Source organism: Pseudomonas aegrilactucae, assembly GCF_019168305.1.
GTDB classification, from domain to species: Bacteria; Pseudomonadota; Gammaproteobacteria; order Pseudomonadales; family Pseudomonadaceae; genus Aquipseudomonas; species Aquipseudomonas aegrilactucae.
The window spans coordinates 57519-102620 of the sequence record NZ_JAHTBI010000039.1 but is presented as its reverse complement, the minus strand read 5'-3'; the positions used below and the strand labels follow the sequence as shown (position 1 = coordinate 102620).

38 protein-coding genes and 1 pseudogene (1 of these 39 cut by a window edge) are annotated in these 45102 nt (G+C 63.5%); 15 read left to right on the top strand and 24 right to left on the bottom strand.

Features of this window, described 5'->3' with window-relative positions; translation table 11 throughout:
- Positions 1–188: 188 nt before the first annotated feature.
- The 8 genes from KUO17_RS12040 to KUO17_RS12005 form a co-directional block, all read right to left on the bottom strand.
- Positions 189–1769: a rhodanese-related sulfurtransferase gene (locus tag KUO17_RS12040; protein ID WP_217975783.1), complete on the bottom strand. Its 1581-nt coding sequence runs from the start codon at positions 1767–1769 to the stop codon at positions 189–191.
- Entirely contained in the window at positions 1766–2374 is a 609-nt protein-coding gene (locus tag KUO17_RS12035; RefSeq protein ID WP_217975782.1) for a cysteine dioxygenase family protein, read from the bottom strand. Before KUO17_RS12035 ends, KUO17_RS12040 begins: the two co-directional genes overlap by 4 nt.
- A gap of 47 nt (positions 2375–2421) precedes the next feature.
- Entirely contained in the window at positions 2422–3525 is a 1104-nt protein-coding gene (locus KUO17_RS12030) for an LLM class flavin-dependent oxidoreductase (RefSeq protein WP_217975781.1), read from the bottom strand.
- Positions 3526–3563: 38 nt separating this feature from the next.
- The gene (locus tag KUO17_RS12025; protein ID WP_217975780.1) at positions 3564–4898 is read right to left on the bottom strand and encodes an LLM class flavin-dependent oxidoreductase; all 1335 of its coding nucleotides are present in this window, start codon (positions 4896–4898) and stop codon (positions 3564–3566) included.
- A gap of 211 nt (positions 4899–5109) precedes the next feature.
- A complete protein-coding gene (locus tag KUO17_RS12020) occupies positions 5110–7482 on the bottom strand; it encodes a TonB-dependent receptor plug domain-containing protein (RefSeq protein WP_425274851.1) in 2373 nt (790 codons plus the stop codon).
- A 126-nt stretch (positions 7483–7608) separates the two neighbouring features.
- Positions 7609–8115 (bottom strand): RidA family protein, encoded by a 507-nt coding sequence (locus tag KUO17_RS12015; RefSeq protein ID WP_217975778.1) that lies wholly within the window; start codon positions 8113–8115, stop codon positions 7609–7611.
- An 18-nt stretch (positions 8116–8133) separates the two neighbouring features.
- Positions 8134–9714 (bottom strand): flavin monoamine oxidase family protein, encoded by a 1581-nt coding sequence (locus tag KUO17_RS12010; protein WP_217975776.1) that lies wholly within the window; start codon positions 9712–9714, stop codon positions 8134–8136.
- A 308-nt stretch (positions 9715–10022) separates the two neighbouring features.
- A complete protein-coding gene (locus KUO17_RS12005; RefSeq protein WP_217975775.1) occupies positions 10023–10913 on the bottom strand; it encodes a LysR family transcriptional regulator in 891 nt (296 codons plus the stop codon).
- A 349-nt stretch (positions 10914–11262) separates the two neighbouring features.
- Here KUO17_RS12005 and KUO17_RS12000 point away from each other — a divergent pair, with 349 nt between their 5' ends.
- A complete protein-coding gene (locus tag KUO17_RS12000) occupies positions 11263–11778 on the top strand; it encodes a hypothetical protein (protein WP_217975774.1) in 516 nt (171 codons plus the stop codon).
- Positions 11779–11794: 16 nt separating this feature from the next.
- Here KUO17_RS12000 and KUO17_RS11995 read toward each other — a convergent pair whose 3' ends face one another.
- Positions 11795–12439, bottom strand: a complete 645-nt coding sequence (locus KUO17_RS11995) for a helix-turn-helix domain-containing protein (RefSeq protein ID WP_217975773.1) — start codon at positions 12437–12439, stop codon at positions 11795–11797.
- 4 nt (positions 12440–12443) lie between these two features.
- Complete coding sequence (locus KUO17_RS11990; RefSeq protein ID WP_217975772.1) at positions 12444–12608, bottom strand: hypothetical protein; 165 nt, start codon at positions 12606–12608, stop codon at positions 12444–12446.
- A gap of 333 nt (positions 12609–12941) precedes the next feature.
- On the opposite strand from KUO17_RS11990, the pseudogene KUO17_RS27175 reads away from it, so the two are divergent.
- Positions 12942–14042: pseudogene (locus KUO17_RS27175) on the top strand (nitrate- and nitrite sensing domain-containing protein); the annotation flags it as partial.
- Entirely contained in the window at positions 14037–14903 is an 867-nt protein-coding gene (locus tag KUO17_RS27170) for a methyl-accepting chemotaxis protein (protein WP_425274850.1), read from the top strand. The pseudogene KUO17_RS27175 and the gene KUO17_RS27170, both read left to right, overlap by 6 nt.
- 60 nt (positions 14904–14963) lie before the next feature.
- Here KUO17_RS27170 and KUO17_RS11980 read toward each other — a convergent pair whose 3' ends face one another.
- The 3 genes from KUO17_RS11980 to KUO17_RS11970 are packed head-to-tail and all read right to left on the bottom strand — an operon-like array spanning position 14964 to position 20108.
- On the bottom strand, positions 14964–17336 hold the full coding sequence (locus tag KUO17_RS11980) for a hybrid sensor histidine kinase/response regulator (RefSeq protein WP_217975770.1): 2373 nt from the start codon (positions 17334–17336) through the stop codon (positions 14964–14966).
- Positions 17337–17372: 36 nt separating this feature from the next.
- Positions 17373–17834, bottom strand: coding sequence for a response regulator (locus tag KUO17_RS11975; RefSeq protein WP_217975769.1), 462 nt, complete (start codon positions 17832–17834; stop codon positions 17373–17375).
- 18 nt (positions 17835–17852) lie between these two features.
- Positions 17853–20108, bottom strand: coding sequence for an ATP-binding protein (locus KUO17_RS11970; protein WP_217975768.1), 2256 nt, complete (start codon positions 20106–20108; stop codon positions 17853–17855).
- A 288-nt stretch (positions 20109–20396) separates the two neighbouring features.
- On the opposite strand from KUO17_RS11970, the gene KUO17_RS11965 reads away from it, so the two are divergent.
- Complete coding sequence (locus KUO17_RS11965) at positions 20397–21587, top strand: NnrS family protein (protein WP_217975767.1); 1191 nt, start codon at positions 20397–20399, stop codon at positions 21585–21587.
- Positions 21588–21593: 6 nt separating this feature from the next.
- Here KUO17_RS11965 and KUO17_RS11960 read toward each other — a convergent pair whose 3' ends face one another.
- From KUO17_RS11960 to KUO17_RS11940, 5 genes are all read right to left on the bottom strand, one after another.
- Positions 21594–22151: a lipocalin family protein gene (locus KUO17_RS11960; protein WP_217975766.1), complete on the bottom strand. Its 558-nt coding sequence runs from the start codon at positions 22149–22151 to the stop codon at positions 21594–21596.
- A gap of 121 nt (positions 22152–22272) precedes the next feature.
- Positions 22273–24777, bottom strand: coding sequence for a TonB-dependent siderophore receptor (locus KUO17_RS11955; RefSeq protein WP_217975765.1), 2505 nt, complete (start codon positions 24775–24777; stop codon positions 22273–22275).
- A gap of 127 nt (positions 24778–24904) precedes the next feature.
- Positions 24905–25885 (bottom strand): FecR family protein, encoded by a 981-nt coding sequence (locus KUO17_RS11950; protein WP_217975764.1) that lies wholly within the window; start codon positions 25883–25885, stop codon positions 24905–24907.
- 59 nt (positions 25886–25944) lie between these two features.
- Positions 25945–26442, bottom strand: coding sequence for an RNA polymerase sigma factor (locus KUO17_RS11945; protein WP_217975763.1), 498 nt, complete (start codon positions 26440–26442; stop codon positions 25945–25947).
- A 76-nt stretch (positions 26443–26518) separates the two neighbouring features.
- The gene (locus KUO17_RS11940) at positions 26519–27832 is read right to left on the bottom strand and encodes an MFS transporter (protein WP_217975762.1); all 1314 of its coding nucleotides are present in this window, start codon (positions 27830–27832) and stop codon (positions 26519–26521) included.
- Between the two features lie 320 nt (positions 27833–28152).
- Between KUO17_RS11940 and KUO17_RS11935 the strand changes: the two genes are divergently transcribed.
- From KUO17_RS11935 to KUO17_RS11920, 4 genes are all read left to right on the top strand, one after another.
- Positions 28153–28830, top strand: a complete 678-nt coding sequence (locus KUO17_RS11935) for a type 1 glutamine amidotransferase domain-containing protein (RefSeq protein ID WP_217975761.1) — start codon at positions 28153–28155, stop codon at positions 28828–28830.
- Positions 28831–28901: 71 nt separating this feature from the next.
- On the top strand, positions 28902–29519 hold the full coding sequence (locus tag KUO17_RS11930; RefSeq protein ID WP_217975760.1) for a glutathione S-transferase family protein: 618 nt from the start codon (positions 28902–28904) through the stop codon (positions 29517–29519).
- Between the two features lie 52 nt (positions 29520–29571).
- Positions 29572–30087: a hypothetical protein gene (locus KUO17_RS11925; RefSeq protein ID WP_217975759.1), complete on the top strand. Its 516-nt coding sequence runs from the start codon at positions 29572–29574 to the stop codon at positions 30085–30087.
- Positions 30088–30111: 24 nt separating this feature from the next.
- The gene (locus KUO17_RS11920; protein WP_217975790.1) at positions 30112–30297 is read left to right on the top strand and encodes a hypothetical protein; all 186 of its coding nucleotides are present in this window, start codon (positions 30112–30114) and stop codon (positions 30295–30297) included.
- A gap of 95 nt (positions 30298–30392) precedes the next feature.
- On the opposite strand, the gene KUO17_RS11915 is transcribed toward KUO17_RS11920, so the two are convergent.
- The gene (locus KUO17_RS11915) at positions 30393–31301 is read right to left on the bottom strand and encodes a proline dehydrogenase family protein (RefSeq protein ID WP_217975758.1); all 909 of its coding nucleotides are present in this window, start codon (positions 31299–31301) and stop codon (positions 30393–30395) included.
- A 405-nt stretch (positions 31302–31706) separates the two neighbouring features.
- Between KUO17_RS11915 and KUO17_RS11910 the strand changes: the two genes are divergently transcribed.
- A complete protein-coding gene (locus KUO17_RS11910; RefSeq protein ID WP_217975757.1) occupies positions 31707–33566 on the top strand; it encodes an ABC transporter ATP-binding protein in 1860 nt (619 codons plus the stop codon).
- An 84-nt stretch (positions 33567–33650) separates the two neighbouring features.
- On the opposite strand, the gene KUO17_RS11905 is transcribed toward KUO17_RS11910, so the two are convergent.
- From KUO17_RS11905 to KUO17_RS11895, 3 genes are all read right to left on the bottom strand, one after another.
- Positions 33651–34370 carry an isocitrate lyase/PEP mutase family protein gene (locus KUO17_RS11905; protein WP_217975789.1) on the bottom strand — a complete coding sequence of 240 codons (720 nt, stop codon included), beginning with the start codon at positions 34368–34370 and terminating at the stop codon, positions 33651–33653.
- 120 nt (positions 34371–34490) lie between these two features.
- Positions 34491–35798 (bottom strand): C4-dicarboxylate transporter DctA, encoded by a 1308-nt coding sequence (gene dctA / locus KUO17_RS11900; RefSeq protein ID WP_217975756.1) that lies wholly within the window; start codon positions 35796–35798, stop codon positions 34491–34493.
- Between the two features lie 101 nt (positions 35799–35899).
- Positions 35900–37069, bottom strand: coding sequence for a mandelate racemase/muconate lactonizing enzyme family protein (locus KUO17_RS11895; RefSeq protein WP_217975755.1), 1170 nt, complete (start codon positions 37067–37069; stop codon positions 35900–35902).
- Between the two features lie 100 nt (positions 37070–37169).
- Here KUO17_RS11895 and KUO17_RS11890 point away from each other — a divergent pair, with 100 nt between their 5' ends.
- Complete coding sequence (locus tag KUO17_RS11890; RefSeq protein ID WP_217975754.1) at positions 37170–38063, top strand: LysR family transcriptional regulator; 894 nt, start codon at positions 37170–37172, stop codon at positions 38061–38063.
- Between the two features lie 57 nt (positions 38064–38120).
- Here KUO17_RS11890 and KUO17_RS11885 read toward each other — a convergent pair whose 3' ends face one another.
- On the bottom strand, positions 38121–38405 hold the full coding sequence (locus KUO17_RS11885; RefSeq protein WP_217975753.1) for a hypothetical protein: 285 nt from the start codon (positions 38403–38405) through the stop codon (positions 38121–38123).
- A gap of 420 nt (positions 38406–38825) precedes the next feature.
- On the opposite strand from KUO17_RS11885, the gene KUO17_RS11880 reads away from it, so the two are divergent.
- Genes KUO17_RS11880 through KUO17_RS11865 form a run of 4 tightly spaced genes read left to right on the top strand, consistent with a single transcriptional unit; the run spans position 38826 to position 43931 of the window.
- On the top strand, positions 38826–39281 hold the full coding sequence (locus tag KUO17_RS11880) for a (2Fe-2S)-binding protein (protein ID WP_217975752.1): 456 nt from the start codon (positions 38826–38828) through the stop codon (positions 39279–39281).
- Positions 39281–41530, top strand: a complete 2250-nt coding sequence (locus tag KUO17_RS11875) for a xanthine dehydrogenase family protein molybdopterin-binding subunit (protein WP_217975751.1) — start codon at positions 39281–39283, stop codon at positions 41528–41530. The genes KUO17_RS11880 and KUO17_RS11875 overlap by 1 nt, the downstream gene beginning before the upstream one ends.
- Positions 41531–41547: 17 nt before the next feature.
- Entirely contained in the window at positions 41548–42900 is a 1353-nt protein-coding gene (locus tag KUO17_RS11870) for a c-type cytochrome (protein ID WP_217975750.1), read from the top strand.
- An 11-nt stretch (positions 42901–42911) separates the two neighbouring features.
- Complete coding sequence (locus KUO17_RS11865; protein WP_217975749.1) at positions 42912–43931, top strand: XdhC family protein; 1020 nt, start codon at positions 42912–42914, stop codon at positions 43929–43931.
- 44 nt (positions 43932–43975) lie between these two features.
- Here the strand turns inward: KUO17_RS11865 and KUO17_RS11860 are convergent, their stop codons facing one another.
- The gene (locus tag KUO17_RS11860; RefSeq protein ID WP_217975748.1) at positions 43976–44827 is read right to left on the bottom strand and encodes a LysR substrate-binding domain-containing protein; all 852 of its coding nucleotides are present in this window, start codon (positions 44825–44827) and stop codon (positions 43976–43978) included.
- A gap of 240 nt (positions 44828–45067) precedes the next feature.
- Between KUO17_RS11860 and KUO17_RS11855 the strand changes: the two genes are divergently transcribed.
- Positions 45068–45102: the start of a transporter substrate-binding domain-containing protein gene (locus tag KUO17_RS11855; RefSeq protein ID WP_217975747.1), read on the top strand. 808 nt of this gene lie beyond the right edge of the window; 35 of the gene's 843 nt are visible here — the first part of the coding sequence; the start codon lies at positions 45068–45070; its stop codon lies beyond the right edge, outside the window.

The window sequence follows — 45102 nt, the reverse complement described above, 5'->3', positions numbered from 1 at the left end:
ATCGAGCGCCGCCCGCGCGGCGCTTCGCTGGCAAGTCGAATCGTCGCACCGCAGCTCCCACATCTATTGCAACGCGCCACGGCCTGAGAGATTTGGGTTGTCAGCCTTGGTGGTCCGGGGACAGATTGCGGTGGGGCCACCTGGTGCCAGCCATGCCTCTCTGGCACCCATGACATCGAGCACTCCCCTCAGATCACATAAAACCCATGGGTCCCATCCCGCCCCAACTGCTCGACCAACCCGAACTCCCAATCCAGGTACCCCTGCATCGCTTCCCTCGGATTGTCGGTGCCCTCGTACGGCCGGCGATAGCGATCACTGCGCGGCACCGCCAGGTGCGTTTCCCCCGACTCCACTGGGCGACCCTCGGCAACCCAACGCCCCGTACCACCCTCAAGCACGAACACCGGTTTGCGCGTAAGTTGCTCAAGGTCCCGCGCCGCAAACCGCGCCAGCAAGCTGCTGCCACACGTCAGCACGTAACGCTCGGCCAACGGCAAACGCTCCAGCGCCAACCCCAACTGCGCCCGGATCGCCCAGTGCGCACCCGGAATATGACGCCGCACGTAGTTGGCACTGGCGGTGAAGTCCAGCACCACCGTTTCACCTTCCTCCAACCACTGCACCAATTGCCCAGGTTCGATAAACGACGGCTGCGGCAACACCGGCAGCGGCGTCTGCCAATCCCCGGTCTCGCTGAAATCAACCGCGCTCAAGCCATCGAGCACCGCCACCTGCCAGCCCATCTGCGCCAGCCACGATGCACTCATGTTGGCGCGCACGCCATCGTCGTCGATCAGCACCAGGCGCGCCCCGCGCACACTGGCCACATGGTCGGTTTCCTGCACCAGCTGGCCACCGGGGGTCGAACGGCTACCCGGCAGGTGGCCCCGGGCAAATTCCTCGGGGGTGCGCACGTCGAACAGGTAGGTGGTGCGCTGGTGCTCGGCCTGCCAGGCCTGCAATTGCTCACGGCTCAAGCGGGCGACGCCAGCCTGGTCGGCCACCGCACGCGCCCGGCTGGCCGCCGTCTGGCGGTTGGCCGGGCTGACCTCGCCAAAACGCTGCGACTGGCCGTGCGCCAGGCGTTGCCCGGCCAGGGTCCAGCCAATGGTGCCGTTGCGCAGCGCCGACACCGGGTTGGGGATGCCGGCGTTGACCAGCGACTGCGTGCCGATGATGCTGCGGGTGCGCCCCGCGCAGTTGACGATCACGCGGGTGGCCGGGTCGGGCGCCAGTTCCGCCACCCGCAGCACCAGTTCGGCACCGGGCACGCTGATGCCGCCGGGTATGCTCATGGTCTGGTACTCGTCGAAACGACGCGCATCCAGCACCACTACATCGGCCTGTTCATCGAGCAGCGCCTGGACCTCTTCGGCCGCCAGCGAAGGCGTGTGACGCCGGCTTTCCACCAGTTCGCCAAATGCCTTGCTCGGCACGTTGACGTCACGAAACAGCTCGCCACCGGCGTCGCGCCAGCCGGCCAGCCCACCGTCGAGCAGCGCTACATCGGTGTAACCCAGCGCCTGCAGACGCTCGGCGGCAATCACCGCCAGGCCTTCGCCATCGTCATACACGGTGACCTGGGTATCGCGCCGCGGTACGCGTGCGTAGATCTCGACTTCAAGTTTGGACAATGGGATGTTGGCCGCGAACAAGGGGTGGTCCAGGGCAAAGGGCGCCTCTTCGCGCACGTCGATCAGGGCAAGTTCATGTTTGTCCAGCAGCTGCTGGCGCAGTTCGGCGTAGGCGCGGGTAGGGGTGCTCATGGTGCAAGGTTCTCTTTGGACAGGTCCCAGATGTTGGGCAGGCGGGTGTTGGAGTAGCCGGAGATAAACGGTTTTTCGGTACCGTCGGCGAGGTACACGGCACGCTTGACCGCGCCGATGTTGGCGCCATACACATGGATGCTGATGGACACCCGGTCGTCGAAGGCGTTGCTGACCTGATGCACGTCGCCGATGCGCGGCGACACGGCTTCGACCTGGCCCTGCTCAAGGCGTACCGGCGCACCGGCCGGCAGCAGCGCGCCCTGCTCGGTACGCGCAAAGCCCTGCGCGTATTCAGCGCCGCGCAGCATGCCGATCAGGCCCCACACGCGGTGGTCGTGAATCGGCGTGCTTTGCCCTGGCCCCCATACGAAGCTGACGATGGAAAAGCGCTGGCGCGAGTCGCTGTGCAGCAGGAATTGCTGGTAGCGAGCGGGGTCTGGCTGGGCCAGCTCCGGCGGCAGCCAGTCGTCCTGCGCGACCAATTGCTGCAACAGCAGTTGGCCGCTGTCGAGCACGGCGGCTTCATCGGTTTCTCGGTCGAGCAGTTCGGCAAGGTTGCCGATGAACTGGCGAAGGCGGTCAAGGCGAAGCGGTTCGGTCATGGTCGTGGCTCAGGCTGGCGTCGATGTCATGGGGTGATGTCTGTCTGTCAGCCGGTGGCTTGCTTGCCCTGGGTCTGCAGGGCTACCCGCTGGCGGATGCGCGGCAGCAATTGCTGGCCGTACTCCACCGCATCGCGCAACTGGTCGAACCCACGGAACAGGAACGTGCTCACCCCCAGCTTGTAGTACTCCAGCGCCGCATCCGCGACCTGGTCGGGCGTACCCACCAGCGAGGTGGAGTTGCCCGCCGCGCCGGTCAGCGCGGCGATCGCGGTCCACAACCGCGTGTCATGCACGTTCTTCTGGCTGGCGATGTCGACCAGGCGCTGCGAGCCGCTGTTGTTCTTGCCCACATTCAGCTCGCGCCGCTTGCCCTGGCGTTGTTCATGCAACACGCGGGCGTCCTGCAGGATCTGCTCGGCACGCGCCCAGGCTGCCTCTTCGGTAGCCCCAAGGATCGGGCGCAACGACAAGCTGAAGCGGATGTGCTTCTCGCGCCCGTAACGCGCCGCCGCCTTGCGTACCTTGGCAATGCGCTCGCGGATGTTCTCCAGCGGCTCGCCCCACATCATGTACACGTCGGCATGCCTGGCCGCGACTTCCACCGCGGCATCCGAAGCGCCGGAGAAGTAGATCGGCACATGCGGTTTCTGCAGGGGCTTGATCTGCGTGAGGTTGTCTTCGACCCGGTAGTGCGGGCCCTGATGGCTGAACGGCTCGGTGGCGGTCCAGGTCTGCTTGAGCACCTGCAGGTACTCGTCGGTGCGCGCATAGCGGGCATCCTTGTCGATGAAGTCGCCGTCACGCTGCAGGTCGCCGCTGTCGCCGCCAGTGATCACGTTGATCGCGGCGCGCCCACGGCTGAGCTGGTCGAGGGTGGCGAACTGGCGGGCGGCGAAGGTCGGCGCCTGAAAGCCCGGCCGGTGCGCCACCAGCAGGCCGAGCCTTTCAGTGTGCGCCGCCACATGGCTGGCCAGGATCAGCGAGTCGGCGGCGCTGGTGTTGACCGCCAGCAGGGCCTGGTCGAAACCGCCATATTCCTGCGCCTGGGCAAATGCCTTGATGAACTCAAGGTCCACCGCGGGCCCGCGTGCAGCCTGGGACTCGCTACTTTCCTGGGGGCCGATCAGGCCGATGAATTCGAGGCTCATGGATAACGCTCCTTGTGGGATTGAGGGGGGGGGGCGGCTCAGGCCACCGCGTCCTGGGTGCGGCGTACGGTATTGCGGTTGGCCGGCACGGCCAGGCCGAAGTTGTCGCGCAGGGTCTGGCCCTCATACGCCGCGCGCAGCAAGCCACGCGCCTGCAGCAGCGGTACCACCCGTTCGGTGAACTGCTGCAGGCCATCGGGCAGCAGCGAGTTGATGATGAAACCGTCGGCAGCGCCCCGCTCGAACCAGTCCTGCACGGCATCGGCAACCTGCTCGGCGGTACCCACGAAGTCTCGCCGTGGTGCCGAGAAACGCAGTGCCACCTCGCGCAGGCTGAGGTCTTCATCACGCGCCAGTTGCTTGAGGTAGTCGCTGGTGCCCTTGTGGCTGTTGCTGCCCAGCTCGCCCAGGTCGGGGAAGGGCGCGTCCAGCTCATGCCGGCTGAAGTCGTAGTCGTTGAACGGACGCCCCAGTGCCACCAGCGCGTCGTCGATGCTGACCAGCGCCGCGGCCTGCTGGTAGCGCCGCTCGGCGTCCTCGGCATCGCGCCCCACGATCGGGCGGATGCCCGGCAGGATGAACAGTTCGTCGGGGTTGCGGCCAAAGCCCTCGGCACGTTGCTTGAGGTCCTGGTAGTAGGCGCGAGCGTCGCTCAAGCCATCGGGGCTGACGAAGATCGCGTCGGCAGTGTGCGCCGCGAAGTTGCGCCCATCCTCGGAGACGCCGGCCTGGAAGATCAGCGGCTGGCCCTGGCGTGAGCGGGCGATGTTCAGCGGGCCCTTGACCTTGAAGAACTCACCCTGGTGGTTCAGCGCATGCAGCTTGTCGGCGGCGAAGAACTCGCCGCTGTGCTTGTCGCGCACGAAGGCATCGTCTTCCCAGGAGTCCCACAGGCCCTGCACCACCTGCACATGCTCCCTGGCAATCCGGTAGCGCAGCGCATGCGGCGGGTGTTCGGCCTTGCCGAAGTTGTCGGCCGTGCCCGACAGCCAGGAGGTGACCACGTTCCAGCCGGCCCGGCCGCCGCTGATATGGTCCAGCGAGGCCAGTTGCCGGGCCACCTGGAAGGGCTCGGTGTAGCTGACGGTGATGGTCGCCACCAGGCCGATGTGCTCGGTGACCGCCGCCAGTGCCGAGAGGATGGTCAGCGGCTCGAAGCGGTTGAGGTAGTGCGGGCTGGATTTGGCATGGATGTGCAGGCTGTCGGCAATGAACGCGAAGTCGAATTTCGCGCCTTCGGCCAGCTGTGCCTGCTGCTTGTAGAAAGCGAAGTTGACGCTGGCATCGGCCAGCGCGTCGGGGTGGCGCCATTCGCCCCAGCCATGGCCCACGCCATGGATCATGGCTCCCAGTTTGATCTGTCGTTTACTCATGTTCCGTTCCTGTGGCGAGTGCAGTAGCCAGGCGCAGGTGCGCCTGGCCGATTCGATGAAATGGCCTCCACCAGGAAAGGGGTCGGTCGTGCTTAGACCATAAGCGTCAGCGTACGGCCTGTGAAAGCATATTTTCTTATATGCTAATTATGAAATTAGAGAATTAACGTAATGATTAAATATCAGTATTTAGCATGTTGCCGTGGGCGGCTCAAAAGTCGTAGGTAAGCCGGGTGTAGTAGTAGCCGCCCGTGAAGCCGAAGGGCGAGTACGCGCCGTAGCTCTTGGTCATGGTCTTGCTGGCCGGCCCCTGGCGTTCCGGGTACACGTCGAACAGGTTCTTCGCGCCGATGGCCAGGTTGAGCGGCTTGCTGAGCTGGTAGCCCAGGTCCAGGTCGGTGATCCAGCGCGCCTGGTAGGTGCGGTCGAGCGAGCGGTCGCTGGCGTCGTTGACCTCGGTGTACGAGCCGTAGCGGGTCAGCCCCAGGTTGACGCTGTAGCGGTCCAGGCGCCAGTTGCCGCCCAGCAGCAGCTTGGTCTTGGGTTGCACGCCGGTGATCAGGTTGCGCGCCTCGCGGTCCATCAGCGCGTAGTCGGTGCCCAGGATACTCACGCTTTGCTTGTAGTCGAGGATCTCGGTCTCGTTCCAGTTGAACGCCGCCGTCCATTTCAGGTTGCCCCAGCCGCCCAGGTCCTGGTCGTAGTTGCCGACCAGGTCCAGGCCCTTGGTGCGGGTATTGGCGCCGTTGGTGAAGTACTGCCCGCCCGAGGTGGAGGTGATGCCGTTGTCGGTCAGCGCCTGGGTGACCTCGGGGCCGAGCAGGGTGCCGGTGAGGGTGATGCGGTCGCGCACATTGATCAGGTAGGCGTCGGCCGTGAACGACAGGCGGTCGCTGGGCTGGAAGGTCAGGCCGAGGCTGTAGTTGCTGGATTTTTCTGGCTTGAGCGATTCGGCGCCGAGTGCCTGCGCCGCCGCCGAATCCACTGGCAGCACACCGTAGTTGATCGACTGGTACACCCCGTTGACCACCCCGTAGGTGGTCGAGCGTGCACTGAACAGGCTGTTGGCCAGCGACGGTGCCCGAAAGCCGTTGCTCACAGTGGCGCGCACCGCCAGTTGCGGGGTGAACGCGTACCGCGTGCTGAGCTTGCCGCTGCGTGTGGCGCCGATACCCTGGTCGTAATGCTCGTAGCGCAGCGCCGCGCCTACATACCACTGCGCCAGCGGATTGAAGCCGACGTCGATGTAGCTGGCCACGCTGTTGCGGTGGGTACTGCCGGCCTCGGCGGGGGAGATCCCGTTGGTGACCTGTGCGCCGGACGAGGCGCAGTTGCCCGGCGATACGCAATAGCCGCCATCGGCCCAGCTGGCCCAGTCGCCGTCTTCGACCTCATAGCCGTCGCGACGCTGCTCCAGGCCCCAGGACAGGTCCAGCGGCTTGCTCAGGCCCACCTCGAAGGTGCGGTGCAGGTCCAGGTTGCTGGTCAGTTGCGTGGCGATCCAGGTGCCGGACTCGAAGTGGTTGGGCGTGGCTTCGCCCAGCGACGGGTTCTGGTTGTTCCAGGTGCCCTGGGCGGCCTCGTTGCGCCCGTAGGTGCTGGACAGGTCCCAGTCCCACGGGCCGGCCAGGCCCTTGGCGCCGAAGGCGGCCTGGAAGTCGTGCTCCTCGATGTACCAGGTGGGCACGTAGCCGGCCGGGTAGCCATTGGGGCCGGTGGTGATGGTGTTGATGATGGTCGGCAGGCGGAAGTTCTGGCCTTGCTCGGCCTTGCGGTATGACCAGGTGGTAAAGGAGTACAGGCTCAGGTCGTCGTCCACCGGCAGTTCGGCGTTGTAGCCCAGGCTCAGCAGGTTGATCTTGGGCGTGCCATAGCCGCCATAGGTGGCCTTGCCCGCGCGCTCGCCGGCCTCGGCAACGCTGTAGCCGTTGGCGCTGGCCTTGTTGTCGTCGTTCTGGCTGCGCGCGTCCAGGGCCAGTTGCACCACGCCGTCGCGGCCGATTTCGAAGCCCTTGTTCAGGCTCTGCTGCACCGTCTGCTTCTTGCCGTCATAACCTTGCCCGGCGTTGGTGACGGCAGTGCCGCGGGTGTCCGCCTTGAGGATCACGTTGATCACCCCGGCGATGGCGTCGGAGCCGTACTGGGCGGCGGCGCCGTCGCGCAGCACCTCGACATGGTCGATGGCGCTGATCGGGATCAGGTCCAGGTCGGCGGGGGCAGCGCCGGCGTTGAGGCCGCTGATGTTAAGGGTCGCGCTGGTGTGCCGGCGCTTGCCGTTGACCAGCACCAGCACCTGCGCGGCGTTGAGCCCGCGCAGGTTGGGCGCGCGGGCCATGCCGCTGGCATCCCAGCCGGTTTTTTCGGGCAGGGTGAAAGACGCCACGCTGGCGCTCAGGGCTTCCATCAGGCCGGGCTTGCCGGTGGCCTGCAACTGTTGGGCGCTGATCACGTCGATCGGCGCCGGGCTGCTGGTGACGGTGCGTTTCTCGCTGCCGCGGCTGCCGGTGACAATCACCGTGTCGAGGCGGGCGCTTGCAGCCGAGGTGTCGGGCAGTTCTTCAGCCACAAGCGGTGCAGCACTCAGGCAGGCGGCGATCGCCGCCGGCAGCAGCGGCCTGCGCAGGTACGCCGCAGGTACACGTGGAAAGGGGGCAGTGTTCAAGGCAGGTATCCTGTTCTAGCTGTTCTGGGGGACGCTGGCGGGCTGGGCTTACGGGGCCTTGGCGGCGATCGCTTCGATTTCCACGAGTGCGCCGGGCAGTGGCAGGGCCACCACCTGCACGACGGTGCGGGTCGGTTTGTGCGGTTGCTCGGCGGTGGCGAAGAAGCGCGTGTAGGCGGCCTGCAGGCCGGCAAAGTCCAGCGTGCCGCCTTTGTCCGGGTCGCCCACCAGGAACACCCGCAACTGCACGATGTCACCCAGGCCCAGGCCCAGGCCCTGGCCTTGCAGGGCGCTGCGCAGCTTGTTGAGCACCGACAGGGTCTGGGTTTCGGTGTTGCCGTAGGCGGCGATGCTGCCTTTTGGCGCCTTGGGGTCGGCGATGTCCGGCAGCGTGCCGCTGACGAAGGTCAGGTGCGCCGAGGCCGGTACGGTGACCTGTTGCGAGATGGGAAAGTTGGAGCCCGGCGGGTCGATGCGCTGGATGCTGTCGGCGTGGGCGGTGTTCAGCGTCAGGCTCATGAGGGCACCGAAGGCAAGCGCGGTAGAGGTGTGCATGGGGAATATCCTTGTCGATCAGGCGGCAACGCCGCGGGTGGTTTGAGTGGCATGCCGGGTGATCAGGCCGACCACCCTGCGCGCCGATTCGGCGGCGCTGTTCTGCCAGATGCCGACACCCCCGTGGGCCAGCGCATCGCTGGCCAGCCAGGTGCGGCCCTGGGGCTGGTTGAGGGTGTCGTAGGCCGGCTGCGCGACTTCGTCATGCACGATCCAGGGGCTTTCGCTGAACGGCACGTGGCCCCAGTTGATCGCCAGCGGCCGGCCCAGCTTGTGCGCGTGGCCGGGGTGCAGCGACTCCACGGCCGCGCGTGACGAGGCGAACTGTGCCGTGTGCGACTTGGCGGCAAACCCCTGGGCCACTTCGCCGGTGTTGTAGGTGGCGACCAGTACGCCCTGGGCACTGTTGAGGCGGTCGCTGGGGTACCAGAGCGTGCGCGCTTCATGGTTGATGTAGGACAGCCCGCCGTAGATCTGGAAATCGGTTTCCCAGAAGCGCGGCGATTGCCAGGCCACCTTGTTGGCGGTGTCGCCCTTGGCCTTGCCCAGGGCCTGCTTGAAGTCGACGGTGAAGTTGGTGTCCAGGCGCTGCAGCAGCGGCAGGGGCAGGGCGACCACGGCGTAGTCGGCGCTCTCGGTGTGCTGGCGGCCGGTCTTGCGGTCACGCCAGACCACCTGGCTGGCGTTGTCCGAGGTGCGCAGGCTGAGCACCTCGGCGTTGAGCTGCACCGCGTCCTTGACCTGGCGGTAGAAGGCCTTGGGGATCTGGTCCATGCCGCCCTTGGGCTGGAACATGGTCGAGGAGAACTCGGGGATCTCGTCGAATACCAAGGGCAGCAGCAGGTTGCTGTCCAGCAGCCGCTTGAGTTCGACCGGCGAGCGGTTGATCGGGGTCTGGTCGCCTGCGCCGGCGAAGCGGGTATAGCCCGAACGCACCGAGCCGCGGTATTGCTGCTGCTCGTTGAGGTCGCCATACACCTTGAGAAAGTCCAGCAACGCCTTGCGCTCGTCGCCGCTGAGCTCCTGGTCGAGACTGTGGCGGTTGACGCTGCGCGCCAGCAGCTCGCTCAGGTGCCCGCGGGTGTCGTTGACCGCCTGGCGCAACAGCAGCGGCGGCTGGCTCAGGTCGGGCTGGGCGAGGGCGTTGCGGCTGCTGTTGACCAGCACCTCCAGCTCCACGCCCAGTTCGCGGCAGTAGCCGAGAATGGTCAGGTGGTGGCTGGGCAGGCGCGCGGCGCCGGCATTGAAGAACAGCCCGTCATCGAACGCGACGGTTTGTGCGCTGGCGTTGTCGTGCTCGATGCGGTCGCCGTTGCGCAGGGTCCATACACGCCCGCCAATGCGCTCGCGGGCCTCCAGCACCTTCACCTCGAAACCGGCCTTGCGCAGCTCGTAGGCCGACACCAGGCCGCTGATGCCGCCGCCCACGATCAGTACGCGCTTGCCGTTGCCCGAACGGCTGGCCAGGTTCAGCGGGGTGAAGGTGGCAGCCTGTGCGTTCTGGCCCGGCAAGGTCAGCGCGGGCAGGCCGCCCACGGCGGCCGAGTAGCCACCAATGGCGGCCAGGCGGGTAATCACGTCTCTACGGGTAAGCCCCATGTTGCGATCTCCACAAGGTTGCTGGAGACGCACGGCGGCCGGTGGGGGTGGCAGCGCAGCACGTCGGTCCAGGCAACCGCAAGGTTGGATGTCGGCGTTCTGCGCACTGCCAGGGGCTGCCGCTACGGCAGATGACAGGGGGGCAAGCAAACCCGGTGGCGGTGGCAGAATTCCATTTGCCTCCACCAGGTCGGGGTCGGTGAAAAGAACATAAGCGTCTGAATTACGCTTGTGAAAGGCTTTTTAGTTCTAAGTTAATTATCAGAAAAAAGCATAATGTTTATTTTTTAAAATGCGATATACAAATTTCATCCGTCCAGGCGATGCGCCGCCACGGCGCCGAACAGTTCCACCGGCTCCTGCAGGTTGCCCAGGTAGCGCGGGTGGAACAGCCACAGGTCGACTTGCGGTTTGAAGTCGCTGATGTTCACCACTTCCAGCTGGTCGCGATGGCGGCTCAGGGCAAACAGCGGTTCGGGTACCAGCCCCAGGCCCTGACCGTTGGCCACCAGGCCCAGTTGCAGCTCGGTGCCGAAGGTTTCCAGGTTGATCTGCAGCGACAGCCCCTGTTCGCTCAGGGCGCGCTGCAGGCCTGCACGAAAACCGCAGCCGTCGGGGTTGAGCACCCAGCCCTGGCTATAGCAGTCCTTGAGCTTGTAGCTGCGCTTGCTGGCATTGCCCTTGGCCGTCACCACGCGCAGCGGCATGCGGCCGATGGAGCGGCTGGCGATACCTTCGGGGAAGATCTTGCCGGAGGGGAACAGGGCGGCGGCGGCGTCCAGGTCGCCGTTTTCCATCTTGGCGATCAGTGCGCTGCCCCAGCCGCTGACCACCTGGGTGCGCAACTGCGGGTAGGCCTCGCGGATCTGCGCCAGGGCGTCCAGCAGCACCACGTCGCCCAGGGTCTGCGGTACGCCCAGGCGCAGGGTGCCGCTGGGTGAACCGTCGTTGGCGACCAGTTCGCGCAGGGTGTCGATCTCGCGCAGTATCGCCTTGCATTGCTCGTACACACGCAGGCCCATGGGCGTGGGCTTGAGCGGCTTGGTGTTGCGGTCCAGCAGGTTGGCGCCCAGGTCTTGCTCGAAGTTCTGCACGCGCCGTGTGATCGCCGGCTGCGTCAACTGCAGCGACTGCGCTGCGAGGTTGGTCGACTGGCAGCGGATGACCGCGACGAAAGCGTCCATGTCATCGATCTTCATATTCGGTTCTCACATAGTCTGGCGGTGGAAAATGTCTTTGCAGAATAATCCGCTTTGTCGGGGCCTGCTGTCGATACTTTCGCCGGTTAGATCAAATATGCATTTGGGTTATGAGCTTATGGCGTGATGGCATATCCATCGTGACGTTATGGGTGTGTGGATGGCCAGCCGCGACGTGATTGCATCGGTGTGGCTGCAATCACGGCAACAGGGGAGGTGATGTGCAGGTTTCGGCAGCCGCGACAGCGCCCGTTGCTGCTGCGCCGGCATCTTGCGGCGCCGGCGCCCGGGCCTAGAATCGGCCCCATCAACTCCACACCCTATTGTCGAACTTGAAGAGGATTTCACCATGATGAACGCGATGCAGATGCCGATGAGCGCCAGCCTGCCGATGATGCCAATGATGGGCATGCCGATGATGATGGCGACCATGACCTGCACCATGGTCGAAGACGGCATGCTGTGCACCATGAAGCCTGCTGCTGGCATGGACATGGCCCTGTTCCGCAACAATGCCGACATGATGCAGATGATGATGAACTGCGGCATGCCGGTGATGATGCAATGCGCCAACCTGTCGATGATGTGCATGTCTCAGGACATGATGGCAATGAGCATGGGCATGGGTATGCCGATGGCGGGCATGTCGATGCCAATGGGCGGCATGGGCATGCCGATGATGAAGTGCATGATGGAATGCAGCGTGATGGCCGATGGCATGACCTGCAAGCTGATGCCCATGGCCGGCATGAGCATGGACATGATGAAAAACTGCTGCAGGCTGATGACGAAGATGATGAACGATTGCAGCATGCCGATGATGATGAGCTGCAACGGCATGCCGATGATGTGCTGCACCTGCTGATGCGCAGCGGCGCGCGTCAGTCGCGCCGCTCAGGGTGGGTGACCACCAGATAGGCCACGGCCTCGCTGTCTACCGGGTTGCGGTAGCGGTGGGGCTGGTCGGCATAGAAGGTGATCGAGTCGCCGGTGGAGAGCAGGTAGCGTTCCTCGTTCACGCTGATCTCCAGAGCGCCTTGCGCCACCACCAGGTTCTCCTGCACGCCGGGCCCATGGCCGGCGGAATATTCCTCGCCCAGCGGGCTGATGCGCAACTCATAGAATTCCACCTGGTGCGCTGTGTCGTACGGGTAGAGCGCACGGCTGACGAACGCGCCGCTGGCACTCACCAGGCGTTTGCTGTCGCGTGCCGGCATCAGCGTCACGCCATCGCATTCGCGGTGTTCCAGAAAGGCTGCCACCGACACCCTGAGCCCCTTGGCAATCTTGCACAGCACCTTGATCGACGGCACGCTGCGGCCCGACTCGATCTGCGCCAGCATGGCGCGGCTGACACCACTGACCCTGGCCAGTGCATCAAGCGAGAGCTGGCGTTTGCTGCGCAGGCGTTGCAGGTTCTGCGCGACGCGGTCGCCGATGGTGTCGTCCTCGCCGGGTTCGGTGTGCGGTATCAGTTGCAGTGTGGGGTCTTGCGGGGAGGCCAGAAAACGGCTCGGGTTGCTCATGGCCTCACGCCTGGCGAGGGGCTTTGGGCGCGGCGTGGGCCTGGCTCCACTGCTGTGCGCCGAAGCCTGCCTGCTGTGCGTACATCGCCCACAGTTGGCGCCCGAGCAGTTGTGCCTGCTTGCGTTTGCGAAACAGGCTGAAGTCGATGACGGTGGCGGAGTGGCTCATGGAAAAATCCTTGTCTGCACAGTGGGGCATGGGCTGAGCGTACGAGTTTTTTGTTAGAACCATAAATACTTAATATTTATTTGTTAATTCTTTTTTGGAATTAGCGCGGCGGGCTGCTGTGCGCGGATTTTGTTGCGCTCACGCGTATTGATCCAGGTCATGACGGTGCACTGTGCGCTGTGTTATCGCGCCATTGTCGCCCAGTACTTTACCTATGAAAGTCACCCTAAGTTTATACATCTCACGTAAAATGCCGCCGCGCACGGGGGGGACAACAACAGCAAACTTCATCGCGTGCCGACGTACTTAACGCACATTGAGGTTTGAAGGAACATGCTCAAGAACTTGCCCCTGCGGATGAAACTGATGTTGATTCTGCTACTGCCCCTGCTCGGATTCCTGACGCTGGCGGGTGTATTTGTCGTCGACAACTACAAGACCTTGCGTGACATGGAAACCACCGTGACCGCCAGTTCCACCGCGCAAAAGATCAGCCAGTTGATCACCACCCTGCAGCGTGAGCGAGGCGCCAGTGGCGTATTCATTGGCAGTCGCGGTAGCACGATGGGCGATCGTCTGGCGCAGATGCGCAAGCAATCGGATGATTCGATCGCGGCAGTTCGTGCGTTGTCCGGCACGCCCAATGCCGAACTCGATACGGTGATTCGCGCACTGGACGGTCTGGCGCAAACCCGCGCCACTGTCGACAAGCTGGCGCTCAGCAGTGCCGAGTCGGGTGTCCGTTACACCGAGATCATCAAGACGCTCATTGGCTACACGCACTCGCTTGAGTCGCGGGTCAACAATGCGACCATTGTTCATGCACTCGGCGCGCTCAACCAGTTTATTGAAATGAAGGAACGCGCGGGTCGCGAGCGTGTGGTATTGGGCCTGGTGTTCAATCAGGACCGCTTCGACGAAACGCTGTTGTCGTCGTTCAGCCGCAACCTGGGCGAGTTTACCGCTTACGCCGACGCGTTCCGCCGCAAGGCGCCAGCCGCGTCGCTGCAGCATTTCGACAAGGAGATGCAGGCGTCGGCTGCGGTCGAGGTGGGCAAGTTGCAGCGCCTGGCGTTCGAAGTGCCGCTGGGCCAGCCGCTGGGCGTCAAGCCGCAGGCCTGGTTCGACCTCGCCACGCAGCGTATCGACCTGATGGGCGAAGTCGAAGTCGCACTGGGGCAGAGTGTCGGCAGCCTTGCCTCGCACACGCGTGATGCTGCCAGCCGGGCCCTGTGGCTGACCATCGGCGCGGCCATCATTGCCTTGCTGGCAGTATCGGTGCTGGCGTACCTGATCATTCGCAACATCAACGAGGCGGTCGGTGAGGTGAACCGGGTGCTGGGTGCGCTGGCGCAGCGTGATCTCACCGCGCGCGCCACCTACGAGAGCAAGGACGAATTCGGTCAGATCTCGCGCAACCTCAACAGCATGGCGCAGGAAATCAAGGGCATTGTCGAGGAAATCGGCAATGCCACCACGCAGGTGGCCACCGCGGCCGAGGAGTCCTCGCTGGTCACGCTGCAGACCAGCCAAAGCGTGGAGCGTCAGCGCCAGGGCACCGAACTGGTGGCCACGGCGATCAACGAAATGAGCGCGACCGTGCGTGAGGTGGCTCGCAGCACCAGTGATGCGGCGCAGATGTCGCAGCAGGTCAATACCAGCACCGCGCAAGGGCGCAGCGAGATCGAGAGCACCGTTGTGCTGATCCAGCAGCTGTCGGCGCAGGCCGAGCAGACGGCGTCGATCATCGGTGACCTCAAGCATGAGAGCGATGCGATCTCGTCGGTGCTCGACGTGATTCGCGGTATTGCCGAGCAGACCAACCTGCTGGCGTTGAACGCGGCCATCGAGGCGGCACGTGCCGGTGATCACGGGCGTGGCTTTGCGGTGGTGGCATCCGAAGTGCGTACCCTGGCGCAGAAGACCCAGGAGTCGACCGGCAACATCCAGCAGATGATCAGCAACCTGCAGGCTGGCTCGGACCGGGCCACCACCTCCATGCACGAGACGCTGGGCAAGGCGCAGGCCGGTGCAGTGAAGGTCGAGCGAGCCGGCGAGCTGCTGGTGGAAATTGCCGAAGGCGTCGCCAGCATCAGTGATCGCAACATTCAGATTGCGTCGGCTGCCGAAGAGCAGACGGCGGTGTCCGAGGACATCAATCGCAATGTGAACGAGATCAACGACCTGGTCATCCAGGTGAGCGCAGGTGCGCAGCAGACGGCCGTTACCAGCCAGGAGCTTGCGCGCCTGGCCGAGCATCAGCAGCAGTTGGTCGGTCGCTTCAAGATGGCGTGATGCCTGGGCATGAGGCGGGCGGGCGCGGTCGCTGACCGGGCCCATTCGCCGCGTGCGGCCTCAGCGCGCCAACGCTGTCCATAGCGTCGCCTGCAGATCCTGTTCAGTGAAGGGTTTCTGGATCACCGACGAGTTGTTCAGCCCCAGCACGTCCGTATCGGCGTAACCCGTGATGAACACCACCGGTACGGCAGGCTGCGCATGTTTTACCAGCGCCGCCAGTTCACCTCCGGTCATGCCCGGCATGGCGTAGTCGGTCAGTACCAAGTCGACCTGCGCCGTGAGCATCGCCAATGCATCCACGCCACTGCCTGCCTGGATCACCTTCAGGCCAAACGACTCGAGCATGCTGGCGGTCAGGTTGCGCACTGCGGTGTCGTCGTCCACCAGCAGTACCGTCGCCCCTCGCGCCTGCGCAGGCGCAATGATCGGTGCCTGCTCGGGCGCCACGGGCAGTGCATTACCCTCGATGCGCGGCAGGTAGACACTCACCGTGGTGCCCACCGCCAGCGCGGTTTCAATCTGCACACCGCCGCCGGACTGCTTGGCAAAGCCGAACACCTGTGCCAACCCCAGGCCAGAACCATGGCCGACCGGCTTGGTGGTGAAGAACGGTTCGAAGGCCCTGAGCAAGGTCTCCTCGTTCATGCCGATGCCCGAGTCGGAAATGGAGAACACCACGTAGTTTCCGGGCTCCGGGTCTTCAGGGCGCACCGGCGGCTGCTCGAGCGTGGCGTTGAAGGTGCGCAGGCGTACCGAGCCGCTACCGTTGGCCATGGCGTCGCGGGCATTGATGATCAGGTTGAGGATGATCATCTCCGTCTGCGTCGGGTCCGCCGAGGCGGTCCACAGGTCCTGGGCCAGCGACATCTCGACCCAGATACTTGCCCCCAGCGCCTTGTTGAGCAGGCCCTGCATGCCGCGCACGGTCGCGTTCAGGTCGACCGGGCGCGGTTGCAGGCGCTGGCGGCGCGAAAACGACAGCAGTTGGGCTGTCAGCTTGGCGCCGCGTTCCCCGGCGTCGGTGATGTGCTGCAGCCGGGCGCGTACCTTGTCCAGGTTTCCGCGCTCGATATCACGGCCGGCAAAGCTCGAACTGGTCAGGATCACCGTGAGCAGGTTGTTGAAGTCGTGTGCCACGCCGGCCGTCAGCTGGCCGACCACCTCCAGGCGTTGCATCTGCTGGAGTGTCGCTTCGACGCGCTCCTTCTCGTCGATCTGCTCGCGCAGGCGCTTGTTGGTGTTCGCCAGCTCTTCGACCACGGCGCGCTCATCGGTGATGTCGCGCACCGCCGCATACATCAGCCCGTTCTCCGGCACGATGGTCCACGACAGCCAGCGATAGTCGCCGTTGGCGTGGCGCATGCGGTTGACGAAGCGGGTCGACACGTTGCCGCTGGCAATGCTCTGGGTTTCCTTGACGGTGGCGTCCAGGTCCAGCGGGTGGATCAGTTCCCACAGGCGCAGGCTGCCGATCTGCTGGCGTGACCAACCCAGCGCCGACTCCCAGGCCGGGTTGAAGTTGATCGGCGTCATGTCGAAGCGCAGCACGCCCAGCAGCTCGCGCGACAGTTCCCAGGTACGGTCGCGCTCGCGGGTACGCTGCTCGACGCGCTCGCCCAGGGTCTCGGTCAGTTGCACCAGCGCCTGGGTGGCAACCTTGCGTTCGCTGATGTCCTGCATCACGCCGCTGAAGCGCACGCATTGGCCGTCCTTGAACAGCGAACGTCCATTGGAGTTTATCCAGCGTACGCGGCCACCGGGCAGCAGCACGCGGTACTCGGCATGAAAGCCGGTGTCCTCGCTCAGGGCGCGGTCGATCTTGGCCTGCAACGGCGCCTGGTCATCGGGGTGGCAGCGTTGCACCACCTGGGCAAGGTTCAGCTCGCTGGTCGGCGGCACTTCATAGAGTGCGCGGCTGCGTTCGTCCCAGATCACGCCGCCGGTGCGTATGTTGATCTCCCACACGCCCATCTCGGCGGCCTGGATGGCCAGGCGAGCACGGGTCTCCACCTCTTCCAGGGCGTTTTCCGCCGCGCGGCGTTTCTCGCGTTCGCGCACTTCGAGCACGGCGCGGCGGATGGCCTTGGGCAGTACCTTCAGGTTCTGCTTGAGAACGTAGTCGACCGCGCCCAGGCGCATGGTCTCCACGGCCTGCTGCTCGCCGAACATGCCGGAGAGGAAAATGAACGGGGTGTCCGGGGCCGACGCCTGCGCCACCTCCAGCACCTGGATGCCGGACGAGGAGGGCAGCAGGTAGTCGCACACGATGACGTCGAAGGTCTGCTGGCGCATGGCTTCGCACGCGCCGATGTGGTCATGTACCACCACCGGTTCCACCTGCAGGCCGTAGCGCTCCAGTGTCAGCAGTGTGAGCTCGACATCGTGTGCGCTGTCTTCGATCAGCAGCAGCTTGACCTTGGCAAGGAGCATCGGCGCTCCGGACTCTCGTTTAGGCATGTGTGGGCATCAAGGCTTGGGTCGGCGAACAACGCGGGTGGAGCCGGGCGGCGGCTCGTTCAGCACGGCCCAGAAAATACCCAGGTCGGAGATGGCACCCACGAATTCCTTGAACTCCACCGGCTTGACCACGTAGGCGTTGACGCCCAGCTGGTAGGCGCGGTCCAGATCGGGCTCTTCGCGCGAGGAGGTCAGCATCACCACAGGGATGCTGCGCAGCTCTTCTGTCTCGCGAATTTTTTCCAGCACTTCGAGGCCGTCGACCTTGGGCAGTTTCAGGTCCAGCAGCAGCACCGCAGGGTTGCCTTGCGCACGGTCGGCAAAGCTGTTTGTGCGGAACAGGTAATCCAGCGCTTCTGCGCCGTCACGCACCACCACCACGTCGTTGGCCAGCTGGCTGCGCTCCAGCGCCAGCAGGGTCAGCTCGAGGTCGTTGGGGTTGTCTTCTACAAGGAGTATCGGTTTGAGCATAGGAAGCCCTCGTGGTGGTCATGCAATGGGCATGAGGGTTTTCTTGGGGAGTGAAAAGTAGAACGTCGCACCGCGGTCGGGCACGCCTTCGGCCCACACCGTGCCACCATGGCGCTCGATGATGCGGCGCACATTGGCCAGGCCGATCCCGGTGCCTTCGAACTCCTCCATGCGGTGCAGGCGCTGGAACACGCCAAACAGCTTGCTGGCGTACTGCATGTCGAAGCCCACGCCGTTGTCGCGCACGCTGATCACCGTGTCGGTCGTGCGCTCGAGCACGTCGACCTCGATTTTCGCCACTGGCCTGCCGCGGGTGTACTTGATCGCGTTGGAGATCAGGTTGCGCATGGCCAGGTGCAGGAACGCCGGGTCGGCGACCACGATGGGCAAGGCGCTGAATGCCCACTCTATTTCGCGGCCGTCGTAATCGGGCAGCATCTCCAGTTTGATCGAGGCCACCATCGCCGACAGGTTGACGTCGGACAGGTGCATCGTGCAGCGGCCCATCTGCGAAAAACTCAGCAGGTTGTCCACCAGGGTACCGGCGAACTTGGCGGAGTCCTCGATGGTGCCCAGAAAGCGCAGGCCACGCTCGGACAGGTTCGAGCCTTCCACGTCCCCCAACAGCTCCGCATAGCCGGCAATGTGGCGCAGCGGCGCGCGCAGGTCGTGGGAAACACTGTAGGAAAAGGCTTCCAGCTCTTTATTGGAGCGCTCCAGGTCCTCGGACAGCTGCGCCAGCTCTTCAGCCTTGCGCAGCACGATGCCGAGGATGGCCTGGCGCAGCTCCTGCACGCCTTCGATCTCGCTGGGGTCCCAGGGCGTGGCGAAGCCGTCGACGATCTGCTGCCAGTTCTCGAAGCTTTTGCGCGGGTTCAGCGAGCCGCTCTGGGCGATGGATTTTTCCGGTCGACCGGCCCATTGCACCACCTGTGACTGCTCGGGCCTGAACCAGATCAGGTAATGCGGGTGGATCTCGGAAATGGACACCGCCAGGATGCCGCTGCAGGTGCTGTCCAGCTCGCGCACCGCCACATCCCTGCCTGCGTTGTCGGTATGGAACACCTCGGTTTCGTCGCGTTGCGCCAGCCAGGTGGCCAGCGCCATGATCTGGGACCTGGACGGCGTGCTCCCATAAACATCACAGCCGGTATCGGAAACCACCGCCGCGCCGCTGGCACCGACGAAATCGACGAAGGTTTCGGGCAAGGCGCGCAGCCCGAAGCGCACGCTGTCCTGGTCGGCAATGGCGCCGAGCAGTTGCACGATGCGTTGACGAATTTCCAGCATGCGTTCGTTGCGCACGTGCGCTTCGCGGGTTTCGATCTGCAGCGACAACACCCGCCCGAGCAGTTCGCAGGCGGTACGGATCTGGAAGCTCACGCTACGCGAGGTATGGTGGTGGCAGGACACCAGCCCCCACAACTTGCCTTCGACCACGATCGAAATCGACATCGAGGCCCAGGTCTGCATGTTGCGCATGTACTGCAGGTGAACCGGCGACACGCTGCGCAGGGTGGAAAAACTCAGGTCCAGCGCCTGGCCGGTCGCGGCATTGGCTGCCGGCACCAGCGGGGAGGGCGTGTAATCGGCATCTTCGATCACGCGAATGCGGTTGGAGCAGTACAGCGCCCTGGCCTGGGCGGGAATGTCGGAACCAGGGAAGCACAGGCCCAGGTAGCTGGGGTAGCCCTCGTCGATCAGTTCGGCGTTGACCAGGCCATTGCCCTCGGCATCGAAGCGGTAGGACTTGACCCTGCCAAACCCCGTCAGGCGCTTGATCACCCGCACGGCCCGTTCACACAGCTCGTTGATGCTCTCGACATCCGAGGCGCCGCTGACGAAGGAGCGTACCAGCGGGTACAGGCGCGAGCTGGGGGTCGGCGCAGCGCCGGGGCGCTGGAATTCGGCGATCAGCATGCTGTCGTGGCGGTGCAGCATCATCGGCACCGGCCGGTGGCGGTGCTCGCCCAGCAGGAACTGTACGTCGGCCACGTGGTAGGGCTGGGACTCGTCTTCGTCCAACTCGCCCAGTTGCCCGATGAACGTGCCGCCGTCCTGCACCACGGTTTCGAAATGGCTGCCCAGCAGCGCATCGACCGGCACTGCCAGCCACTCAGGCAGGTTCTGGCTGACCTGGCGAATGAGCAGGGAAGGTTCTTCGATGACGATCATGAAGCCCTGGGGCTGGATGCTGCCGGGCGTGCGGATCTGCTCGCGCGCGCAGTTGGCCAAGGCAACCTGGAAGGCGTCAGCGGGTTCGGTACGGGTCACGATGTCCCTCCTGGGGGCGTGATGGCAGGCAGCGAAGGTCGGTGGGGGCCAGGCCTGGCTGAAAAAACGCTGACAACGTATCCAATCCTGTCGCTTCTCGATGCTAGAACTGATCGTGGCGGCATCAAATGGTTCACTTTGATATCACTGCGCCGGGGCAAGGGCCCAGGCTGAAAACCGGTGGCAGTTTACTTGATGGACGTCAGGTTGGCCCAGCGTGCAGCGCAATACACTGCTGAACGAGCGCGATTGCTCGCAATGATCGGGCTACAGGCCAGGAGGGGTGTCATGCAGGTACTTGACCGGTACAAGGCGTTGGCGGTGCCACCGCTACTGCGCCTGGGGTTCCGTCCGCTGTTTCTTGCTGGTTGCGCCCTGGCGGTGCTGGCGGTGCCATTGTGGCTGACAGCCCTGAGCGGCGCGCTCGGCGGCTGGCAGCCGGCCGGCGGCTGGCTGGCCTGGCATCGGCACGAACTGGTGTTCGGTTTCGGCATGGCGATCATCGCCGGCTTCCTGCTGAGCGCCGTGCAGAGCTGGACGGGCCAGCCAGGTCTTTGCGGCAAACCGCTGGCGGCCCTCGTGCTCTTGTGGCTGGCGGGGCGGGTGGCGTGGCTGGCGAATGTGCCCTGGCCGGTGCTGGCGCTGCTGGAGCTGGGTTTCCCGTTGCTGGTGGCGCTGGTGATGGCAAGCACCTTGCGCCGCGCACGGCAGCGGCGCAACTACCCCATCGTGCTGATCTTGCTGTTGCTGAGCGCGGCAGATGGTCTGGCGCTGTACGGGCTGGTGCAAGGCCATGACGGCTGGCAGCGCCAGGGTGTGCTGGGCGGTCTGTGGCTGGTGGCGGCGATGATGGGCATGATTGGTGGGCGCGTGATTCCCTTCTTCACTCAGCGCGGACTGGCACGCGGCGATGCAGTGACGCCCTGGCCCTGGCTCGACCGCCTGCTGCTGGGGGGATCGATACTGGTTGCGATGCTGTATGGCGCAGGGCTGGCGCTGGCGGTGACGCCCTGGATCGGCCTGCTGTTCGCGGTGCTGGCCATCGGGCATGGGCTGCGCCTGGTACGTTGGCATGACCGTGGGCTGTGGACGGTGCCCTTGCTGTGGTCGTTGCACCTGGCCTACGCCTGGCTGGCGCTGGCTTGCGCGGGGATGGCGCTGTGGCACGTTGGCGTGGCCCTGAACCCCAGCCTGGCGCTGCATTGCCTGACCATCGGCGCGATGGCCGGGATGATTCTGGCGATGATCGCCCGGGTCAGCCTGGGCCACACGGGGCGCGAGCTCGAAGCGCCGGCCGGTATGGCGCTGGCCTTTGTTCTGATCAACGTGGCGGCGGTCAGTCGGGTAGTGCTGGTGGGTTGGTTGCCACTGGCCGGCCTGTGGCTGGCCGGTGTGTGCTGGGTACTGGCGTTCTCGCTCTATGCCTGGCGCTACGCGCCGATGTTGCTGCGTGCCCGCGTTGACGGGCACCCGGGGTAGGTTGTATCACGGCTTGGGTGGGGCCTCCTGACGCCAGATCAGTGCGCGGGTGTCATAGCCTTGCTGGCGGGCGATGGTCAGCAACTGCTCGCGGGTTTGGTCGTTTACCGTCGTGGCCCTGGACAGCAGCCACAGGTATTCGCGGTTGGGATGGCCGACCAGCGCAACGGTGTAGGCCGGGTCGTGGTAGATCACCCAGTAGTCGCCCTTGGTCAGCCCGGGAAACAGGCGGCTGAACCCGTTATCGAACTGCACCCACAGCTTGTCGGTCTTGCCGGCTTGCTGGGGTTCGGCGCTGCCACGGGCCTCGGCCCATTCACCATCCTTTTCCAGGCAGCGGTTGGTCACATCGATCCGCCCGTCCTCGCGCAGGCCGTAGTGCGCCTGGGACTGCACGCAGTTGCGCTGGAAGAACATCGGCAGCCGCGCCTGCTCGTACCAGGTGCCCTGGTAGCGCTGCAGGTCCACCTGCATGGTGGTGGGCGGCTGTTTATCGCCGGAGTTCGTGCACCCGGCCAGGGCCAAGGCCAGACAGGACAGCAGCAAGCGGGTACGTATCGCCATGGGAAGCCTCCAAGGTAGCGGCGCGAAGGGACCGCTCACCTGGTATTGGAGGCAGCCTGCTCGTAAAAGTTGTATCCGTGGCGTGCGTTCAACGGCAGATGGTCAGCCTGACTCATGCCGATCAGAACGAATACTTCACGTTGAACATCACGTTGCGCGGGTTGCCGTAGTACACCGAGTAGTAGTTGCCGATCCCGCTGTAGTACGCCTTGTCGAACAGGTTGTTGAGGTTGGCAGACAGCTTGAGGTGCGGGTTCAGGTCATAGGCGGCCATCAGGCCGACCACACCGTACGCATCCTGGGTGAATTTATGGCTGGGCAGCGGCTTGTAGGTAACCTCGTCGACAAAGCTGTCATCGATGAAGTAGGTGCGGCTTTGCCACTGCCAGTTGCCGCCCACGGTCAGTTTGTTCAGCTCGGCCGGCAGGCGATAGCTGGTGGCGACTTTCAGCAGGTGCTGCGGCTGGTTGGTGGCCACGCGGTTGTCGTCGGCGTCGTAGGACTCCTGATAGACGTAACCGGCATTGACGTTCCAGTCCGGCATGATCTCGCCCGACATCTCCAGCTCCACACCGCGGGTGGTTGCACCCTGGATGGGGCGCATCACCTCGTTGCCGAGCGGGCCGGTCACGCCGGTGGAGACAGCCAGGTTGTCCTGCTTGAGTTCGAACAACGCCAGGCTCGCATTGAGCCGGCGATCGAAGTACTCGCCCTTGATGCCGACTTCATAGCTTTCCCCGGTCAAGGGCTCAAGCGGCGTATTGTCGGCGCCCTTGTTGTAGGGCTGCGGCTTGAAGATGTCGGTGTAGCTGGCATACACGGTGTGATGGTCGTCCAGGTCGTAGGTGACGCCGGTATAGGGGATCACTTCGCCGGTATTGCGGGTGGCGGTGCGGCTTGAGCGCGGCGCCGCGTTGACGCTGTCCAGGCTCCACGCGTAGTCGGTTGCCCGCGCGCCAAGGATGAAGTTCAGCGCGTCGGTAGGTTTGAGTACCACCGCCGCATAGGTGACCTTCTGCGTGGTGTCGATATCGAAGGTCGACCACCAGGCCCAGTCGGTCGGGTAGGCCGCGTTATTGTTCCAGTCAAAGGCATCCGGCACCTTGAGGTCGGTGGTACCGTCGGTGCGGTTGGATTGCGCGGTGGTGTTGGCGTAGTTGTAGCCCAGCACCAGGTCGTGGCTTCGGCCCAGCAGCGTGAACGGGCCTTTGGCGTAGACATCCAGCGATTTCTCGTCGGTGTCGGTGTTGAACTTCGCCGCGCCCCCTGGGTAGTAGCCGTGGGCAACGCTGTTGTCATTCTGGTCCACATGGGCGGTGGCAAGGCCGGCAATGATTTCCCGCGACGCGTAGTTGCGCAAGCTGGCGGTAGCCTTCAGCGACCAGTCGTTGTCGAACTGCTGCTCGATGCTGGCAAAGGCGCGCTGGGTGCGGTGGTTGCGATAGGCCCACTTGTCTGCAGGGTTGGTTGAGCGCGAGAAGCGCACCGGCTGCCCGTTCTTGTACAGCGCTGGCAGGTGGGTGGTGGAGCTGGCGTCGTTGTTGTTCTCCTGATACTCGTAACCCACGCTGACCAGGGTGGTGTCGGTCAGGTCGGCGTCGAGTACGCCATAGAAGATGTTCTGCTCGTTCTTCTGGTAGTCGATGAACGTGTGTTGCTGCTCGGTCGCGGCCACGAAGCGCCCGCGCAGGGCACCGCTTTCGAGCAGCGGCCCGGACAGGTCCAGCTCGGTGCGGTAGTGATCCCAGGAGCCTGCGCCTGCCGCCACATGCCCTTGAAACTGGGCAGTGGGGCGCTTGCGCACCAGGTTGATCACCCCCGAAGGGTAACCGATGCCGTTGACCAGGCCGGTGGCGCCCTTGAGGATCTCGACGCGGTCGTAGATCACCGAGTTGGTGATGCTGTAGTTGTCGCGCAGGTTGCCGGCGTCGGTACTCAGGCTGGGCACGCCGTCGTACTGGAAGTTCTGGATCTCGAAGCCGCGCGAATAGAAGGTATAGCCTTCGGAATTCTCGCGGTTGACCGTGATGCCTGGGGTCTGCTGCATCACTTCGGACAGGTTGGTCAGGCCCTGGTCATCCATTTGCTGGCGGGTCATCACGCTGATCGACTGCGGCGTCTTGCGCAGCGACAGGTCCAGGCGCGTGGCCGCGCTGGTTTGCCCGGTGGTGTAGGAGCCGCTGCCTTCGGTGGTGCTGCCCAGGCTCCAGGCGCTGTTGATGGTGGTGGCGCCCAGTTCGATATTGCCGTCGGCATGGCGCGGCAGCGGGACCAGGTACAGCGTGGTCGCGTCGCTGCGCCCGAAGGTGAAGCCGCTGCCTGCCAGCAGATGCGCCAGGGCCTGGTCGGCGGAGTACAGGCCTCTTAGCGGTGCGCTGCGCAGGTCGGCATCCAGGTTGCCGTCGAGCATCACGTTCTGGCCGGTCTGCTGGCTGAACGTCAGCAGTGCCTGGCGCAGTTGCTGCGCGGGGATATCGAACGGTTTCTGCGCCGTGATCGCTGTCGGACTTGGCGCCGCTTCCTGGGCGTGCACGGGCTGTACCAGCAGCGCGCAACCGATTGCTGCGCTCAACGCGGATACGCGCCAGCCTGAACCCTGGGTAAACAACGTCTGGGGTGTTGCCATTTCCTTTGACTCCTCGGCAGTAAGGCTTCGCATGTTTGCGAATCGCTTTCATCTGCAGGTGATGACGCACGAGGTGGGCAAATGTCTGAAATGGCGTTGCAAATAATTTTCTGCCCGCGCTGTCGGGTCAGGCGGGGCGGATGATCGCCAACAGGTCGGTGTAGCGATTCACCTGGATGGGGAGGGTGCGTGCCAGCACATCGAGCATCTGCTCGGGGCGATGGCGATTGAGGATCACGCTGACGGGGCGCGCGGCCAGGCGTTCGTCGGCGATAAAGATTCGCCCTTCGCGCCAGCGCTGCAGGTGCTGCACCACCTTGGCCAGCGGGGTGTTGAAGAACACCAGGCTGCCGCTGCGCCAGGCCATGACCTGATCGAGTTCGGCATGCTGGATGGGACCAAGCCGGGTGCGGGTAAAGGTCAGTGCCTCGGCGGCGTTCAACTCCGCTTGCTGGCCCGGGATTTCAACCCTTGCCGTGCGCGCGCTGACGGCAAGCTCGACACTGCTGGCGTTGCACGACAGGCAGAACGCGCCGTGCTGGCTGATGACCGTGCCGGCGTCTGTATCGATGCGCAGAGGGCGGGTATCCGCTGCGACGCTGAAATAGGCCTCGCCTCGGCGCATGCGCAAGCGTCGGCGGGTGCCTGAAAAGTCGACGTCGATGGCGGTGTTGCCGGCCAACTCGATCACGCTGCCATCGGCCAGCCGTTCAGTGCGGGTTTCGCCCACGCGCGTGTGCAGGTCGGAAAACGAGAGACTTTCACCCTTGAGCCACAGTGTCGCAGCGCCTGTGGCCACCGCCGCCGTGCACGCGGCCATGCCCAACTGCACGAACCGCCGACGCGATACACCGCCTGCCGAGGCGGGCTGCGCCGGTTGCAGGGCAGGCAACGCGGCCGACAGCATCCAGAGCTCTTCAAGCTCGGCGTAGGCCTTGGCGTGGCGTGGGTCGGCTTGCATCCACTGGCGCCATTGCTCGCGCTGTGTCTCGCTGGCCGAGCCTTCGAAAATCAGCGCGAACCAGGCGCACGCCTGCTGCGTCACGATGTCTGCTGACGGATCGGGCGTCGGGCCTGGCGCGTTGCTGGAGTAGGGAGGTTCAGCCATGGGGTCCAATCGTTATCCGGACGCGGCGTTATGCTGCGCACGCGCATGATAATCCAATCTCACTCGGCCATGCCCAGCTTGAGCAACTCGAGGGCGCGTACCATGCGGCTGTAGGCGGTCTTGGAGGAAATTCCCAGGCGCTCGCCGATCTCCACATAGGTCAGCCCTTCGCCACGGGCCAGCAGGAACACCTCGCGACAGGGCGCGGGCATGCGCTCGATCACGCGATTGAGGGCAGACAGCTGGTTCTGCGCGATCACCGTGCGCTCCAGGCTGGGGGTTTTCTGTTCGAGCGCCTGCAGCACGGTGGGCTCGACCTCTTCACCTTTACGATGGCGCTCGCGGCGCAGGTAATCGATGAACAGGTTGCGTGCGCAGAGGAACAGGTACGCGCGAAAGTTATCGATCGGCGCGCGGCCCAGTTGTTCGGAGAGGCGGATAAAGGTTTCCTGAGTCAGGTCGGCAGCGGTGTCCTTGCAGCGAAGCTGACGGTTCAGGTAGTCCTGAATTTCTTCACGGTGAGCAAGGTACAACGCCTTGAGGTCTGCGCTTGACACGAAACACCTGTGGGGTCAGGGATCAGAGAGCGCAGGAAGATAACAGGAATGACTATCATTTAATACTGTGCATGCATTACGCGCCACTGCTGCTGCAAGGCGCCGGTGGCGTGGTGGCCTGGCCATTGACCGCATCGGGCATGTGCGGGTGATCCTGGGCGGCCTGCATCAGGTCCTCGGTCAGGCGCAGTTCGGCGCCGGTCGGCGAGAAGGTGGCCGAGGCCGTGAACGGCGCCGGGTTCGCGGGCACCGGTCGTTTGCCGCGACGCCAGACGAAGAAGGTCACCATGCACAGGTTGACCCCGGCGAACGCCCAGAACAGCCCGGCTTCGCCCAGCGAGGTCATCACCGGCGAGATCATCAGCGGGCTCATGGCAGAGCCCAGCGAGTTGATCAGCAGCAGGCCCTGGATCATCGGTACCAGCGCCTCGGGGGAGGCGCGGTCTGCCGCGTGGCTGACGGCCACCGGGTAGAGCGCGAACACGCCGCCGCCCAGCAGGAACAGCAGCACCGAGAGCCAGGTCGCCGACAACGGCAGCAGCACGACGGCCACCGACAGCACGGTGCACACCGCCGCCAGCACCGTCAGCACTTCCAGGCGATCCCGGCGGTCGGACCAGCGCCCGACCGGGTACTGCAGCAGCATGGCGCCCAGGATCGTCCAGGCCATCATGCTGCCCACCTCGCCGACATCGTGGCCGATGCGCTGCAGGTACAGTGGCAGCAGTGCATACACTGCCGCAATGGCAATGCCGGAGCCAAAGCAACCCACCAGGCCGGTGGGGGTTACGCCCAGTAACTGGCGCGGCTTGAGCGGTTCGACCTGCTCGAGCAATGGTGATACCCGTGGCAGGATCACGATGGGCAGCACCGACAGCGAGGCGAGCATGCCGGCGACCATGAAGGGCGCCGTGTCGCCCCAGCCGGTGATTTCGCCCAGGGTGGCCTGGCCCAGCACGCCGGCACCGTACAGCGCGATCATGTAGAGCGCGAGCAGGCGCCCGCGGATCTTCGCGTCGCCGGCCAGCAGCAGCCAGCTTTCGATCACCAGGAACACCCCCACGGTGGCCCAGCCATTGATCAGGCGCAGCACGAACCAGCCCCAGGTGTCGTAGAACATGCCCTGCAGCAGGATGGTCACGCCGATCAGCGAGGCGAAGCTGCTGTAGGCGCGGATGTGGCCGATGCGCAGGATCAGTCGGTCGTTGAACAGGGCGCCCAGCGTCAGGCCGATGAAGTAGGCCGACGAGACGATGCCGATCATCGTGGCCGACTCACCGGCGGCGCCCAGGCGCAGGGTGGTCAGTGACGACAGGACGCCATTGCCCAGGGCAACGATGAACAGGCCCAGCAGGGGCGCCAGCGCCATGGCCAGCAAACGCGGTGACATAAAAACCTCGAAGCAGAGATCGGCAGCGCGTCAGGCCCATGGATGAGGCGCTGGACCGGTCACTGACGAAAAGGACGCGCGATTTTAAGCGTTGCGCCGTATTTGCCAAGGCCCAGTGCTGCGACGTTACGCCGCAGTACCCAGGGCGACGCATGCATTCTATTCACCTGCAGGCCAGCGCCCTAAGATGACGGCTGTGGTGGCGCAGAGCCAGGACGGGGCATCCAACTCCGTTTGCGCGCGCCGTATGGGGACAAGACACAAGCGCTTGAGGCGTTTTTCAACGGCCAGGCCTGACTGCAATCAATGAGGAATACACAATGAAAGTACTGATGGTTCTGACGTCGCACGATCAACTGGGTGACACCGGCTTGAAAACCGGCTTCTGGCTCGAAGAGTTCGCGGCCCCTTACTACGTGTTCAAGGATGCGGGCGCCGAGGTGGTGCTGGCCTCGCCTGCCGGCGGCCAGCCGCCGCTGGACCCGAAGAGCGAGCTGCCCGACTTCCAGACCGAAATGACCCACCGCTTCAACGCCGACCCCGCTGCGCAGAAGGCCTTGGCGAACACCGTCAGGCTCGATACGGTCAGCGAGCAGGACTTTGACAGCGTGTTCTACCCAGGCGGTCATGGCCCGCTGTGGGACCTGGCCGAGTCGAAGGTCTCCATCGGCCTGATCGAGTCGTTCGAGCGTGCCGGCAAGCCGATCGGGTTTGTATGCCATGCGCCGGGGGCACTGCGCCATGTGAAGGCGGCCGACGGCTCGCCATTGATCAAGGGGCGACGCGTCACCGGTTTCACCAACGGTGAGGAAGCCGCTGTGGAACTGACCGATGTGGTGCCGTTTCTGATCGAAGACGAATTCCAGACACTGGGTGGGCGTTACGAAAAAGGCCCGGACTGGGCACCGTTCGTGATCGAGGATGGCACGCTGGTCACTGGCCAGAACCCTGCCAGTTCCGAAGGTGTTGCCAAGGCCCTTGTTGCCCAGCTGAAGTAACCGCGCAATGTGCCTGAACGCCTCAGGGCGTTCAGGCTCCGCGGGGCCGCCACTCATTACCGAGACCCATCATGATCACACTTCACCACCTCAATGCGTCCCGCTCGCTGCGGATTCTCTGGCTGCTGGAAGAGATAGGCGAGCCGTATACCCTGGTTCGCTACCAGCGTGACCCGGTGACCCGACTGGCGCCGGATTCACTGAAGCAGATTCACCCACTGGGCAAGTCGCCGGTCATTGAACTTGACGGTCAGACGCTGGTTGAATCGGGCGCCATCGTCGAGTACCTGATCCGCCGGTTTGCCCCGCGGCTGGAACCTGCGTTCGGCTCGGCGGACTATCTTGAGTACCTGCAATGGGTTCACTTTGCCGAAAGCTCGGCGATGGTGCCGGTGCTGCTCAAGGTGTTCACGCAGTTCGAGGCCAAGGCCGGCACGCAACTGAAGTTCCTGAACGGCTATACCCAGACCGAATTCGACAAGGTGCTGAGCTATCTGGACAGTGCGCTGGCGGGCAGGACCTTCATTGTGGGCAACACCTTGTCCGGGGCAGATTTCATGCTAGCCTTCGTCGCCATCACCGTCGTCGAGCAGTTGGGCGCAGGGGCGCAGTACCCGCATCTGGCGGCCTATCTGGAGCGCCTGGCGGCACTGGACAGCTGGAAGCGTGCATTGAAACTGGAGCAGTAGAATCGCCATGGGGCACTGTTTGGAATCGGTAGGCAGGACGCTGTTCAAGTCGATGAGGTACCTGGCCAGGGTTTTGCTCAAGCTCACAGTGGGTGTGGCTGCCTTGGGCGCACTGGTTGTTGTCTTGATCTACATAACGTCCGATTCCACCAGTGCCAGGACGGCGGCTGCACTTGATGCGCTGATTGCCACGGTTCACGAACATCGAGTCTCCTATTACCAGCGCCAGGACTGGTGTGAAAGTGTGTCCTCCGAGGCGGGTAACTATGCGAGCTCGGACATTTCCACCTGCGGCGATGGCGACGATGGCGTGCCGTTCGATGCAGAAGGTACGCGACTGTTCAATGCGGTCAGCGAGACAGCACGCAAGGCAGGGCTAGCCCCCATCAGAATCAGCCTCGAGTCCGAGCACGGCAGCGTATCGTTTGCGCAGGTCGACCTTTCATGCCTGCTCTGCTACGCCTCTTACGTCTACTCACCTCGGCAAGTACCCACCTATGACAGTGCGGAGCACGCATCGGTTACGCCCATGTCCGGGCACTGGTATTACGTGAACAAAGGGATCTGAGCCAGGCGACAATGTCCCCTGCTTTTGCTGCTGCTCGCTACCCTGCTGCGCGGTGAGGTGAGCGAACTGTTCCAGGGTTCCAATGTTCAGAGCGTGTGGAACGAGGGTGACGACCTCTATGCCATCGAGGACCGGCATGCCCGAGGCACCTACGTGTTGGCCGAGGGAGGGCGGGACCGGGTGCTGGAGGTGACAGCGCCTGCTGAGTGAAAGTGCCTTACCTGCGATGTTGCTGGCGGGAAGGCACCCTGTCATCGATCAGCTCAGCAATGATCGCTGCTCAGACCAAACTGATCGTCTGCCGGTCAGCGCCCGACAAGTGCTTTGGCGACGTAGCCTGCGATACTGGGGTTCTCATTGAGTCGGCGGGTGCTGTAGCCGTACCAGTCCCGGCCAAACGGAACATAGATGCGCACGTTGAACCCCATCCTCGCGACCTTGTCACGCAACGGTTCGCAAACGCCCAGCAGCATCTGGAATTCAAACTGGCTGGTGTCGATAGCGAGGTCTCGGGCCAGCGCAATGACGTGCTCGATCAGTACTGCATCATGCGTGGCCACCGCGACGAAGCTGCCAGCATTGAAACAGTGCCTGACGTGATTCAGAAAATGCGTGTTGATGGCGCTACGGTCACTCCAGGCGTCGTTCACCAGGTGCGAGCGCTCCTCCACATAGATACCCTTGCAGATACGCAGGGTGCCGGGTTCACGCGTGAGTAGCTGTACATCCTGATAAGTGCGTTTCAGATAAGCCTGCAATGCCAGCCCGACATTGCCATGACGTGTTCTCAAATGAGTGAACAGGTCGATTTCCTTTTCCGTGCAGTTCACATCTTCCATGTCGATGCAGACAGCGTTGTTGCGCCGCTGTGCGGCTTCAACGATACGCCCTGCGAGGCGTTCGCACTGCTGCTGGTCGAGCAGTAGCCCAAGTGCGGTCGGCTTGATTGAAATGGTCGCATTCAGTTCATTGGCTTGAATCGCTTCAAGCACATCCAGGTATTCGAGCGCTGTCTGTTCAGCCTGTTGTGGCGTGGAAACCGTCTCGCCCAATACGTCGAGTGTCACACCGAAGCCTTGTGCATTGAGCTGTTGAACGCGCGCAACGGCTTCGCCGAGCGTGGCGCCAGCAATGTAGCGGCGGGAGATTTTCTGAATAACTGCGCGGGGAACAAAAGGGATGGCACGCGCCATCAAAACGTTGAGAAGTTGCATATCAGAACCCTGGATCAAAAGCAGCCAACCTCCGCGTTTTCGCGCCAGAGCGTCGAAAAACCACGGACGAAGAAAAGCCACCACTCCCTTGTGGGAGCAGCATGAGTCAGCGGACGCATGGCAGCAGCGTCTACTGGGGGCTTCAGTTCACCAATGGGGGCCAGGCGGCAGCGTGCATGCTTTTTTCCAGGTGTTTGCGGACGTCAGTGTCTGCTGACTGCTATCCCATGTTCCCAAGTCTTTTTGCAGCGCCTGGCAGGGGAGCGGATGTATAGCACAAACCCGCATCACGTTCTCCGATATCTGCGATTACCCGATACATGCCGATCCAGCAATGTCGCAAATCCCTCAACGCACCCGTTCGGTGGCAAAATCTCCTCAATTTTGATCTTGTTGGAGACCACCATGCTTCGCGCGTTTGAACGAAGGCTCGACCCCTTTCCCCCTGACGAGGTACCGCCTCCACCGGAGGGCCTGGCTCGATTCCTGTGGGCGTGCACGCGGGGCGCGCGTGGCTACATTCTTGTGTTTGCGCTGCTCAGTGCGGGCGTATCGATCTATGAAGCCTGGCTGTTTTCCTTCCTCGGCCAGGTCGTGGACCTGCTCTCGACCTGGCAGGCCGGTGGCGATGCGGCGGCGCAGGAGCGCCGTGTGTTGTGGGGCATGGGGATCGTGATGGTGGCCAGCGTCGGGCTGGTGGCGTTGCGGACCATGGTGCAGCATCAGATCCTGGCGATAAACCTGCCCTTGCGCCTGCGCTGGGACTTCCACCGCCTGATGCTGCGGCAAAGCCTTTCGTTCTTTTCCGATGAGTTTTCCGGCCGGGTCACTACCAAGGTGATGCAGACCGCGCTGGCCGTGCGCGACCTGCTGTTCACCCTGATCGAGATCGCACCCGGCATAGGGGTGTATTTCATTGCGATCATCGCCCTGGCGGGTGGTTTCGCGCTGAAACTGATGCTGCCTTTCGTGGCCTGGGTCGTGCTGTTCGGCCTGGCCATGCTGTACTTCGTGCCGCGTCTGGGCAAGGTCGGGCAGGAGCAGGCCAATGCGCGCTCGATGATGACCGGGCGTATCTCGGACGCCTACACCAACATCACCACGGTGAAGCTGTTTTCCCATTCCAATCGCGAAGCGCACTTCGCCCGTGCGGCCATGGAGGACTTCAAGCAGACCGGTTTTCGCCAGATGCGCCTGGTCAGCCAGTTCGAGATCGTCAACCAGGCCCTGGTGGTGGCGTTGATCATGGCGGCCGGTGGCTATGCCCTGTGGCTGTGGCACCAGGGCGATGTCGGCGCTGGCGCGGTGGCGGCAATCACCGCCATGGCGTTGCGTATCAATGGCATGTCGCACTGGATCATGTGGCAGATGACCTCGCTGTTCGAGAGCATCGGCACCGTGCAGGATGGCATGGCAACGCTGTCCCGAGGCCCCAAGGTCAAGGATGCGCCGGATGCCGGCGTGCTGGAGACCTGCGGCGGGGCGGTCACCTTCGACAATGTGAGCTTCAATTACAACGGCGAGCGCCAGGTGCTCGATGGCCTGAGCCTGAACATTCGGCCGGGTGAGAAGATCGGCCTGGTAGGCCGCTCCGGCGCGGGCAAGTCCACGCTCATCAACCTGCTGCTGCGCTTCTATGATGTCGACGCCGGGCAGATTCGCATCGACGGCCAGGACATTGCCCACGTGACGCAAGACAGCCTGCGCAGCGCCATCGGCATGGTCACGCAAGATACGTCACTGCTGCACCGCTCCATCCGCGACAACATCGCCTACGGCCGGCCCGATGCGAGCGACGCACAGATCCGCAGCGCCGCGGCCAGTGCCCAGGCCGATGAGTTCATCAGCCAGTTGAGCGACCGCCAAGGCCGTAGCGGCTACGACACCCTGGTGGGCGAGCGCGGCATCAAGCTGTCGGGCGGCCAGCGCCAGCGCGTCGCGATTGCCCGCGTGATGCTCAAGAACGCCCCGATCCTGCTGCTGGACGAGGCTACCAGCGCGCTGGATTCCGAAGTTGAAGTGGCCATTCAGGAAAGCCTCGATGAGATGATGAAAGGCAAAACCGTGATTGCCATTGCCCACCGGCTGTCCACGATTGCGGCCATGGATCGGCTTGTGGTGATGGATGAGGGACGCATCATCGAACAGGGTACCCACACCGAACTGCTCGCTAGAAATGGCATCTACGCGCAGCTGTGGCACCACCAGAGTGGCGGGTTTCTGGGTGAGGATCGTGGGGTGGCCGAGGTGATGGACCAGGGGTGAGCGTGAACGGCAGGGGGCACAGGCCAGTGTGCCAGGCCATTGTCAGGTCCAGGGCTCCCGGCAAGTGTCGAGCCGCGAACCACATCAACAGGCCGAACAGGGCAGCAACCCGTGGCGCGGGGGGCGGTTGTCCATGATGAACTCCTGTCGGCTACGAACGTGCTGCCAGCGTGAGGGAGGTACCTGCCCATTGACCACGATCCGCACATTGGCCGCACTCAGTTGCTCGACATCGCTCAGCGCCGGGTTGCCGTGGTTGATCAGCATGATCGGCACGCTGAGGTGTGCCGTGAGGGCGTCCAGGTGCTGGAAGTCCTTCACCCCAACCAGGCAGATCGCATCTGCTCCCGCCTTCTGATAGGCCGCGGTGCGGGCGATGGAATCCTCCAGCGTGGTAACGGCCACGTTGGTACGGGCGATGATGCTGAGGGCCTCATCTGAACGGGCAAACCGCGCCGCGTAGATCATGGCTGCAGCTTCTTCGCTTTCGACAGGCACGTGCGGGCGGGTATCTTCCAGCGTCAGGGCGGCCACACCGGCTTTCTGCAACTCGGCGACTGTTCGCATTACATCAAGCGTGTCACCAGACCCATGCTCAGCGTCGCCAATGACCGGGATCCGGCTGGCCCGCGCCAGCACTTGAGGCGAGGTGACGGAGCCGTCCTGGATGGCAACTTCAAAGCCAAGGTCGCACGCCATGCGAACCGAGAGGGGATCGACCACGAAGGCGGCAACCCTACAGACGCTCCCCTGAAGCAGATCACTCAATGCCTTGCGCAACTGATGATGTGATCGCTCAATCATGTTTGCCTCCATCACGTTCATTGATGTATTGCTGTGGGCGCGTTGTGCGTTGAGCCAGGCTTGGCGCGCACTACCGGTCATGGCCGTTTTCCAGGCGCAATGACCGGATCGCTGTGCGGGCTATTTCTGCGCCAGCACGGCCTTTCTTTGTGCCTTTTCGTGTTTCATGGCCGCGATTTCACGCTCGCAGGCCTCGACATCGAATGAGTTGTCCCATTTGGCAATGGCAAGGGTGCCGATGCCATTGCCGATCAGGTTGGTCACGGCCCGCGCTTCGTTGAGGAACCGGTCGATGCCCAGCAGCAAGACCAGGCCCACCAGGGGAATGGAGTGGATGGTCGTGAGCGTTGCAGCCAGCGTCACGAACCCCGCACCCGCCACACCCGCCGAGCCTTTGGAAGTCAGCAGGAATACGCCCAGCAGAATCATCTGATCCATGAAGGTCAGGGGTGTATTGGTCGCTTGGGCGATGAAGATGGCCGCCATGGTGAGGTAGATGCAGGTGCCGTCCGCATTGAAGGTGTAACCGGTCGGCAGCACCATGCCCACCACCGATTTCTTGCAGCCAAGCTTTTCAAGTTTCACCATCATCCGGGGCAACACGGCTTCGGTCGAGCAGGTACCCAGGGTGATGAGAATTTCATCCTTGAAGTAGCGCAGGAACTGCATCAGCGGCATGCCCGACCATCTGGCCACTGCACCGAGCACGACCACGATGAAAATCAGGGTTGTGATGTAGAGCGCCACCAGCAATTGGCCGAGTGACAGCAAGGTACCGATCCCGTATTTGCCAATCGTGAACGCCATGCCGGCACCGGCACCAATCGGCGCCAGGCGCATGACCATTGCGACGATCTTGAACAGGCCTTGCAGGAACAGATCGATGGTGTTGATCAGCGGCTTGCTGGTTTCGCCCATTTGCACCAGTGCCACGCCCATCAGCACCGAAAGCAGGATGACCTGAAGCATGACGCCATTGGAGAATGCACCCATGAAGGTGTGGGGGATGATGTTGAGAAAGAACTCGATGGTGCCGCCTTGCTCGCTGGCGGCCTGGCTGTACTTGCTGATGGCACTGGCATCGAGCGCGTTGGCGTTGATGTTCATGCCGACGCCAGGCTTGACGATGTTGACCACGATCAGGCCGACGACCAGGGCGATGGTGGAAAGAATCTCGAAGTAGATCAGCGCTTTTACGCCAATGCGCCCGACCTCTTTGATACTGCCCATCTTCGCGATACCCACGACGACCGTGCCGAAAATAATGGGCGCCAGGAGCATCTTGATCAGTTTGATGAAGCCATCGGCAAAGGGTTGCAGCTTGGCGCCGATATCAGGCACGAAGTAGCCGATTGCGGCGCCGATCACGATGCCGATCAGCACTTGCACATACAGCTGGCTGTACCAGCGGGACTTGGAAGTTTCCACGGAAGCACCTCGTTTTATTGTTGTGGTGGGCATGTGGCGTGGCGTCGGTGGGAACGCCTGAGTCTGCGGCCTCGTCCAACGAGGCCGCAGGTCGAGGGGGATCAGCCTTCGCCCAATTCGCGCATGACGGCGTACAAGGCGGACTTGGCTTCGAAGCCAACCCCTGGAATGTCCGGCAGGCCGACGTAGCCATTCTCGACGCGGATGCCGTCAGCGAAGCCGCCGAAAGGCTGGAACACGTCGGGGTACGATTCGTTGCCGCCCAGGTGCAGGCCGGCTGCGATGTTCAGGGACATCTGGTGACCGCCATGGGGCACCACGCGGCGCGAGGACCAGCCCAGTTCTTCCATCACCTTCAGGGTGCGCATGTATTCCACCAGCCCGTAGGACAGTGCGCAGTCGAACTGCAGGTAGTCGCGATCCGGGCGCATGCCGCCGTGGCGCAGAAGGTTGCGCGCATCCTGGTGGGAGAACAGGTTTTCCCCGGTCGCCATGGGCAGTTCGTAGTGATTGGCAAGTTCGGCCTGCAGCGCATAGTCCAGCGGGTCGCCAATCTCTTCGTACCAGAACAGGTTGTACTTCTTGATGGCTTCAGCGTACGCAATACCGGTCTGCAGATCGAAGCGACCGTTGGCATCGACCGCCAGGCGACGACCATCGCCTACCACTTCAAGTACCGCTTCGATGCGACGGATATCCTCGTCCAGCGGCACTGCACCGATCTTCATCTTGACCACGTCGTAGCCACGGTCCAGATAGCTCTGCATTTCTGCCTTGAGCTTGGTCTGGTCCTTGCCGGGGTAGTAGTAGCCACCCGCGGCGTACACCCAGACCTTGTCATCCGCCACGCCGCCACGGTAGCGGTCGGCCAGCAGGCGATACAGCGGTTTGCCTTCAATCTTGGCGACGGCATCCCATACCGCCATGTCGAGGGTGCCGACGGCGACCGAACGCTCACCGTGCCCCCCTGGCTTTTCGTTGGTCATCAGGGTTTTCCAGATGGCGAACGGGTCCAGGTTGTTGTTTTCAGGGTCGATGAGGGTATCGGGATCCGCTTCGGCGATACGCGCCAGGAAGCGATCACGCATCAGTGCGCCTTGACCGTAGCGGCCGTTGGAGTTGAAGCCGTAGCCGATGACGGGCTTGCCGTCGCGAATCACATCCGTGACGACAGCGACGACCGAGCAGGTCATTTTGGAGAAGTCGATGTAGGCGTTGGCAATCGGAGAGGCAATGGAAACGGTTTTTTCGCGGATGTCTACGATACGCATGAGGGGCTCCTCTTGTTGTTTGTGGCCCCACGTTATGCGTTGCGATGCCACCCGCCCAATGCTATTAATGCCGCACCCTATGCACAGGAGGCATGGCCCCTTGGAACTCGTCTGGCTCGAAGATCTTTCAGCACTTGCCGAATACGGCAGCTTCGTACGGGCGGCAGAGGCACGGAACGTCACGCAGCCGGCCTTCAGTCGCAGAGTCCGGTCACTGGAGAACTGGATGGGGGTGGAGTTGTTCGTGCGTACTCCTCAAGGCGCCACCCTGACCGAGGCAGGCAGGCAGATCTTGCCCAGTGCCCAGGAAGCGGCCAGGCATCTGTACCGAATGCGTAACGAGGCGCAGGAGGTCGCAGGGATAGCCGCCCGGTCGCTGCAGTTTGCGGCCACCCACTCGCTGTCGTTCACCTTCTTTCCCAAGTGGCTTCGAAGCTCGGAGAACGGCGCCCCCATCGAGGCTGTGCAGTTGCACTCCGATAGCATGGCGGTCTGTGAGCAGATGCTGATACATGGCCAGGTTCAGTTCATGCTCTGCCATCGCCATCCCGACGTTCCGCCGCTACTGGCCCCTGACCAGTTCATCAGCAAGAAGGTGGGGGAGGACATTCTCGTTCCGCTTGCCAGTGCCCGCGCCAACTTCGGCACCTCGGCTGCCGCAGTGCCCTACCTGGCGTACACCCATGAGTCGGGGCTGGGGCGTATCGTGGCCCACAGGCTGCGTGGCAAGGAAGATTACCTTCACCTCAAGCCACTGTTCAGCAGCCACCTTGCCGCGGTACTCATGTCCATGGCGCTGGAAAGCAAAGGGGTGGCGTGGCTGCCCAAGAGCCTCACCGAGCAGGAAGTCCTGGATGGGCGCCTGGTCAGGGCGCTCGACGAAAGCTGGGACATCCCGCTGGAAATTCATCTGACCCGGCCCAAGGCCGTCCTCAGCCAATCCGCCGAAGCGTTCTGGGGCAGGGCGGGGAGTGAACAGGCGTCTTGCACCTGATGTCTGGCGATTTCAGCGGTGCGCACAAAGGCCCCGTCTGCTGCCCGTTCTATCGCTTCAACTCTTCTGCGTGCCACAGAGCTTTAACGAGGTCAGTGAGGAGCGTTCTGCAAATGAAATGGTATGGCTGGCTCTGTTCCAGCGCACCCCCGAGACCGAGAGTCGCTTGGCCAGCGCCATGATGCTTTCATGCGCAACCAGCTGCGTGATGTCGCCGTAGCAGGCCCCGGCGTGCATGAGGGCGATTTTCCAGGCTTCAGGTTCTGACATGTGCCGACGCGATACACGAAGTACCTCTTTGTGTCCTGCGCGGATGAAATGGATCTCGTATTGGCTATCCATGCGCGTCCCTCCACTGTCAGCCGATTTGCACGGTTTGACTGTACGGCCGGGGGAGGGTAGTGGCTATTTGCCTTGATTTATCGCCGGTATCGAATTTAGCTATCGACAGCAGTGTCACCTCGCGCCTGCGGTGGTGAAATGTGTGGTCAGGTTCCCCTGTAACAGTTAGACACATTCATCCGGTCGATCGGCGTCTGCTCTGGTTCATTACGCTTGAATGCTTGCCTAATCCTCTGGACATGCAGGGCGGTGGATAGAAAACGTCTTGTCGAGGGACTAGAGTTTGGTCGACGGGAGCGTCTGCTGCCTGATACCGATCAAGCAGCCCTTCACGTGACCAACAGCGTTACCGGTAATGCGCCTCGCTGCGCATCGCCGTTTATAAGAATGCACGTCAACCGATGATCAGGCGGGTGAGCCATGGAACTACGAATCAACCAGAAGACCTATCAGGTCGATGCCGACGCCGATACGCCCTTGCTGTGGGTGATCCGCGATGATCTGGGCATGACGGGTACCAAGTACGGCTGCGGACTGGCGCAGTGCGGCGCCTGCTCCGTGCTGGTGGACGGCAGTGTGGTGCGCTCGTGCGTCACGCCGGTGGCGGGTGTGGTCGGCCGGGAGATCACCACCATCGAGGCCATCGAGGCCGATGACGTGGGCAAGCGGGTGGTCGCTACCTGGGTCGATCTTCAGGTTGCCCAGTGCGGGTACTGCCAGTCCGGGCAGGTCATGGCCGCCACGGCGCTGCTCAAGCACACCCCCACGCCGAGTGACGCGCAGATCGAGGCCGCGATGGTCAACCTGTGTCGCTGCGGCACCTACAACGCCATTCATGCCGCCGTGCATGAGCTGGCCGGCAAGGGGAGCGTTTGATGAACGTACGTATCGATCCTGCCCTGGAGGCACCCGCGCTTGCGCTGACTGACCCGATCAACCTGTCACGCCGCCGTTTTCTGACCGGTACCGCCGTGGGCGCACTGGTACTGGGCTTCGGCCTGCCGCTTGGTTCGACCCGGGTGCAGGCTGCGGCGGCAACCACTGCCGAACGCGGCACACAGGTCCCGGCGTTTCTGGAGATCCGCCCGGACAACCGCGTGCGGTTGCTGTGCCCATTCATGGAGGGCGGGCAGGGCACGTTCACCGCAATGGCGCAGATCGTTGGCGAAGAGCTGGACGCGGACCCTGCCACCTTCCTGGTCGAAGCCGCGCCGCCTGGCGAGGCCTATGTGGTCATGGACAACGGCATGCGCATCACCGGTGGCAGCATGTCGGTGCGCATGAGTTACCCGGTCATGCGCCGCCTCGGTGCACTTGCCCGCGCCATGCTGCTGCAGGCGGGCGCAGAGCGGCTTGGGGTGGCGGTGGGCGAATTGACCACCGAGCCTGGCAAGGTGGTGCACGCGGCGTCGGGCCGTTCGCTGGCGTATGGCGAATTGGCCGAGCATGCGCTGGACCTGCCGGTCCCCGACCCTGCCACCGTGAAACTGCGTGATCCGAGCCAGTTCCGCTGGATCGGCAAGCCGGTCAAACGCGTCGATGCCTATGACAAGTCCACCGGCAAGGCGCTCTACTGCATTGACCTGAAGGTCGACGGCATGCTGCACGCCGCCGTTCAGCATGCCCCTCGCCTGGGGATGACGGTGGGCAACCTGCGCAACGAAGACCAGGTCAAGGCCATGAAGGGCGTGCATTCGGTGCACCGTCTGCCGGGTGCCGTGGCCGTGGTCGCCGAGCGCTGGTGGCACGCAAAACGTGCGGTGGAGGCGATTCAGGTCGACTGGCAGGCGCCTGCGCTCGACAGCAGCGTACGGCCGATGCCCGCCGACTTTTCCAGCGATGCGTTCTTCAAGCGCCTGGCCGCCGAAAAAGGGCCTGCCCGCGACGATGAAAATGAGGGCGACGTTGCCGCGAGCCTGGCCAATGCCAAGACCCATGTCGAGGCCACGTACCACAACCAGTACCTGAACCACGCTCAACTCGAGCCGCCGTCTGCGCTGGCGCGCTTCAACCCGGACGGCTCTCTCGAGATCTGGCTGCCCAACCAGGCACCGGACATGTTCCGCGCCGATATCGCCAAACGCACCGGTCTGGAGCTGTCGCAGATCACCTTGCATTCGCCGCTGCTGGGCGGGTTCTTCGGGCGGCACTTTCTTTATGACTCCGCCAGTCCCTACCCGCAGGCCATCACCCTGGCCAAGGCGGTCGGGCGTCCGGTCAAGCTGATCTGGAGCCGCGAGGAAGAGTTTCTGCGTGACGTGCTGCGCCCTGTCGCAGCGGTCAATTTCCGCGCCGCCCTGGATAAGGACGGCTGGCCGCTGGCCATCGAGGCGATCAGTGCCACCGAAGGCCCTACCGAGGCCATCGCCGGCAAGCAGGGGGAAAAGCTCGACCCCACGGCCCTTGAAGGGTTGACGGGCAAGGCCTACGCCATTCCCAACAAACGGATCGCCCAGATCTACGTCAAAGGCCCGGCCATGCTGGGTTACTGGCGTTCGGTGGGCAACTCGCTCAACGATTTTTTCTACGAATCGTTCCTGGATGAACTGGCCGACAAGGGCGGCAAGGATCCGTTCGAGCTGCGCATGCATATGCTGCGTGACAACAAGCGCCTGAGCACATTGCTGCAGGCGGTGGGTGAGTTGTCGGGGGGCTGGAAGCGCGGGCCGTTTACCGCCCAGGACGGCACCAAGCGTGCGCGCGGGGTCGCGATGGCGTCGCCGTTCGGTACGCAGACGGCCGTGATCGCCGAGGTGTCCATCGAGAACGGGCAGGTGAAGGTTCACGATATCTGGCAGGCGATCGATCCCGGCAGCATCGTCAACCCGGCGATCGTCGACGCTCAGGTCAATGGTGCAGTGGCGCTGGGTCTGTCGCAGACCCTGGTGGAGGAGGCGGTGTGGGTTGATGGCAAACCCCGCGCGCGCAACTACGACCTGTACCCGATTCTGCGGCCTGCGCAGATGGCGCGGGTGCATGTGCGGGTGGTCGAGAGCGGGGAAAAAATGGGTGGCATCGGCGAACCGCCGCTGCCCGCCGTCGCGCCTGCCGTGGCCAATGCGGTGGCAGCGCTGACGGGCCAGCGGGTTCGCAGCCTGCCCATGAGCCGACACACCTTCACCTGATCAGCGCCGGAGCGTCCATGAACAACAGCCGATTCGCAAGAGCCGCTGGCTGGCTGGCCGTGCCGTGCCTGGTCGCGGCAGGCCTGCTGGCCTGGTATGTCACCCGCGAGCCTGACTCGCGCCTTGAAAACGATCAGGTCGCCGTGGCGGCCATCGACCCGGCGCTGGTCGCCCGTGGCGAATATGTCGCCAGGCTCAGCGACTGCGTGGCGTGCCACAGTGTGCCAGGCGGTGCGCCCTTCGCGGGCGGCCTGGAAATGGCCACGCCACTGGGCGCGATCCATGCCACCAACATCACGCCCGAGCCAGAAACCGGTATCGGGCACTACAGCCTGGCGGACTTCGACCGCGCCGTGCGCCATGGTGTGGCACCCGGCAGCCGCCGTCTGTACCCCGCCATGCCCTATCCCTCGTACGCCAAGCTCAGCGACGACGATGTGCGTGCGCTGTATGCGTTCTTCATCAAAGGCGTAGCGCCGGTCAAGCAGGCGAACATCCAGAGTGAAATTCCCTGGCCATTGAACCTGCGCTGGCCGATTGCCCTGTGGAACGGCGTGTTTGTCGACGCTGAGCCCTATGCGGCCAACAGCAGCCAGGATCAGGTGTGGAGCCGCGGCGCCTACCTGGTCCAGGGCGCCGGGCACTGTGGCAGTTGCCATACCCCACGCGGCCTGGCGTTCAATGAGAAGGCACTCGATGAGTCCGGTACGCCGTACCTCGCCGGCGCGCTGCTTGATGGCTGGTATGCGCCGAGCCTGCGTGATGACCACAACACGGGGCTGGGCCGATGGAGCGAGCCGCAGATCGTGCAGTTCCTCAAGACCGGTCGCAACAGCCACGCGGTGGTCTACGGCTCGATGACCGAGGCGTTCAACAACTCCACGCAGTTCATGAGCGACGATGACCTGGCAGCCATTGCCCGTTATCTCAAGTCGTTGCCTGGCGACCGCCAGCGCGACGGGGCGCCATGGCAGTATCAGGAGGCTTCGGCCGCGGTGCGCCTGGACACGCCGGGTGCCCACACCTACGTGACCCACTGCGCCTCGTGCCACGGCCTGGACGGCAAGGGGCAGCCCGACTGGATGCCGCCGCTGGCAGGTGCGACGTCTGCATTGGCCAGGGAGAACGCCTCGGCGATCAATATCACCCTCAATGGCTCGCAGCGTGTCGTGACCGCCGGTGTGCCGGATGCCTATCGCATGCCCGCCTTCCGTGAGCAGTTGTCGGATAAACAGATCGCCGAGGTGCTGACATTCGTGCGCAGCACCTGGGGCAATCAGGGCAGTGCCGTACCGGCGCAGGCGGTGAGCACGCTGCGTGAGCACACCGATCCGGCCAGCAGCAGCCCGATCATCCTGCACATGCGCTAGAGGAGAGCCTGATGGAAAGCATCGACCTGCTGGTCCTGCGCACCGCGCGGGACTGGCTCGCCGCCGGGGAGCGCGTGCTGCTCGCCACCGTGGCGCGCACCTGGGGTTCTTCGCCGCGTCCGGTGGGGTCGATGATGGCCTTGCGTAACGATGGGCGAGTGGTAGGCAGCGTGTCTGGCGGCTGCATCGAGGACGACCTGATCCATCGCTACACGACAGCCCACGGTGGGGGCGGCATGAGCCACAGTGCGCCCGAGGTGGTGCGCTACGGCGTCAGCGCCGACGACGCCCATCGTTTCGGCTTGCCCTGTGGCGGTACGCTTGAGCTGATTCTGGAGTTCAGCCCGTGCCGGCAGTCGCTCGACGAGTTGCTGGTGCAGTTGGATGCCGGGCGGCTGGTGCGCCGGCGGCTGGCGCTGGAAGCCAATCAGGTCACGCTCGAACCCACGGCGACACCGGAGCAGTTCAGCTTCGACGGCCAGCACATGCTCAATACCCTGGGACCGGGGTATCGGCTGCTGATGATCGGTGCCGGTGCGTTGGCCGAGTACCTGGCCACCATGGCGTTGTTCAACGGGTTCAAGGTTGCGATTTGCGATCCACGGCCGGAGTACATCGAGACGTGGGCGGTGAACGGCGTGGAGCGCATTGTCGGTATGCCCGATGACGTGGTCCGTGATTTTGCGGTCGACCTGCGAACCTGCATCGTCGCCCTGAGCCATGATCCCAAACTCGACGATCTGGCACTGCTCGAAGCCCTCCACAGCCCGGCGTTCTACATCGGCGCCATCGGCTCGCGGCGCAACAGCCAGTTACGCCGCGAACGCCTGATCGAGCATTTTGGTGAAACCCAGGCGTCACTCGAGCGTCTGCACGGGCCGATCGGCATCTACATTGGCAGCAAGACGCCTGCGGAGATCGCCGTCAGCGTGATGGCCGAGATCCTTGCTGCCAAGAATGGCGCCAGCCTGCCGAGTGAGTTCTCGATCGCCAGGTCCAAGGCGCAAGAAGGCCTGCCAGCATCAGGTTGAGGGTCGAATTGTCACGGTAGCGTTCGTTTTGGCGGGTTCGCACATCAGAGCCCCTGGCTGCCCTTGATCAATTCATAGGCCCGGCGTACCAGTGGGTTCAGGGTGTTGGGCCGGATCCACAGGTAGTAGGTCACGTCCGGCAAGCGCGGCAACCCATCGTTTTCCCCCAGCACCCGCATGTCTGGCCCGAGCATTTCCATGCTCCTTGCGGTCACACCCAGCCCTGCGCGGGTCGCCGCCTTGATCCCGATCAGGTTCGACGCCAGGTACGCCTGGCGCCAGGGAATATTCGCCCGCTCAAGCGCCTCCAGCGCATAGCGCCGATAGATGCTCGGTTCGTCCACCAGGATCAACGGCAGCGGCTCGCCGGGCGTGTGAATGTACTGTGCCGAGCAAATCCACCACACCGGCGAGGTGCGCAGGGCGAAGCCTTGAAGGCTGGGGTCCTGGCGCGTGGAAATCACCATGTCCACCTTGCCCCGGTGCAGGTCGTCCATCAGGAACGGGCTGCGCCCCACGTCGATTTCCAGGTGCAGGCGCGGCGCCGAGCGGGCGATGTGGCTGAGAATCGGCGGCAGAATGGTGTCGGCGATGTCGTGGGGTGAGCCGATGCGCAGCACACCGCTCAAGCTGCTTTCACGCAGGGAATTGAGCGCGTCATCGTTGAGCGACAGCATTTGCCGTGCATGCCTGAGCAACTGCTGGCCCGCCTCGGTGAGCTGCTTCTGCCGCCCGCGCTTTTCGAACAGGCTCACGCCCACCTGTTGCTCCAGGCGCTGCATGTGCTGGGTGACCGACGATTGTGTGCGGTCCAGCTGCGCGCCGGCTTCGGCAAAGCTGTGGTGATCGACCACGGCAATGAAGGTGCGTAGTAATCCAAGATCGAGGGTCGACATGCAGGTACTTGCATCAAGGGTATGAAGCTAAACATTACCTATCTTTATGTGTTTGGAGAAGCGAGTTTTCAAGGTTGGCCTGTAGTGGCAGTAAATACGGCCTTATAAGCGTTTTGATTGAATGTGAAAGCAGGCCAGTTATAACGATATTAGATATTTGAATTTCCGTTATGGGGGCGCTGTACCTAGGATCCCCTCCCATCAGGTCGGTGCACGCCGACTGTCCATGAGGGGAAATCCATGTTGCTCAAGCGCTCACCTGTAAAACGTTTCAT

Bases quoted from the DNA above. Each gene is read 5' to 3' on its own strand.
- KUO17_RS11880 (WP_217975752.1), top strand. From the start codon at position 38,826: ATGGAACTACGAATCAACCAGAAGACCTATCAGGTCGATGCCGACGCC.
- KUO17_RS11930 (WP_217975760.1), top strand. From the start codon at position 28,902: ATGATCACACTTCACCACCTCAATGCGTCCCGCTCGCTGCGGATTCTC.
- KUO17_RS11990 (WP_217975772.1), bottom strand. From the start codon at position 12,608: ATGAGCCACTCCGCCACCGTCATCGACTTCAGCCTGTTTCGCAAACGC.
- KUO17_RS11935 (WP_217975761.1), top strand. From the start codon at position 28,153: ATGAAAGTACTGATGGTTCTGACGTCGCACGATCAACTGGGTGACACC.
- KUO17_RS27170 (WP_425274850.1), top strand. From the start codon at position 14,037: ATGGCGCAGGAAATCAAGGGCATTGTCGAGGAAATCGGCAATGCCACC.
- KUO17_RS11960 (WP_217975766.1), bottom strand. From the start codon at position 22,151: ATGGCGATACGTACCCGCTTGCTGCTGTCCTGTCTGGCCTTGGCCCTG.
- KUO17_RS12005 (WP_217975775.1), bottom strand. From the start codon at position 10,913: ATGAAGATCGATGACATGGACGCTTTCGTCGCGGTCATCCGCTGCCAG.
- KUO17_RS11910 (WP_217975757.1), top strand. From the start codon at position 31,707: ATGCTTCGCGCGTTTGAACGAAGGCTCGACCCCTTTCCCCCTGACGAG.
- KUO17_RS11950 (WP_217975764.1), bottom strand. From the start codon at position 25,885: ATGGCTGAACCTCCCTACTCCAGCAACGCGCCAGGCCCGACGCCCGAT.
- KUO17_RS11860 (WP_217975748.1), bottom strand. From the start codon at position 44,827: ATGTCGACCCTCGATCTTGGATTACTACGCACCTTCATTGCCGTGGTC.
- KUO17_RS11875 (WP_217975751.1), top strand. From the start codon at position 39,281: ATGAACGTACGTATCGATCCTGCCCTGGAGGCACCCGCGCTTGCGCTG.
- KUO17_RS11895 (WP_217975755.1), bottom strand. From the start codon at position 37,069: ATGCGTATCGTAGACATCCGCGAAAAAACCGTTTCCATTGCCTCTCCG.
- KUO17_RS11965 (WP_217975767.1), top strand. From the start codon at position 20,397: ATGCAGGTACTTGACCGGTACAAGGCGTTGGCGGTGCCACCGCTACTG.
- KUO17_RS11905 (WP_217975789.1), bottom strand. From the start codon at position 34,370: ATGATTGAGCGATCACATCATCAGTTGCGCAAGGCATTGAGTGATCTG.
- KUO17_RS12030 (WP_217975781.1), bottom strand. From the start codon at position 3,525: ATGAGCCTCGAATTCATCGGCCTGATCGGCCCCCAGGAAAGTAGCGAG.
- KUO17_RS12025 (WP_217975780.1), bottom strand. From the start codon at position 4,898: ATGAGTAAACGACAGATCAAACTGGGAGCCATGATCCATGGCGTGGGC.
- KUO17_RS11975 (WP_217975769.1), bottom strand. From the start codon at position 17,834: ATGCTCAAACCGATACTCCTTGTAGAAGACAACCCCAACGACCTCGAG.
- KUO17_RS11865 (WP_217975749.1), top strand. From the start codon at position 42,912: ATGGAAAGCATCGACCTGCTGGTCCTGCGCACCGCGCGGGACTGGCTC.
- KUO17_RS11995 (WP_217975773.1), bottom strand. From the start codon at position 12,439: ATGAGCAACCCGAGCCGTTTTCTGGCCTCCCCGCAAGACCCCACACTG.
- KUO17_RS12040 (WP_217975783.1), bottom strand. From the start codon at position 1,769: ATGAGCACCCCTACCCGCGCCTACGCCGAACTGCGCCAGCAGCTGCTG.
- KUO17_RS12000 (WP_217975774.1), top strand. From the start codon at position 11,263: ATGATGAACGCGATGCAGATGCCGATGAGCGCCAGCCTGCCGATGATG.
- KUO17_RS11870 (WP_217975750.1), top strand. From the start codon at position 41,548: ATGAACAACAGCCGATTCGCAAGAGCCGCTGGCTGGCTGGCCGTGCCG.
- KUO17_RS11980 (WP_217975770.1), bottom strand. From the start codon at position 17,336: ATGCTCCTTGCCAAGGTCAAGCTGCTGCTGATCGAAGACAGCGCACAC.
- KUO17_RS12010 (WP_217975776.1), bottom strand. From the start codon at position 9,714: ATGGGGCTTACCCGTAGAGACGTGATTACCCGCCTGGCCGCCATTGGT.
- KUO17_RS11955 (WP_217975765.1), bottom strand. From the start codon at position 24,777: ATGGCAACACCCCAGACGTTGTTTACCCAGGGTTCAGGCTGGCGCGTA.
- KUO17_RS11885 (WP_217975753.1), bottom strand. From the start codon at position 38,405: ATGGATAGCCAATACGAGATCCATTTCATCCGCGCAGGACACAAAGAG.
- KUO17_RS11915 (WP_217975758.1), bottom strand. From the start codon at position 31,301: ATGCAACTTCTCAACGTTTTGATGGCGCGTGCCATCCCTTTTGTTCCC.
- KUO17_RS12015 (WP_217975778.1), bottom strand. From the start codon at position 8,115: ATGCACACCTCTACCGCGCTTGCCTTCGGTGCCCTCATGAGCCTGACG.
- KUO17_RS11925 (WP_217975759.1), top strand. From the start codon at position 29,572: ATGAGGTACCTGGCCAGGGTTTTGCTCAAGCTCACAGTGGGTGTGGCT.
- KUO17_RS12035 (WP_217975782.1), bottom strand. From the start codon at position 2,374: ATGACCGAACCGCTTCGCCTTGACCGCCTTCGCCAGTTCATCGGCAAC.
- KUO17_RS11940 (WP_217975762.1), bottom strand. From the start codon at position 27,832: ATGTCACCGCGTTTGCTGGCCATGGCGCTGGCGCCCCTGCTGGGCCTG.